This is a genomic window from Bacillus sp. FJAT-25509 (assembly GCF_001420605.1).
Lineage (GTDB): Bacteria > Bacillota > Bacilli > Bacillales > Bacillaceae_G > Gottfriedia.
The window spans coordinates 1-57,671 of the sequence record NZ_LJIZ01000018.1 but is presented as its reverse complement, the minus strand read 5'-3'; the positions used below and the strand labels follow the sequence as shown (position 1 = coordinate 57,671).

52 protein-coding genes, 1 pseudogene and 1 riboswitch (1 of these 54 running past the window's edge) are annotated in these 57,671 nt (G+C 32.7%); of the genes and pseudogenes, 42 read left to right on the top strand and 11 right to left on the bottom strand.

The genetic code is table 11. The features are described 5' to 3' along the window. The 5 genes from AN960_RS11705 to AN960_RS11685 all read left to right on the top strand — a co-directional run. Positions 1 to 242 carry the 3' portion of a tripartite tricarboxylate transporter TctB family protein gene (locus AN960_RS11705; RefSeq protein ID WP_056471373.1) on the top strand. Its footprint begins 211 nt before the window's first position, so only the last 242 of its 453 coding nucleotides appear in the window; its start codon lies beyond the left edge, outside the window; the stop codon is at positions 240 to 242. A gap of 46 nt (positions 243 to 288) precedes the next feature. Then, entirely contained in the window at positions 289 to 1,794 is a 1,506-nt protein-coding gene (locus AN960_RS11700) for a tripartite tricarboxylate transporter permease (RefSeq protein ID WP_390312129.1), read from the top strand. Between the two features lie 69 nt (positions 1,795 to 1,863). Then, entirely contained in the window at positions 1,864 to 3,498 is a 1,635-nt protein-coding gene (locus tag AN960_RS11695; protein ID WP_172795410.1) for an ATP-binding protein, read from the top strand. Beyond that, entirely contained in the window at positions 3,464 to 4,165 is a 702-nt protein-coding gene (locus tag AN960_RS11690; RefSeq protein WP_056471366.1) for a response regulator, read from the top strand. The genes AN960_RS11695 and AN960_RS11690 overlap by 35 nt, the downstream gene beginning before the upstream one ends. A 235-nt stretch (positions 4,166 to 4,400) precedes the next feature. Further along, the gene (locus AN960_RS11685; RefSeq protein ID WP_056471363.1) at positions 4,401 to 4,940 is read left to right on the top strand and encodes a GNAT family N-acetyltransferase; all 540 of its coding nucleotides are present in this window, start codon (positions 4,401 to 4,403) and stop codon (positions 4,938 to 4,940) included. Positions 4,941 to 5,046: 106 nt separating this feature from the next. On the opposite strand, the gene AN960_RS11680 is transcribed toward AN960_RS11685, so the two are convergent. Next, a complete protein-coding gene (locus tag AN960_RS11680; protein WP_056471361.1) occupies positions 5,047 to 6,006 on the bottom strand; it encodes an ABC transporter substrate-binding protein in 960 nt (319 codons plus the stop codon). 165 nt (positions 6,007 to 6,171) lie between these two features. On the opposite strand from AN960_RS11680, the gene AN960_RS11675 reads away from it, so the two are divergent. The 5 genes from AN960_RS11675 to AN960_RS11655 all read left to right on the top strand — a co-directional run bounded on the left by AN960_RS11675 (position 6,172) and on the right by AN960_RS11655 (position 10,785). After that, positions 6,172 to 7,173, top strand: a complete 1,002-nt coding sequence (locus AN960_RS11675) for a FecCD family ABC transporter permease (protein WP_056471359.1) — start codon at positions 6,172 to 6,174, stop codon at positions 7,171 to 7,173. Further along, positions 7,170 to 8,222 carry a FecCD family ABC transporter permease gene (locus tag AN960_RS11670; protein ID WP_056471356.1) on the top strand — a complete coding sequence of 351 codons (1,053 nt, stop codon included), beginning with the start codon at positions 7,170 to 7,172 and terminating at the stop codon, positions 8,220 to 8,222. Before AN960_RS11675 ends, AN960_RS11670 begins: the two co-directional genes overlap by 4 nt. A 4-nt stretch (positions 8,223 to 8,226) precedes the next feature. Further along, complete coding sequence (locus AN960_RS11665) at positions 8,227 to 9,027, top strand: ABC transporter ATP-binding protein (RefSeq protein ID WP_056471353.1); 801 nt, start codon at positions 8,227 to 8,229, stop codon at positions 9,025 to 9,027. 243 nt (positions 9,028 to 9,270) lie between these two features. Then, positions 9,271 to 9,993: a phosphate ABC transporter ATP-binding protein gene (locus tag AN960_RS11660; RefSeq protein ID WP_056471350.1), complete on the top strand. Its 723-nt coding sequence runs from the start codon at positions 9,271 to 9,273 to the stop codon at positions 9,991 to 9,993. Positions 9,994 to 10,005: 12 nt separating this feature from the next. After that, positions 10,006 to 10,785: an ABC transporter permease gene (locus AN960_RS11655; RefSeq protein WP_056471348.1), complete on the top strand. Its 780-nt coding sequence runs from the start codon at positions 10,006 to 10,008 to the stop codon at positions 10,783 to 10,785. A gap of 56 nt (positions 10,786 to 10,841) precedes the next feature. Here AN960_RS11655 and AN960_RS11650 read toward each other — a convergent pair whose 3' ends face one another. The 3 genes from AN960_RS11650 to mprF form a co-directional block, all read right to left on the bottom strand. Then, positions 10,842 to 11,261 carry an organic hydroperoxide resistance protein gene (locus tag AN960_RS11650; protein WP_056471346.1) on the bottom strand — a complete coding sequence of 140 codons (420 nt, stop codon included), beginning with the start codon at positions 11,259 to 11,261 and terminating at the stop codon, positions 10,842 to 10,844. A 26-nt stretch (positions 11,262 to 11,287) separates the two neighbouring features. Next, positions 11,288 to 11,740 carry a MarR family winged helix-turn-helix transcriptional regulator gene (locus AN960_RS11645; protein WP_056471341.1) on the bottom strand — a complete coding sequence of 151 codons (453 nt, stop codon included), beginning with the start codon at positions 11,738 to 11,740 and terminating at the stop codon, positions 11,288 to 11,290. Between the two features lie 205 nt (positions 11,741 to 11,945). Next, positions 11,946 to 14,468, bottom strand: coding sequence for a bifunctional lysylphosphatidylglycerol flippase/synthetase MprF (gene mprF / locus AN960_RS11640; protein WP_056471338.1), 2,523 nt, complete (start codon positions 14,466 to 14,468; stop codon positions 11,946 to 11,948). 449 nt (positions 14,469 to 14,917) lie between these two features. On the opposite strand from mprF, the gene AN960_RS11635 reads away from it, so the two are divergent. The 13 genes from AN960_RS11635 (at position 14,918) to AN960_RS11570 (ending at position 28,550) form a co-directional block, all read left to right on the top strand. Next, complete coding sequence (locus AN960_RS11635) at positions 14,918 to 15,925, top strand: serine hydrolase domain-containing protein (protein ID WP_056471337.1); 1,008 nt, start codon at positions 14,918 to 14,920, stop codon at positions 15,923 to 15,925. Between the two features lie 135 nt (positions 15,926 to 16,060). Next, on the top strand, positions 16,061 to 16,270 hold the full coding sequence (locus AN960_RS11630; RefSeq protein ID WP_056471334.1) for a hypothetical protein: 210 nt from the start codon (positions 16,061 to 16,063) through the stop codon (positions 16,268 to 16,270). Positions 16,271 to 16,508: 238 nt separating this feature from the next. Further along, a complete protein-coding gene (locus AN960_RS11625; protein WP_056471331.1) occupies positions 16,509 to 16,910 on the top strand; it encodes a hypothetical protein in 402 nt (133 codons plus the stop codon). Positions 16,911 to 17,044: 134 nt separating this feature from the next. Continuing rightward, entirely contained in the window at positions 17,045 to 17,314 is a 270-nt protein-coding gene (locus AN960_RS11620) for a hypothetical protein (RefSeq protein ID WP_056471328.1), read from the top strand. Positions 17,315 to 18,050: 736 nt separating this feature from the next. After that, on the top strand, positions 18,051 to 18,575 hold the full coding sequence (locus AN960_RS11615) for a DinB family protein (protein ID WP_353611585.1): 525 nt from the start codon (positions 18,051 to 18,053) through the stop codon (positions 18,573 to 18,575). 155 nt (positions 18,576 to 18,730) lie between these two features. Then, entirely contained in the window at positions 18,731 to 19,309 is a 579-nt protein-coding gene (locus AN960_RS11610) for a TMEM175 family protein (RefSeq protein WP_056471325.1), read from the top strand. A 40-nt stretch (positions 19,310 to 19,349) separates the two neighbouring features. Next, positions 19,350 to 19,697, top strand: a complete 348-nt coding sequence (locus AN960_RS11605; protein ID WP_056471508.1) for a VOC family protein — start codon at positions 19,350 to 19,352, stop codon at positions 19,695 to 19,697. A gap of 628 nt (positions 19,698 to 20,325) precedes the next feature. Continuing rightward, a riboswitch (cyclic di-AMP (ydaO/yuaA leader) is annotated at positions 20,326 to 20,465 on the top strand. A gap of 41 nt (positions 20,466 to 20,506) precedes the next feature. Next, the gene (locus tag AN960_RS11595; RefSeq protein ID WP_056471320.1) at positions 20,507 to 20,740 is read left to right on the top strand and encodes a hypothetical protein; all 234 of its coding nucleotides are present in this window, start codon (positions 20,507 to 20,509) and stop codon (positions 20,738 to 20,740) included. A 182-nt stretch (positions 20,741 to 20,922) separates the two neighbouring features. Next, positions 20,923 to 21,606 carry a response regulator transcription factor gene (locus tag AN960_RS11590; protein WP_056471318.1) on the top strand — a complete coding sequence of 228 codons (684 nt, stop codon included), beginning with the start codon at positions 20,923 to 20,925 and terminating at the stop codon, positions 21,604 to 21,606. Continuing rightward, complete coding sequence (locus AN960_RS11585; protein ID WP_056471317.1) at positions 21,603 to 22,928, top strand: sensor histidine kinase; 1,326 nt, start codon at positions 21,603 to 21,605, stop codon at positions 22,926 to 22,928. The genes AN960_RS11590 and AN960_RS11585 overlap by 4 nt, the downstream gene beginning before the upstream one ends. 111 nt (positions 22,929 to 23,039) lie before the next feature. After that, positions 23,040 to 26,141, top strand: a complete 3,102-nt coding sequence (locus AN960_RS11580; RefSeq protein WP_056471314.1) for an efflux RND transporter permease subunit — start codon at positions 23,040 to 23,042, stop codon at positions 26,139 to 26,141. A 249-nt stretch (positions 26,142 to 26,390) separates the two neighbouring features. Continuing rightward, positions 26,391 to 26,840: a PAS domain-containing protein gene (locus tag AN960_RS11575; RefSeq protein ID WP_056471311.1), complete on the top strand. Its 450-nt coding sequence runs from the start codon at positions 26,391 to 26,393 to the stop codon at positions 26,838 to 26,840. A gap of 3 nt (positions 26,841 to 26,843) precedes the next feature. Beyond that, on the top strand, positions 26,844 to 28,550 hold the full coding sequence (locus tag AN960_RS11570) for a PAS domain S-box protein (protein ID WP_082459481.1): 1,707 nt from the start codon (positions 26,844 to 26,846) through the stop codon (positions 28,548 to 28,550). A gap of 94 nt (positions 28,551 to 28,644) precedes the next feature. On the opposite strand, the gene AN960_RS11565 is transcribed toward AN960_RS11570, so the two are convergent. Together AN960_RS11565 and AN960_RS11560 are read right to left on the bottom strand one after the other, a co-directional pair. Then, the gene (locus AN960_RS11565) at positions 28,645 to 28,935 is read right to left on the bottom strand and encodes a HesB/YadR/YfhF family protein (protein ID WP_056471305.1); all 291 of its coding nucleotides are present in this window, start codon (positions 28,933 to 28,935) and stop codon (positions 28,645 to 28,647) included. 187 nt (positions 28,936 to 29,122) lie between these two features. Continuing rightward, a complete protein-coding gene (locus AN960_RS11560; protein WP_056471303.1) occupies positions 29,123 to 29,821 on the bottom strand; it encodes an FTR1 family protein in 699 nt (232 codons plus the stop codon). Between the two features lie 155 nt (positions 29,822 to 29,976). Between AN960_RS11560 and AN960_RS11555 the strand changes: the two genes are divergently transcribed. The 6 genes from AN960_RS11555 (at position 29,977) to AN960_RS11530 (ending at position 35,930) form a co-directional block, all read left to right on the top strand. After that, positions 29,977 to 30,312, top strand: a complete 336-nt coding sequence (locus tag AN960_RS11555) for an MGMT family protein (RefSeq protein ID WP_056471301.1) — start codon at positions 29,977 to 29,979, stop codon at positions 30,310 to 30,312. Between the two features lie 253 nt (positions 30,313 to 30,565). Next, positions 30,566 to 31,183 carry a DUF4004 family protein gene (locus AN960_RS11550; RefSeq protein ID WP_056471298.1) on the top strand — a complete coding sequence of 206 codons (618 nt, stop codon included), beginning with the start codon at positions 30,566 to 30,568 and terminating at the stop codon, positions 31,181 to 31,183. A 20-nt stretch (positions 31,184 to 31,203) separates the two neighbouring features. Continuing rightward, complete coding sequence (locus AN960_RS11545) at positions 31,204 to 32,016, top strand: polymer-forming cytoskeletal protein (protein ID WP_056471295.1); 813 nt, start codon at positions 31,204 to 31,206, stop codon at positions 32,014 to 32,016. A gap of 222 nt (positions 32,017 to 32,238) precedes the next feature. After that, positions 32,239 to 33,951, top strand: coding sequence for a glycoside hydrolase family 13 protein (locus AN960_RS11540; RefSeq protein ID WP_353611584.1), 1,713 nt, complete (start codon positions 32,239 to 32,241; stop codon positions 33,949 to 33,951). 540 nt (positions 33,952 to 34,491) lie between these two features. Next, on the top strand, positions 34,492 to 34,950 hold the full coding sequence (locus tag AN960_RS11535) for a C40 family peptidase (RefSeq protein ID WP_056471290.1): 459 nt from the start codon (positions 34,492 to 34,494) through the stop codon (positions 34,948 to 34,950). Between the two features lie 218 nt (positions 34,951 to 35,168). Then, the gene (locus AN960_RS11530; protein WP_286131704.1) at positions 35,169 to 35,930 is read left to right on the top strand and encodes a prepilin peptidase; all 762 of its coding nucleotides are present in this window, start codon (positions 35,169 to 35,171) and stop codon (positions 35,928 to 35,930) included. 62 nt (positions 35,931 to 35,992) lie between these two features. Here the strand turns inward: AN960_RS11530 and AN960_RS11525 are convergent, their stop codons facing one another. Next, the gene (locus tag AN960_RS11525; protein WP_056471286.1) at positions 35,993 to 36,547 is read right to left on the bottom strand and encodes a thioredoxin family protein; all 555 of its coding nucleotides are present in this window, start codon (positions 36,545 to 36,547) and stop codon (positions 35,993 to 35,995) included. A gap of 128 nt (positions 36,548 to 36,675) precedes the next feature. Here AN960_RS11525 and AN960_RS11520 point away from each other — a divergent pair, with 128 nt between their 5' ends. Together AN960_RS11520 and AN960_RS11515 are read left to right on the top strand one after the other, a co-directional pair. Beyond that, positions 36,676 to 39,072, top strand: a complete 2,397-nt coding sequence (locus AN960_RS11520) for a penicillin acylase family protein (RefSeq protein WP_056471284.1) — start codon at positions 36,676 to 36,678, stop codon at positions 39,070 to 39,072. Positions 39,073 to 39,448: 376 nt separating this feature from the next. Next, positions 39,449 to 40,321, top strand: coding sequence for a patatin-like phospholipase family protein (locus AN960_RS11515; RefSeq protein WP_056471281.1), 873 nt, complete (start codon positions 39,449 to 39,451; stop codon positions 40,319 to 40,321). Between the two features lie 649 nt (positions 40,322 to 40,970). Here the strand turns inward: AN960_RS11515 and AN960_RS11510 are convergent. Then, entirely contained in the window at positions 40,971 to 42,272 is a 1,302-nt protein-coding gene (locus tag AN960_RS11510) for an NCS2 family permease (RefSeq protein WP_056471279.1), read from the bottom strand. Between the two features lie 187 nt (positions 42,273 to 42,459). Between AN960_RS11510 and AN960_RS11505 the strand changes: the two genes are divergently transcribed. Next, positions 42,460 to 43,326 (top strand): SDR family oxidoreductase, encoded by an 867-nt coding sequence (locus AN960_RS11505; protein WP_056471276.1) that lies wholly within the window; start codon positions 42,460 to 42,462, stop codon positions 43,324 to 43,326. Between the two features lie 48 nt (positions 43,327 to 43,374). Here AN960_RS11505 and AN960_RS11500 read toward each other — a convergent pair whose 3' ends face one another. Next, positions 43,375 to 43,587 (bottom strand): DUF1540 domain-containing protein, encoded by a 213-nt coding sequence (locus AN960_RS11500; RefSeq protein WP_056471273.1) that lies wholly within the window; start codon positions 43,585 to 43,587, stop codon positions 43,375 to 43,377. Between the two features lie 173 nt (positions 43,588 to 43,760). Here AN960_RS11500 and AN960_RS11495 point away from each other — a divergent pair, with 173 nt between their 5' ends. Next, a complete protein-coding gene (locus tag AN960_RS11495; RefSeq protein ID WP_056471270.1) occupies positions 43,761 to 45,485 on the top strand; it encodes a phospho-sugar mutase in 1,725 nt (574 codons plus the stop codon). Between the two features lie 41 nt (positions 45,486 to 45,526). Here AN960_RS11495 and AN960_RS11490 read toward each other — a convergent pair whose 3' ends face one another. Further along, the gene (locus tag AN960_RS11490; RefSeq protein WP_056471267.1) at positions 45,527 to 45,784 is read right to left on the bottom strand and encodes a YhdB family protein; all 258 of its coding nucleotides are present in this window, start codon (positions 45,782 to 45,784) and stop codon (positions 45,527 to 45,529) included. Positions 45,785 to 46,376: 592 nt separating this feature from the next. Here AN960_RS11490 and AN960_RS11485 point away from each other — a divergent pair. The 9 genes and pseudogenes from AN960_RS11485 (at position 46,377) to AN960_RS11450 (ending at position 57,326) form a co-directional block, all read left to right on the top strand. Then, positions 46,377 to 47,798, top strand: coding sequence for a SpoVR family protein (locus AN960_RS11485; RefSeq protein WP_056471264.1), 1,422 nt, complete (start codon positions 46,377 to 46,379; stop codon positions 47,796 to 47,798). 683 nt (positions 47,799 to 48,481) lie between these two features. Continuing rightward, on the top strand, positions 48,482 to 50,419 hold the full coding sequence (locus AN960_RS11480) for a BglG family transcription antiterminator (RefSeq protein ID WP_082459479.1): 1,938 nt from the start codon (positions 48,482 to 48,484) through the stop codon (positions 50,417 to 50,419). Between the two features lie 317 nt (positions 50,420 to 50,736). Next, positions 50,737 to 51,045, top strand: a complete 309-nt coding sequence (locus AN960_RS11475) for a PTS sugar transporter subunit IIB (protein ID WP_056471261.1) — start codon at positions 50,737 to 50,739, stop codon at positions 51,043 to 51,045. Between the two features lie 21 nt (positions 51,046 to 51,066). Next, complete coding sequence (gene celB / locus AN960_RS11470) at positions 51,067 to 52,407, top strand: PTS cellobiose transporter subunit IIC (RefSeq protein WP_056471258.1); 1,341 nt, start codon at positions 51,067 to 51,069, stop codon at positions 52,405 to 52,407. A 197-nt stretch (positions 52,408 to 52,604) separates the two neighbouring features. Further along, positions 52,605 to 52,925: a PTS sugar transporter subunit IIA gene (locus AN960_RS11465; RefSeq protein ID WP_056471255.1), complete on the top strand. Its 321-nt coding sequence runs from the start codon at positions 52,605 to 52,607 to the stop codon at positions 52,923 to 52,925. A 196-nt stretch (positions 52,926 to 53,121) separates the two neighbouring features. Next, positions 53,122 to 54,615 carry a family 1 glycosylhydrolase gene (locus AN960_RS11460; RefSeq protein ID WP_056471253.1) on the top strand — a complete coding sequence of 498 codons (1,494 nt, stop codon included), beginning with the start codon at positions 53,122 to 53,124 and terminating at the stop codon, positions 54,613 to 54,615. 242 nt (positions 54,616 to 54,857) lie between these two features. Then, positions 54,858 to 55,490, top strand: a pseudogene (locus AN960_RS11455) (SpoVR family protein); the annotation flags it as partial. A gap of 186 nt (positions 55,491 to 55,676) precedes the next feature. Then, entirely contained in the window at positions 55,677 to 55,832 is a 156-nt protein-coding gene (locus AN960_RS24470; RefSeq protein ID WP_156339672.1) for a hypothetical protein, read from the top strand. 387 nt (positions 55,833 to 56,219) lie between these two features. Then, on the top strand, positions 56,220 to 57,326 hold the full coding sequence (locus AN960_RS11450; protein ID WP_056471250.1) for a GerAB/ArcD/ProY family transporter: 1,107 nt from the start codon (positions 56,220 to 56,222) through the stop codon (positions 57,324 to 57,326). A gap of 109 nt (positions 57,327 to 57,435) precedes the next feature. Here the strand turns inward: AN960_RS11450 and AN960_RS24465 are convergent, their stop codons facing one another. Beyond that, positions 57,436 to 57,597 carry a hypothetical protein gene (locus tag AN960_RS24465; RefSeq protein ID WP_156339671.1) on the bottom strand — a complete coding sequence of 54 codons (162 nt, stop codon included), beginning with the start codon at positions 57,595 to 57,597 and terminating at the stop codon, positions 57,436 to 57,438. Positions 57,598 to 57,671: the final 74 nt, after the last annotated feature.

The following is a 57,671-nucleotide window of genomic DNA, read 5'->3' as shown; positions in this document are numbered from 1 at the left end:
TTCAATATAATTATAAGCAATTTTTTATCATCCTGGTTTCAGCTATTCTTTATGCACTTTTACTTGAGAAAATCGGTTTTATTATTAGTTCGTTTTTATTCCTGATTGTTGCAATTCAAACAATGGAGCGTGGAAACTGGATAAAATCACTTTCGATTTCATTAGGTTACTCTCTCATTATTTATTTTATTTTTGTCGATGTTTTAAAAGGTACGTTACCTGTTTGGTCAATTTGGTTTTAAGAAAAAAGAAGGGAGAGTTATTAACTTGAGTACTTTTCAATATTTAATGCAGGGATTTGAAACTGCATTTACATGGTACAACTTATTGTTTGCTTTTGCCGGAGTATTAATTGGTACAGCAGTAGGGGTATTACCTGGTATTGGGCCAATGAGTGGGGTCGCTTTATTAATACCTGTTACTGCTTCAGTTACTGGTTTTTTAGGACCTGAGCAAGCAGCGGGGAGTGCAATTATTTTATTAGCTGGTGTATATTATGGTGCTATGTATGGTGGTTCTACTACATCAATTTTATTAAATACTCCAGGTGAATCGTCTTCTGTAGTGACGACTTTGGATGGCTATCAAATGGCTAAAAAAGGTAGAGCAGGAAGTGCTTTGTCAATCGCAGCAATTGGTTCATTTGTAGCCGGGATTTTTACTCTTATTGCATTGATCGTATTAGCAAAACCATTATCGGCATTAGCAATTAAGTTCGGTCCAGCCGAATACTTTTCATTAATGCTTCTTGGTTTATGTGCAGTAAGTGGACTAGCAGGAAAGTCGGTAACAAAAGCATTAATTATGACGATCTTAGGATTACTACTAGCTACAATCGGAATTGATTCCGTATCAGGAGTTTCTCGTTTTACATATGACATTCCATGGCTTTATCAAGGGTTAGAATTTTTAACAATAGCGGTAGGATTATTTGCACTAGGGGAAGTATTTAAAACAATTATTGAAAATGAAATTGAAGATGGCGAGATGGCAAAGATTAATAATTTATTACCATCTAAAGAAGAATTAAAAGAAAGTGTAGCACCGATTGCTAGGGGCTCTGTTTTAGGATTTTTCGTCGGTTTATTACCGGGAGCGGGTGCTATTTTAGCTTCATTTTTTGCTTATATTTTAGAAAAGAAGGTTAGTAAAACGCCAGAAAAATTTGGAACTGGTACTATTGCAGGAGTTGCATCTCCTGAGTCAGCAAACAATGCCGCGTCTGGAGGAGCGATGATTCCTTTATTAACTTTAGGGATTCCAAGTTCAGGAACAACTGCAATCTTAATGGGTGCTTTGATGATGTATAACATACAACCAGGGCCACTATTATTTGATGAACATCCTGACGTAGCATGGGGATTAATTGCAAGTATGTTTATCGGTAACGTAATGCTTATTATCTTAAACATGCCTTTAGTAAAAATATTTGCAAAGATTATTCAAACGCCGAAGAAATATTTATTGCCACTAATTGTAGCCATTTCAATATTTGGTGTTTATGCCGTTCAAGTATCTGTAAATGATTTACTTCTATTAATAGCATGTGGTATTTTCGGATATTTCCTTTCGAAAAATGATTTTCCAATCGCACCATTAGTATTAGGAATCGTTTTAGGACCAATGATTGAAAATAATTTAAGAAGAGCTTTAACTGTATCAAATGGTGATTATAGTATTTTCTTTACTCATCCTATCTCATTAGTATTTTTAATCATTGGTGTACTTTGGATTCTCATTCCAATTATTATTAAATTGAAAGGTAAAGAAGTAGTGATTAATGTAGAAGCTTAAAATATTCTAACAAAACTCCTTTAATAAAAGGAGTTTTTTGATTATTATAAAAATATAAGGGGAAATTTTATGCGTTTACATTATAAGTTGATCATTTTTATTTCTGTACTCATTCTAGTGATTAGTAGTGTTTTTGAAATAGTATCTCAAGAAATGTTTCTAAAAAACCTTAAACATGAAAAGGGTCTAAAGGCCTTAGCTATTTCTCAAACAGTGGCAAATATGCCAGTAGTTCGTGAAGCATTTTTAAGTGAAAATCCATCGAGGATCGTTCAACCAATCGTTGAAAAGATCCGAGAGAAAGTTGGAGCGGAATTTATTGTTGTAGGAAATAGAAATGAAGTACGTTATTCACATCCAAATCCATTGCTAATTGGTAAGAAAATGGTTGGCGGGGATAATGATAAAGTATTTAAGGGACAGGAAATCGTATCAGAATCGACTGGTACACTTGGTCCTTCTTTAAGGGGAAAAACTCCTATTTTTGATGATAATGGTAAAGTAATTGGAGTTGTTTCTGTAGGCTACTTAATAAAAGATATCGATCATGAAGCAAAAGCGTTTAGTAAAAAACTAATAAAAAATAGTATTGTCATATTATTACTTGGCATAGGAGTAGCTTTTTTAATATCATTTAATATTAAAAAATCGATATTCGGATTGGAGCCGAAAGAAATTGGAAGGATGTACAAAGAAAAACATGCAATTTTAGAATCCATTCATGAAGGGATCATTGCGATTGATGAATACGGAGAGATTACGGTAGTAAATGAAAATGCTCATAAAGTACTTTCTATTCCTAATAATATAAAGCTTAGAGGATTAAAAATAGAAGACATATTGCATAATTCGCATCTGAAGAAAGTAGTTGAAACTGGTAAGCCAATTTATGATTTAGAGTTTCTAATAAATGAAAAAGTAATGATTATTAATTGTATACCGATTATTGGAGTGGATTCTAAAATTGTTGGCGCAGTAACAACCTTTAGGGAAAAATCAGAATTGAATAAATTGCTAAATGAACTATCACAAATAAAAGCGTATTCAGAAGGCCTTAGAGCACAAGCACATGAATATTCGAATAAGTTACATACAATTTTAGGCTTAATACAGCTTGAATCTTATCAAGAAGCGATTGAATTAATTTCAAAGGAATCAAATATAACTCAAAATATTATCCATTTTATTATGGAAGAAATTTCAGACCCAGTTGTAGCAGGACTTCTATTAGGCAAAATAAGTTTAGCTAATGAGCTAAAAGTAGACTTTAACATTGACTATAATAGTAGCTTTGCAGATGTCCCAAAAGAAATAAATCGGGAAGACTTAATAACCATAATCGGAAATCTATTAAATAACGCATTCGATGCAGTATTAGAAACGAATAAATCAGAAAAGCTTGTATCACTATTTCTTACTGATTTAGGTGAAGATTTAGTGATTGAAATTGAGGACAATGCAAATGGAATCCCTGAAGAATTAATCGATGAGATTTTTGAATATGGTATTACTTCTAAGGAGAAATCTAAAAACTCAGGGATTGGACTTCACCTAGTTCAAAGATTACTCCATAAATTAAACGGACAAATTACTTTTCATTCAAATGAACATGGGGGAACTACATTTATTGTTGCCATTCCGAAACGCCAAAAGGAGAGTAACAGATACGATGAAAAAGAATTTTATAGAAGTGTTAATAGTTGAAGATGATAGTAGAATTGCAGAAATTCATCAACGATTTATTGAAAGAATTGAAGGGTTTAGTGTAATTGGTATTGCGACAAATTACCAAGAAGCAGTTGATTTAATTGAGATTCTAAAACCTCAGCTAGTATTACTAGATGTTTATTTTCCAGATATGAATGGCTTAGATTTTTTACAATGGATGAAGAAACATTCAATTTTAGCAGATGTGATTATGATTACCGCATCCAAAGAAATCGATTCAGTTAATAAGGCATTACATTATGGTGTATTTGATTTTATTATAAAGCCAGTCATTTTTGATCGTTTTAAAAAGTCTCTAATTCGTTATGTAAATTATTCAAATAAAGTGCAAAGCCTACAATCAAAAAGTGCTTATCTAACTCAGGAAGAAATAGATGGTTTAATCGGAAAAAATAATTCGATAATTGAAGAGCAAAGTATATACCCTAAAGGAATTGATCGACTTACTTTAGATAAAGTGTTATTTGCGATAAAAGAAGTTCATAATGGAATGACTGCTGAGAATATAGGGCTAGAAATTGGCGTTAGTCGAACAACTGCCCGACGATATTTAGAATATCTAGTATCTGAAGGAAAAGTATTAGCCGATTTAGCTTACGGAACAATCGGAAGGCCAGAAAGAGTTTATTTAATAAAAAACTAGATTGTGTGATTTAGTAAAGTTTACTTAATGACTATGACAAACCTAACATTTCTGTAACAGGAATTGTGAAAAATCATGATAAGAGGATCGTCTAAACGCTTGGTGTACAAGCGTTTTTTTATGTTTTTTACAAGTTTATGACAATGGGAGTTTACTAGAGTCTGGATTTTGAAAGCGTTGAAAACCTTGCATTTGTTATATAAAATATACTTTGCAAGACTACGGAGGGATAAGTATGAAGATACGTTTATTAACTAAAGAAGATGCAGAAATCTATCTTAATATTCGTTTAGAAGGTTTAAAAGAGAATCCTGAAGTTTTTAGTACCACTATGGATGAAATACTTGATCAAGATGACCCTATTGAATACAAAGCAGAAATCTTAGATAAGGATAAAAATTATACAATCGGTGCATTTACTGACAAAGGTGAATTAATTGGAGTAACCACTTTAAAAACATTTGAAAAGGTTAAAGCAGAGCACAAAGGAAAGATAGAGTCTGTCTATGTATCTACCAGAGCTCGTAAAATGGGGGCAGGCTATCTTCTAATCGAAGAAGCAATCCATTTAGCAAAAAGCTTAGGACTTGAACAACTTACATTAAATATCATAGAAGGAAACGAAACAGCAAAAAAACTATACGAAAAACTAGGATTCAAAACATTCGCTAAAACACCTAATAGTTTAAAATTTAATAATGAATATTGGGACCAAGAGCATATGATGCTTACGCTAATTGCAGGAAATGCTAAGGATGCAGGGAAAGCGGGATAAGCAAGTATTGCAGGAATGGTAATAGGCCAGACCCCAACTTAAACAAAAAAAGTTTACCTAAATTGTCATTCAATCTGACAATAAAGGTAAACCTTTTTAAATTCTATTATTTAATAAAAGTCTTTTCAATGTCATCTAACATTAAGTAAGCAGCCTTGATTCCACCTGCAGTGTTCCAAGTTACATCATTTACTTTAATGACATGTCCATTTTTAGAAGCATTTAACTTTTTAAATAAAGGATCTTCTGTAAATTCTTTTTCAAGCTTAGATCCAGACTCTTTACCGTCATCAAACGTAAAGTAGAATATGTAATCTCCATCCATTGCTGGAATACGTTCTTTTGTTACGCCTCTTTCAGCAAAATCAGGAGCATTTTGTTCCTCTGGACGTTGGAATCCTAATTGTTTAAGTATTACACCAGAGAATGTATCTTGGTGATAGATTCGTACATCAGCACCCATGAAACGGACCATTGAAATTTTTTGATTTACTTTATCACCTAATTCAGCTTTTAGATCATTAACACGTTTTGTATAATCAGCTAATACTTTATTGCCTTGTTCTTCTTTGTTTAATACTTTTGCATAAAATTTGAAATTTTCTTGCCAATCTCCACGTAATGTTTCAGCGAAAACTGTTGGTGCAATTGCACTTAATTGCTCATATACTTTTTCTTGACGCATTTTATTACCAATGATTAAATCTGGTTTTAAGCCAGCGATTTTTTCAAGATTAACTTCACTTTCCACACCTACAACTTCTACGCCATCCATATCTTTAGAAATATGATCGTACCAAGGATTTCCTGTCCATGATTTAACAGCACCAACCGGTTTCACACCTAATGCTAGTAAAGCCTCAGTTCCTTCGTTTGTTAAAATAACAACTCTTTTAGGATTAACAGGAACTTTTGTCGTACCCATTGCATGCTCAATCGTAATTGTATTTGCTTTTTTACTTTCACTACCAGAAGCTTCATCTGATTTTTTTGTACCACAAGCACCTAATACCATAATTGCTGCTATGAATAGAGCAATTAGTGAAGAAAATTTTAGTTTGTTCATAGAATGTTCTCCCTTTTTAGTTGATAATGATTATCACTTCTCTCGGTAGTATTATAGATTAAGATTTGATTAGAAGTCAATAAGAAAATGAAAATCATTCTCATTGACTTGATAATTCGTATCATTTAGACTAATAGAAGAGAATAGAATAGTAGGAGATATAAAATGCTAATTCACCTAAGATCAAGAGTTATCGTATTAGTAGCTTGTATTTTATTTTTAGTAATTTGTTTTTTTTCTAGTATTTTACTAGGATATACGGATACTAGTTTTACAAGTTTAATCCATTCATTTACACAATTTGATGGATCAAATGAACAGTTAATTATTCAAAATGTTCGGGTACCAAGAGCGATTATTGCTTCAATAGTAGGAGCAAGCTTAGCAATCGCCGGTTTATTTATGCAAGTTTTAACGAAAAATCCTTTAGCATCACCTAGCGTTCTAGGAATTAACGCAGGTAGCTCAATGATGATTGTACTTAGTATTACATTTTTCCATTTACAATCACCTAATGCGACTATATGGCTTTCGTTTATAGGAGCTACATTATCAGCGATATTAGTATTTGGGTTAAGTTCAATAGGGAGAGACGGAGCGACACCATTAAAAATAACACTAGCCGGTGTTTCAATTGCAGCTATGTTTAGCTCAATTACCCAAGGCTTACTAGTAACTAATGAAGTAGCACTAGAGCAAGTTCTATTTTGGCTAGCAGGTTCAGTTCAAGGTCGTTCACTTGATTCTTTACATATGGTACTACCATATATCGTAATAGCTTGGGTGATGTCACTTGCACTTGGTGGAAAGATTAACACATTCATGCTGGGAGAAGATGTATCTAGAGCATTAGGGCAAAATACAGCTTTATTAAAGACGACATTAGTCGTATTAGTGATCATTCTAGCAGGTGGTGCTGTAAGTATAGCAGGACCAATAGGATTAGTTGGTATCATTGTTCCTCAAATAGTTAGAATGTTCGTTAAAAATGATTATCGCTGGATGATTCCATTTTGCGGTATTTTCGGAGCAATTTTACTTCTATTAGCTGATGTAGGATCGCGTTACATATTAATGCCAGAAGAAACGCCAGTTGGTATTATGACCGCAGTTATTGGTGCACCATTTTTTATTTACTTAGCAAGAAAAGGCGGTACAGTAAAATGAACATGCTCAAATTAAGAAACAAGTATTTTTCACTACTATTTAACAAGCAATCATTTTCCGTTTTAATCATTGCACTTCTTTTACTGATCAGTTCATTTATAGTGAGCTTAACGCTAGGTGACCGTTACATTTCTATTCCAAAAGTATTATCTGTTATTTTTGGTGATGGTGAAAAAATAGATGAATTATTTATTCAAGCATTTCGAATGCCTCGAATCATCATTGCAATTTTTGCTGGGCTTTCTTTAGCGATTGCTGGAGCGATTCTTCAAGGGTTAGTTAGAAATCCACTAGCATCTCCGGATATTCTTGGGATAACAGGTGGAGCAGGTGCTGCCGTTGTATTATTTTTAGCCATTTTTAGTAATGATCGTACAAATCAATTAACAGTAAGTATAAAATGGCTACCATTAGCGGCATTTATCGGTGCTATCATCAGTTTAGTATTTGTCTATGCTTTTGCTTATAAGGATGGGGAATTAAAGCCATTAAGATTAGTTTTAGTAGGTGTAGGATTTTCGGCATTAGCTCAAGCGACAACTTCATTCTTTATGATTATTGGACCTATTTTTAGAGCAACTGAAGCGAATATGTGGTTAACCGGGAGCGTATATGGAGCGAACTGGGAACAGGTTAAAATCATTACACTCTGGACTCTAATTTTTATCGTGTTAGCTTTATCGTTTATTAGACAAATCAATACGCAACAACTTGGAGATGAAGTTTCAACTAGCTTAGGTGTTCAAGTAGAAAAAAATCGACTAATTTTGTTATTTATAAGTACAGCATTAGTAGCTGGTGCAGTTGCATTTACAGGAGCAATCGCATTTGTTGGATTAATTGCACCCCATATTGCTCGGAAAATAGTTGGTGCTTCTTACGGTGCATTGATTCCCTTATCTGGAATAATCGGTGCCATCATGGTATTAGTGGCTGATACAATCGGAAGAACGGTATTTAGTCCAATTCAAATACCAGCTGGTGTATTTACTGCCGTAATTGGTGCACCATATTTTATCTATTTATTATTTAAGACTGGAAAAAGGTGATAAGATGTCAACGAGCGCAATCGAAACAGAAAAATTAACGTTATCGTATGATGATCGAACAATTATAAACGAATTAAATTTTCAAATCCCAAAAGGAAAAATCACAGTTCTAATTGGAGCTAATGGGTGCGGAAAATCAACATTACTTCGTTCACTTGCTAGATTACTTCAACCAAAAAGTGGAACCATCTTACTTGATGGAAAAGAAATAAGTAAGCGACCTACAAAGGAAATTGCACGTAATCTTTCAATCCTACCTCAAAGTCCTGTTGCACCTGAAGGTTTAACAGTTTTTCAATTAGTAAAACAAGGGAGATATCCATATCAAACTTGGTTAAAACAATGGTCAAAAGAAGATGAAGAAAAAGTAAATCATGCCTTGAAAATTACAAATATGTATGAATTAAAGGATCAATTAGTCGATTCATTATCTGGTGGACAACGTCAACGTGCTTGGATTGCGATGACATTGGCTCAGGACACAGATACAATCCTATTAGATGAACCAACAACCTATTTGGATTTAACACATCAAATCGAGATTTTAGACTTACTTTACGAATTAAATGAAAAAGAACAGCGTACAATTGTTATGGTACTACATGATATTAACCTAGCATGTCGATATGCACACAATGTTGTTGCGATTTCAAATGGTGAAGTTTACGCAGAAGGAGACCCAGAAAAAATCATTAATCAGAACTTAATCTGTGACGTTTTCTGTATGAACTGCGATATTGTGAAGGATCCATTATTCGGAACGCCACTTTGTATACCTCATGGGCGAGGAAGAAAAATAATTTAATCAACTCTAAAAAGGTGTCCAAATATAGGACACCTTAGTTTGTAGACAAAGTACTAAAAGCTTGATTCTCAGACTGATTGCAAGCGCTTGTCTTTCGAGGCGTGAAGCCTGGTGAGGAGCGGAGTTACCTTAGACGGTAATGAGCACCACAGACAGGCGAAGCAACGAAGAAAGCGAGCGTTTGTCAACAGTCTGAGGTGTCCAAGTATGGGACACCTTTCATTTAGAAAGAGGTGAGATAGAATGACATTATCAATTAACAATATAAGTGTAGATATTCTTGGTAGTTCAATTCTTAAAAACATTACTTTTCAAACGAATAAGGGGGAAATTTTTTGTTTAATTGGAACTTCAGGGGCAGGGAAATCGACATTGCTCCGGACTTTAAATCGATTACAGTCGATTAGCAAAGGTGATATTCATTTAAATGGACAATCAATTTACAAAATGACTCCTCAAAATTTAAGAAAAAATGCAGTAATGATCCTGCAAACTCCTTCATTATTTGAAGGGAGCATAGAGGATAATATTTTGTTTGGACTCAAATTAACTGGAAACTATGATAAGACAGTTTCCAAAACACTAGCGAAATCTTTATTAGAAAAAGTAGGATTAGAGACGAAATTACTTGATCGAAATGCTTTAACGCTTTCGATTGGTCAACAGCAAAGAGTATCGATCGCAAGAGCAATAGCTATGAAACCAACTATTTTATTATGTGATGAAATTACTTCAGCATTAGACCCTCAATCGACTCTACATATTCAGGAGCTTCTAGTAACTTTAAAAAGAGAAGAAAATCTAACAGTTATTCTTGTTACACATAATATGGATCTAGTTCAACAAATAGCTGATCAAGTAGGGTTACTTATTGACGGGAAATTAGTAGAAGTGAGTCCTGTTAATGAATTTTTTAATAATCCACGCACTGAATTAGGGAAAAATTTTCTTTCTACAATTGCTTAAAGAGGTGGGGAAATGGAAGGGAATTTGCAAATAACAGGTGTATCGCTGACATTTCTATTGATCATAATTGCTATTGGATTGTCTTATTATCAAAAGCTTGGTGTTGAAAAAGACATTGGCATTTCTTCAGTTAGGACAGTCATTCAATTAATGATTATGGGCTATGTACTTGAATACATACTGCAAGTTAAACATTTATTAGTTGTAATCATTATTTTATTTTGTATGATTTTATTCGGCGCTTATACTTCTAGTAAAAGGTCTCACCAGATTGAAGGCGCATTTTTTATTTCATTTATTAGTATTTTACTAGGCGTCATGATTTCTTTAGGAGTCGTATTGGTAGCAAACAAAATTGCTTTAAAAGCTCAATATGTTATTCCAATATCAAGTATGATTATTAGCACATCAATGAATGCAAATAGTTTAGCATTAACAAGACTTAGAGCTGAAATTCAGGCAAATAAAAACCAAATTGAAGCTGCATTATGCTTAGGTGCAACAACTAAACAAGCTTCAAATAATGTCATAAAAAATTCAATTAAAGCTGCCTTAATTCCATCAATTGATCGAGCTAAAACTGTAGGAATTGTTACTTTACCAGGTTCGATGACAGGAATGATCTTTGCTGGAATAAGTCCTTTATATGCGATTAAATATCAATTGCTAATAGAATTCATTTTAATTGGTGCAATTGCAATTAGTGTATTCTCCTCAACACTTCTATCCTATAGAAAATTCTTCACAAAAGACGATTCACTGAAGTATGAAACGATCATAGAACAAGGATAAGAATAGAGGGAGAAGGAGGTAAGTGAAAATTTTTCCTTCTCCCTTTATCTTAAATATTATCCGATTACTCTTAATTGTACGTCCATGTTTCCTCTAGTTGCTTTTGAATATGGGCAAACGCCATGTGCCGCTTTTACTAGTTCTACGGCTACTTCTGTTGGAACACCTTGTACTTTTACATCAAGCTGAGCAGCTAATTTAAATCCTCCATCAGCAGGGTCTTTACCGATTGTTATGTTTGCAGTTACTGATGTAGATTCTAGTTTAATTTTTTGCCTACGAGCTACTAAATTTAATGCACTGTCAAAGCAAGCTGAATAACCAGCTGCAAACAGTTGTTCAGGATTCGTTGCTCCACCAGGTCCGCCTAATTCCACTGGTGGTTTAAGTGATAAATTAATAAAATCATCTGATGAAATAACTCTTCCGTCACGTCCACCTGTTGCAGTTGCTGTAGCAGTATATAATTTTTCCATTACAATCTCTCCTTAATATAAATGATCTATTTTTTATTTTCATTTGCAGATTGAACTTTCTTTAATAAAGCCTTTGTTTGATTTAATATTGTTAAAAACTCCTCTTGAGAAGCATTACTTTCCTTGAAAAACTTCTCAGGGATGCAAAAAGCTTTTTCTTTTAATTTAGTACCCTCTTCAGTTAATGTAATAAATACTTTTCTCTCATCACTCGAATCACGTTTGCGAATAATTAGTCCGGCAGATTCCATCCGTTTTAGCATTGGTGTAAGAGTTCCTGAGTCTAAAAAAAGAGTTTCCCCAAGTTCTTTAACAGTTTGTTGGTCTTTTTCCCAAAGCGAAAGCAATGCAAGATATTGCGGATACGTTATACCGATCTCATCTAAGATTGGGCGATATAATTTCGTAATTTCTCGAGAACAAGCATAAATTGAAAAGCATAATTGATTCTCGAGCAAAAGCTGATTTTCTTTATTCATTCAATCAACATCCTTCTATATTTATTGTGCACAATTTAATATGACACAATCATAATTGATGGCAAATAGTTTTGCAAGCGATAATAACTATTATTTTTTACCAATTTTTTTATTTTGATTATTAATTGAGCAGGTTTGAAGTGAAAATCAACTTATTCACAATAAAAAAGCCAGTCAATGTTCAATACATTAACTGGCTGTAAATTTAATTTTTTCTAGACCTAGAAATTAACGATGTTATTTGTAGCATTGTGATCGGTAAGGATGTTTTTTTATGATAGGCCAAAAACTTAGGCGTCCAAGAATTAACATATTTTTCTTTAAAACTTCTTAAACCTTGAAAGTGATATAAAAATTGTCCATATTGATAAATTTGCGCTGCAATTTTCTCACTTGTAAATGAATACTTAGATAGTCCTACGTTTGCTAAAGGTGTCATACCGACATTAAAATAATGAAAATTTCTAGACTTAAACCATTCAATTAAGTTAACAAACATAAAGTCCATAATTCCTTTTGGAGCGTCAACTTTATGGCGCATTAAATCAATTGAAATCGTATGATCATTATAATTTGGCATAATGGATGCAAAAGCGATCATTTTATTTTCACTATTTTTAATAATAGCTACAGGCGCAAGTTTGATATACTCCTCATCAAAATAGCCAAGTGAAAACCCTTTTTCTTTTCGCCCTTTTAGCCACTCTTGTGATAATTCCTTTAATTCCGTAAAGAATTCATTTGAATAAGGTGGTTCTATAATTTCAAAGCTATATTCTTCACGTTCAAATTTATTGTAAAGTGCACGTATTCCTTTATTACGTTTTCCTGATAAGGTGAATGTTGAGATATCAGTAAAGCCTTCTTCACCAAGTTTAAAGAAATCAAACCCGTTTTCATGTAAATAGGATAGTGAATTTGAGTTTACTTGGTAGAAGACGAGTGTATATCCAAATTGATCGGCATAGTTTAACAATTCCTCAATAGCAGGATATAAACGAGACTTATCACCAACCGGGTCACCTAAAATAACTAATTTGTCTGCATATGGCTGAAAAATAAATAACACTGTCTCATCTTGAGCCCAGAATAAATATTTATCATGTAAAAATACCAAATGTGAAAGTTCGGTACCACCATACTGATTAAAATGTTCTCTTATTTTTTCTTCTTCAGCTTTCGTACTTATAAATTCAAATTGTTTTCTTTTAACTTTAAAAAATGCGATATAAAAAAATAGTAAAGCAGCTGCAAAACCAAGAACTGCACTAATAACGATGTCCCTCGAATTAACAAGTATATAAGGCAAGTATTTAGCAGGTATTTTGACATTTGTTTGAGGTAGATTGATATAAGCAATAAGTAAATAACTACCTAAAAAGAAGAATAAAATAAAATTATCAACAATCAGCTTACCCCAAGTTAAAACGAAGCTTTCTCTATAAAATTGTTTCTTTGAAATAAATAAGATAAAAGCAACTGCTAATACAAAAAGAGCTTCTTCATAATCTAATCCTTTTGAATAGGTTGTAACTGCCCCAACAATTAGCATGAATAGTGTAATATACCATGCTCTTTTATCCTTATAATCAATTCCACGAGAGAGTCCTAACAATGTAAAGCCTGCTGTGACTGAAATTAAATGTGAAATATTAATAATTGTCGAAGGTAAAATTAAATTTAAAAGACTAATTCTTAAAAGCATGCTAGGAACAGCAGCAGAAATTAATAGAATAACGCCAGATAAAAATATTAAAATCGTTAAAAGTTTATGCCCTAAATAAGTAGAAATTTGATTTGGAATATTATTAAATGACTGATTTATTTTATTCCATAATAATTTAAGAGCTAAAATAATACCGCAAGCAAACGGGAAAAAGAAATAACTGAAACGATAAATCAATAAAACAAGAAGTGTCGTTTCCTTGTCGATTCCAAAGTATGTAAAACCTAGTAGGAAAATAAAATCAAAAGATCCAAGTCCACCTGGAATCATACTTAAGAGTGCTGCAACAGAGGCTACTAAAAAAACAGGTAATACCTCTATGATTGAAATGTCGATATGTAAAAATAAACAAATGAAGTAAATGAATAAAAAAATAAATGACCATTCACATAAAGAAATGACAACCAGTGAAAGCATATATTTTGCGGAGAAATTCTCCGAGAAAAAATTACGTTTTAAATAAACGACTAAAAACATAACCGGGAAATAACAAATTGCAATGATAATAGCAATATATAAATACTTATATTCATTTAAAAATGATAAATTAAATATTCCAGTAAATAAAACTAAGCTCAATATCGATAATCCAGAAAGTAAGAATATCGTTACACTACTCACTGCTTTAACAATTTCTGGTCCGGTGCGATCTTTTCGATAAAATAGTGTTCGAATGGTAGTACCTGCTACCCCACCAAGACCAATTAGGTTTGAGGAAGTATTTGCAAGCCAAGCTACCATTAATATTTTTCGAAAACTGAAATCTAATTTTAATAGTCTTACAAGTACAAAGTCATATAAAAACATTGGAGATACGGCTATAATACCTAATGCAAAAATCAAAATATACTGTATTAATGTAAGAGACTCCATATAGTTAAAGAACATTTTAAAGTCGAAATTTAAAAGTACGTTTTTTCCAACAAATATAAATGTAACGAGCAATATTGAAATGAAAAATAGTTTAAATAAACCTACTTTACTAATCCGAAACTTATTCATAAGACACTCCTGAAGTTATTATTCAACAAATAAAATAATAGTTATTAGCTTTAGTATTCCATATTATTCCACTATTTAACAAGAAGAATATTATTACGTCTTAGAAAATTTAATAACTTATTATTTTGCGGATATAAAGTTAATTAGATTTTAATTATCAGACCTATTTTAGATTTAATATCGTTGAAAATAGAACTTAGATTTGCATTACAAGTGCTTGCTGAGCATGATACCTAAGACTCCACGTCACGTAAATGGGCTCAGGATCCACATATTCCGTAGGAGTGTGGCATCTATTGTTCCTAACAACTATAATAGTCAGATTTTTAAAGTAATTTTTTTATATTTGTCTTTTTATTGTTCAACATAATGGCAGAATTGTTGAACAAGGAAAACCTAATTAAATGTTGAATTAATAGATTTAATCGAAGTATAGGTGGATAAAGTATATGAGTGATCAATTCAAAGAAATAGTAAACTGGGTAGATAATATAAATGATCGAAATCGAAGTTCTGCTTCAGCTCTAATCATCATGAAAGATAATAATATCGTGCTAGAAAAGTATAATGGTTTTCATAGTAATTCTGATATTTCTATACCCGTAACACGAACATCTAAGTTCAATGTTGCTTCTGCAAGAAAAAGTTATTTAGGATTAGCAGTTGCGTTTGCACTTATTGAAGGTAAAATTAAAAGCCTTGATGATTATGCAATCGAATATTTTGATGAACTAGATGAAAAAATACTTGGAAAAACAACAATAAGACATTTAGTTACACATTCACATGGGTTGAATGAGACAGATCATGGATCTATTTTTAGAGAATTTGAACCGGGTCAAGGGTGGGCATATAGAGGGATTAACATATCAATGATGACAAATCTCATAAAAAAACTGTATAACAAAAGCTTTCCAGAACTACTAAAAGAACGGGTCTTTACACCATTAGGATTAAAAGAAACTAGTTGGGATACAAAAGAAAATGAGAGATTAGTTAAAGTAATTGATAATCCTGACAAAGAAGCAGCATTTAAATTAGGATATTCAAGTGATGGCTCCGAGTCTAACCTTCATGTCTCAACAAGAGAATTTGCATACTGGGGTAATCTTCATTTAAATAAAGGAAATATAAATGGAAAACAGGTAGTCCCGAAGGAAGTTATTGAAATAGCAACTCAAGTTCAAAATTCTAATTATAAAAATAAGGACTTACCACAAAATGGCTTGTTTTGGTATGTTCAAGATATTCCGAGAAAGAACAGTGAGATTGGTGATAGAGTACCACTAGGATCATATCAAATATTAGGAATAACAGGACCAACTATTCTAGTAATACCTAAATATAATGTAGTTGTAGCTAAAATGTATAACAAAAGATATAACTATGGTGGAGATAATTATCTCTATTATTTAAGAGAATTCAGTAATATAGTGGCAGATGCATTTAGGGAATAGTAACATTCTAAGTCAACTACTATGGAAGTGCGACATAACTTCTATTGACTGTGGTTAATCTAAACATTCATGGTTGGCTAATGCATGCTGTAATTTAACAGCAAGTCCACATTTTACAGATAAGAGGATATAAGAATGAGTAAACTGTCTATAAAATTAGTAATTGAAAACAAAGAATACATTCTTGAAGAAGATAAAGAGTACATCTTCGAATTTAAACCAGGTTATGAATTAGGAAATTTAAATAATCCATTTTCAAAGGTTAGTATGATGAATATAGCATTTGAAGATGACAGTGGAGAAACATATTTTTTTATTTTTCATGAAGAATCAAATGAGGATTAATTAATTCACAAAGATGAACTATTATCAATCACAACTATTTAAACCATTATTCAACTAATGAATGCTTTAGTTGAACAACATGATCGTCTGAGAAGTGGATCTTTCTTACTTGAACTACATTGCAGATTAAGTGCATACGAATCGTCTGAATTTATATGAAAAATTTGAAATTCCCCCAAATTATACAAGTCTTTAAGTTGATATAATTAACTTAAAAATATTTGAAGGTGGAGTAAATATGAAAAAAATTATATGCATACTTCTTTGTATTAGTTTATTTTCATTACTTTCTGGATGTAATACGGATAGCAAGAGTTTTTCAGAAGTTTTTCACGGGAATTTAAATGAAATTAATAAAATTGAAGTTACTAACGGGCAGAATGGGAAGAACACTGTAATAACAGAACAGAAAGCAATTAATAACTTTATTAGTGATATTAAACATATTAAAGTTGTCCAAAATAAAACGACTGATGTAAAGGGATGGTTATACAGTGTTACATTTTATAATCACAACAAAAAGTTAATGAGTTTCACAACTAGTGAAATAGAAGGTAAGACAAAAAAAGATGATACAAAATTAGTTACTGCAATTGAAACATTTTTGAATTATAGCAGTTTAAACCACACTTTGCATTAATTTGTAATTTTCACCTAAAAAATTTTTAAGCCATGCTTATAGCCTATTCCGCAAACTCCCAAATCTACATATATTATAAAGATTCGAAAGCCCAGAATTGCATAATACGTTATTCAAAAGGGAGGAAAGTTAATATGAACTTCTACAATTATGTACCTTATAATCATAATGATTATTTTAGAAATCCACAGCAAGCTGTAAATCCACAACAAATTTTAACATTAATAAACCCAGCTGTTAGCCATGGATTAAAAGAAGCACAACACCTTGGCTATCAACATGCATTAACAGAAGCAGTTGCTATAGGATATTTAATGGGAAAAGGTTACGATTATAATACTGCTTGGAAAACTGTTGAAACTTGGTGGAGACCACCGGGGACGGCTATACCTACTCCATATTAAAATTTAGTTTTTTGAATAGTATCATAGCTAAAGAGAATTTTTGAGGAATCATTAATTTAGTAGATTCCTTTTTTGTGTTTGTGGATCTATATAAATAAACTTCATTTAGAATTAGGGCTCTATTAAAGTACGTATGTAAAGTATAATTTACTATTACAAAAAAAATCGACTAATGAAATATAAAACGATCTATAGGGAAACAAAATTTAGTGGAACAGTATTGGTGTTAAAATTCATTTTTTTTATATTTATCGATTTTAAATGTTAAAGTGTTTCAACAATAATAATATACCAGCAAACTAATGATTATTTTAAAAGTCGATGATGAATCTCTAATATCTTAAAAATTGATTATTAAACTGTTACACTAAGTAAAGGAGATTTAATTAGTATTTTATCGTAAACTTTTTTTGATATATTAGTTGATTGGAACGAAAGGGGTGCTCGACTCCTATGGGATAAGCGGGAAGGCTGAGACCCCGCAGACTCGCCGAGGAGGCTAAAGAATCTCGCCCCATGGAAAGCGAGCCTGTAGTGGAAATCAACATCACTCTACTCCTTTTACGAAAATTTGGTAATTTAATTGACAAGGCTGTTTTTCAACTGCGTAAAAAAAAATCGACTGTAAAGTCGATTTTTTAATTGAGATAAATGGTAGGTAATTTGAAGAAGGTATTTGTAAACGAATATTGAATGATTAGTTACATATGCAAAAAATGTAAAATTTTAGATTTGAGTGATTATAAAGGAGGAATCTAACCTGCGCGGAATTGAACTGATTAATACATACAAAAACGAGCTTCAAAATTACTCTTTGGAGCAGTTAAGGTATAAATCTGAAGAGGAGGTTTGGTCTATTGGTCAAATGTATGACCATTTAATTATTTGTGCACATGAATACCTAGATAGCCTGGAAACATGTGCTACATTAAATGATGAACAACCCCTTGGGAAAACGGAATTTGGTGAGCATTTATATAAAATCGGGGGATTTCCACCAATTAAAATTAAATTACCGGATGAACTAAATGATCCACCTAATAATTCAGATAGCAAGGACGAGCTCATCAGCAGAATTGATCAAGTAATACTAAGGTTGAGCCAATGGGAATCAAAAGTGGATGATATAAATCCAAATTATAAAGTCCAGCATGGAGGGTTCGGTTGGTTAAATGCAAGGGAATGGTATGATTTGGTTTATATGCATTTTCGTCATCACTTGCGCCAAAAAAGTGAGTTAGAAGAAAGGCTTGTTAAGTGACAGGTCTTAGAGTTGTATTTAGAATACATTCTTTAAACTAACCAATCTGATAATTTTTAAAAATTATGTTGTTATTATTTTAAGAAGAAATAAGGAATTTAAATAGATAGAAAAATAAATAAAACAAAAAGACAAATAATAATAGGGAGTGAACAATGAATAAAAATCGGTTAGAAGCTTTTAGTGATGGTGTACTTGCTATCATTATTACAATTATGGTCCTTGAAATTAGGATTCCTCATAGTCCGAATATAAAAGACTTATTACAACTTTTCCCAACCTTTCTTAGTTATTTACTTAGTTTCATTTATGTAGGTATTTACTGGAACAACCACCATCATATGATACACACTTTACAAAAGGTGACAGGATCAATCATGTGGGCTAATCTTCATTTGCTTTTCTGGTTATCATTAATTCCTTTTGCTTCTGGTTGGATGGGAGAAAACCATTATAAGCCTTATCCTACAATGCTTTATGGTGTAATACTCTTAATGGCGGCAATAGCTTACTTCATATTACAAGGTATAATTATCAAAAAAGAGGGAAAGAATTCAAAGTTAAAACAGGCTGTAGGTAACGATTGGAAAGGAAAAGTATCTGTGGTTTGTTATTTATCTGCAGTTTGCACGTCTTTGATCTGGCCTTGGTTCGCTCAAATAATATATGTATTCGTTGCAATTTTGTGGTTATTACCGGATCGTCGAATAGAGAAAGTTATGCAAACAAAGTAATATTTTAATAAATTTATAAAAAGTTAGGGAGCTGATTATGATGATAAAAGGTTTCGGGGGAATATTTTGGAGGACTAAAAATCTGGATGCATTAAAAAAATGGTACAGTAAAGTGCTGAATGTTGAAATAGAAAATTGGAATGGGACTATTATTAAACCCGATTCTGAAAATGAAACAATCTTTTCTTTCTTTACTGAAGAAGACAGATATTTCCCAACAGAACAGCAAGTAATGTTAAATTTTCAAGTTTATAATCTAGACGAGACGATTAAGCATCTTGAACAAGTGGGTGTACCTCTTGCAAAGGAAAAAGAGGTTAGTGAATATGGTAAGTTTGCTTGGATTAAAGATCCTGAAGGTAGATTGGTTGAACTTTGGGAGAAATAACGGATTCTTATTTAAGAAAGGATTGCTGCGGCAATCCTTTTTTCTTTTTGTACGAACGGGTGATTTAGATAAACAAGGAATAAAAAGATTCTCTCTAGAATATTAGTTTTTAGTAAATCAATGTATAGAGATTACAAAAAGGAGAACAATCTATGTCGGACTTATTTATTTTTTTACCTCTATTAACTCTCATTATCGTAATAGCTATTATTGTTTTCTTAATAAACAAATTGGCAAAGAAAAAGAATAAAAGCGCAGGAAGAATTCTTGGAACCATCTTTTTGTTATATGTCACTTGTATATTAATAATGGGGGTTATTACTTATTTTAAAGGACCTTAATCAAAGATTACATGAGTTAGCCGGCTGTGAATTAGGATTTCAAAACAGAGAATCGACTCATGAATGAGTAAGTAATTTTGCTCATTTTTCATTTGAAAAACCAATTAGGAAAAGATTTTTATACTTATCATAATGGTCATTTATTGACACAACATATTTAATCAAAAGACATATTAGTTTCTTTAACTAGTAAAATAGTTTACAATTTAGTAGTTGAATTGTAATTTAAGTAATATACATAAAATTAAATGACCATAGATCGCTGAGTTTAGTTGAGTGTTTCTTCTATTAATAAAGGGACATTTCAATTTTAAAGCGGGGGAACCAATTTTTGTGCAATTGTACTTTGGGGTGAATCCTTTTTAGGTAGGGCTACTTTTTAGGTCCGAATCCGACAGCTAACCTCGTAGGCGTGTAGGGAGAAGGTTTCCAAAATGATGTCTTATTAAGGCACTGGAGATTTTCCTAGTGTCTTTTTTGCATTCAATTTTGGTAAATGAAGAAGTAAGTGGGGGTTATGAAGTGCTAGAAATGTATATATTTGGTGGAATTCTTATTTTAACTATGTTAATGGCAGTATTTATGACTCGTAAGGATTCTGTAGTAGATGATGAAAATGGAAAATATAAAAGTAAAAAGTCAGGGAATAGGAAGAGAATCGTTAGAGAGAGAAAATCAGGTAAAGTCGTTAGAATAGATTGATTTGCCGATACTATCGAAATTAAAATAGGTCGAAAAAACATTTAATAGTTCCTTAAGAGAGTGGCCAACTAAGCCATTCTCTTTTTTATTTATTTAGTTTTGGTTTCTTAATTCATATTTAGTTCATAATGAATTTATATAATATGTACATAATTATTTGGAAATGTAAGTAGGTGGATTTATTGAATCATGTAAAAGTATTAGTTGTCGATGATGATGCAAATATTCGCGAGTTAATCTCTATTTTTTTAAGTGGTGAAGGCTATACGGTTCTTGAGGCTGAAAACGGTCAAGAAGCATTAACGATACTAGAAGACAATAATATTCAAATAGTAGTAGTTGATGTGATGATGCCTGAAGTAGATGGATATGAGCTGACAAAAGAGGTTAAAAAGTATTATGATATTCCGATTTTAATGGTCACAGCAAAAGGGGAATCTCAGGATAAATTAAAGGGCTTTGATCTAGGGGTAGATGATTATGTTGTAAAGCCTTTTGATCCTTTGGAAATTGTAGCACGTGTAAAAGCTCTATTAAGAAGATTTCAATTACTAACTGATAAAAATATTTTTGTAGGTAATTTAACGATTAACCAAGTTAAATATGAAATTTCAGCAAATGATCAATCGATTACGTTACCATTAAAGGAATTTGAATTATTGATGAAGCTTGCTAGTCAAGCTGGAAGAATTTTTACGAGGAATGATTTGATTGAGCAAATATGGGGACTTGATTATGAAGGAGATGAACGCACGGTTGATGTGCATATAAAGAGAATACGAGAGCGTCTAAGAGAGTTAAAGGCTACGGTCGAAATCGTTACAATAAGAGGTTTAGGCTATAAATTAGAGGAAAATCACACATGAAAAGCATGTATACAAGATTGGTTTTAATCTTTATTTCAGTTATTTTGTTGAGTTTAGTCATTACTTTTTTTATCGCTTCAAAATACTTTATAAAACATGTTGAAACAGAAGTACAAAGTGATTTAATAGATGTTGGAGAAAATTTTATTTCCATATACTCTAAACAAGATAATCAAAATGGAGTAGATGCGACGTTACAAATTCTTAGTAAAAATTTTTATCTATCACTGTATGATGAGTCGGGTAAAATCGTTTTGAAAAATACAGCACTAAAAAAGAAGAATATAAAAAAAGAACAAGTATTAACCGTTCTAAACAAAAGTGATGTTCAAACAAAAGGATATCTCATCGGCCTACCTTTTCAAAAAGATGGGCATAAATACGCTTTATTTATTCAGCCCAATATTGATCGTGGGTTCTTTAAAATGCGGAGAGTTTTATTTTTTAGTTTACTGACAACCTTAATCATTGGATCAGTAACATTTTTATTTGTAGCTAAGTTATTAGTAAAGCCAGTAAAAGAGCTAATTCGTGCTACAAAAGAACTGGCTAAAGGTAACTATGATGTTCAAGTAACGATTAAACGTAAGGATGAAATTGGATTACTTGCTTCCAACTTTAATGTAATGACGAATAAATTAAACAAGTTAGAAGAGATGAGAAGTGAATTTGTTTCAAATGTTTCTCATGAAATTCAATCACCGTTAACATCTATTAAGGGATTTGCAAAAGTTTTAAGAAATAAGCAATTAACTGAAGAAAAAAAGGAACATTATTTATCCATTATTGAAACAGAGAGTGAACGTCTTTCAATGATGAGTGAAAGATTATTAAAGTTAGCTTCATTGGACTCTGAGCAACACCCATTCCAGCCTACGACCTACAAATTAGATGAACAAATTCGAAAAATTATTTTGACATTAGAGCCACACTGGGAATGTAAAAAGCTTCAATTAGTTTTAAATTTACCACAAACAGAAATAGTGGCAGATAGTTTACTACTTGAACAAGTATGGATTAATTTACTTCAAAATGCGATTAAGTTCTCAAATATAGCTGGGTATATTAAAGTGGATATTTTGGAATTAGATCATAATATTCACGTGCTCATTAGCGATAATGGGCTAGGGATTAGTAAGGAAGATATTGAGCGGATATTTGAGCGATTTTATCAAGCAGACCGTTCTAGAAATAAAAAAGGAACTGGTCTTGGTCTTTCGATTGTACAAAAAATAATGGAAATACATCAAGGGAAAATAGAGGTTGAAAGTGTTGTTGGAAATGGAACTAGCTTTACGATTATCCTACCGAAAATCTTGTAAAATAAAAAAGTTCAAATTATGTTCTTAATTGTTCATATTCTGTTCATATAGATTTGATAAACTAATCACGTATTAGAATTGTAACGAATCGAAAGGGGAAATAGATACATTATGTTTGCAGGCTTAACGAAATTAAGTTTGAAGAACACAATATCAGTTATTATACTAAGTGTTCTTGTTTTAATAGGGGGAATATACTCTGCCCAAAAAATACAAATTGAAACATTTCCTGATGTTTCATTTCCAGCTGTTGCAGTACAGGTAGTATACCCTGGTGCATCATCTGAGGACATAGAAACTGAAGTCACTAAACCAATCGAATCAGGTTTAATGAAGCTTGAAAACTATGATCAGTTAACAAGTACTTCAAGTGAAAATATGGCTTCAATCTTTTTGATTTATCCATTTGGAACGGATATGGATAAAATTGAAAAAGACGTTGATAATGTAATCAATAAAACAAAATTACCTGATAAAGCAGAAGCGACAGTTCAGCGAATTGCGATGGATTCTGCTCCTATTTATCAAGTTGCAATTGCAAATAACGGACAAGTAAAAGATTTACAACAATCAATTGAAAAAGATTTACTTCCTCAAATTAAAAAAATCACTGGTGTTAGTGATGTAAGTCTTCAAGGAACTAAAGATGAAGAAATTCAAATCGTTGTAGATAATAAAAAAGCTGAAGAAAAAGGGATTTCTTTAGATACTATTAAAACGGCAATTCAAGGTCTAGATTACGCAGTGCCATTAGGATCTGTTGAGAATAATGGAAAAACAGTTTCTGTTCGAATGAAAGGTACGTTAAACTCAGTCGATCAAATCAAAAAAACAGTTTTATCTAGTGCAGCTGCCCAAAGTACACAAATGGGTACGATGACTCAAGGAGCACAACTAGGTAGAGGTGCAGGACAAGCACAAACAGTTACGCCAAAAAATGTTACTGTTGCTGACATTGCAGATGTAAAAGTAGTTTCGGTTCAAGATCAAATTTCTAGATATAACGGAAAAGAAAGTTATATTTTATCTGTTTCTCAAACACAAGATTCAAATACAGCGGATGTAGCAACAGATGTTAAAAAAGAAATTAAATCATTTAAAAAGGATAACAATGTAGAAACTCATGTCATTATGGATAACGGGAAAGAAATAGAAAAATCCGTTAGTTCTTTAATTAAGGAAGGTCTACTAGGTGCTTTATTTACAGTAGTAGTAATTCTGTTATTCTTAAGAAATATTAGAGCTACATTAATTTCTATTTTATCTTTACCAATTTCAATTTTTACAACAATATCAGTATTAAATTCATTGGGTTATACATTGAACATTATGACTTTAGGTGGTCTAGTTGTTGCAATAGGACGTATTGTTGATGATAGTATCGTTGTAATTGAAAATATTTTCAGATGGAAACAACAAAAAGGTAACCAATATAAGAAAAAAGAAATGGCATTATATGCAACAAAAGAAGTAATCGGTGCCATTGCATCCTCTACATTTGCTACAGTAGTAGTATTTTTACCTTTAGCATTTGTAAGTGGTATTATTGGAGAATTCTTTAGACCATTTGCAATTTCAGTAGTCGTTTCAATTTTAACTTCTTTAATCGTTGCGATTATCTTAATTCCAACATTAGGAGCAAAATTCTTATCAAAACCATTAAAAGAGCATAGTAATGATACTCGTTTTATGAGAAACTACGAAAAATTATTGCGCTCTGCATTAAAACGTAAATGGATTGTTATCTTATTATCAATCGTTTTATTAGCTGGTTCATTATCGATGATTCCTTTATTAGGATTCTCATTCTTACCTGGTAGTGTAAATAAAACACTTCAAGTGACAGCAACTCTTCCATCAAATAGTACTGTGGACCAATCAAATGTAGTTGCAAAAGAATTAGAAAAATACTTTGCAGATTCAGACCTAATAGACAGTGTACAAGCTACTGTTGGTGGTAAACGTGATTTTATGATGAATATGGATGGTGGCAAAAATAAAGCGATCTTCCAAATCAATCTAAAAGATGGAAAGAACATGAATAAAGAGCTTTCAAAAATTAACAAAGAAGTTCCTTCAATTGTTGATGCGAAAGTAAAAGGTACAACGATCGTAGCAAAAGAACTTTCTCAAAATGGTCCTCCAACAGGGAACAATATTGATGTAAATTTATATTCTGCAAACTTTAATGATTTAAAAGATGCAGCATCAAAAATTGAAAAAGAATTAAATAGTGATGATCGTTTGAAAAATGTTTCTAATAATTTAAAAGACGTTCAACCTAAATTAGAAATTACATTAAACGATAAAGCACGCGATGAAAATATCTCAATGATCCAAGTTATGGGAGCTATTAATGAAAAAATTAACGACGTTGAAATCGGTGATTACGATTTAAACGGCGAAACAAATAAGCTTACTGTAGGCTATAAAACGAAAGCAACTTCAAAAGAAGATATTGAAAAAATTAAATTTATGACTGCAACAGGTCCGAAAGAAATTAAAGACTATGTAACAATTTCTGAAAAGGATGCACCAGTTTCAATCAACCATGATGATGGAAAAATGTATGCATCAGTAAGTGCAGAAGTAAAAGGTAAAGACACAGCAACAATTACAAAAGATGTAACAAGTCACTTAAATAAAATTGATTTACCAAAAAGCGTCGATATGAAAATTGGCGGCGGTTTAGATATGATTACAGATGGATTCAGCAGTTTAGGAATAGCAATGGTAGTTGCTGTTGGATTAGTATTCTTAATCATGAGTATGACATTTGGTGGCTTAAGAACACCGTTTGTTATTTTAACATCATTAATCTTTGTACCAGTGGGAGCTTTCTTAGCGTTATTTATTGGCAAGCAAACACTATCAATGAGTGCAATGATCGGACTATTAATGTTGATCGGTATTGTTGTAACAAATGCGGTTGTATTATTAGACCGTGTTGAACATAACCGTAGAAATGGATTAGATGTAACTGACGCATTAATCGAGGCTTCAAAGACAAGATTACGTCCAATCCTAATGACAGCATTAGCGACAATTCTTGCATTAGTACCAATGGCCCTTTCAAATTCAACATCTGGCTTAATTTCGAAAGGATTAGCAGTAACTGTAATTGGTGGATTAACAACTTCAACATTCTTAACACTAATCATTATTCCAGTTATTTATAAGTTAGTAAGCAAAAAGAAAAAGATTGAAGAATAATTGATGAAGAGTGCCTCACATAAAAAGTGGGGCACTCTTTTGTATATAAAACAAAACTCTGTTAAATGAAAATGTTGATTTTTGAACTAAAAAGATTCCTTTTTTTCAAAAAGTTAAATGAATATGTTATTAGCAGGATTTTCGTACATTCGACAAGAATAGTTACTTTTGAGAGAATAGGAATAAATAATTACAAATGAGTAGACTATCACTGACAATAATAAATATAAATGTACAGCGAGGGAGCAGATGAGTAACACAAAAGAAAACGCATATGAGATTTTAGAGAGAGTTACCGACGGATTCTTTGCGCTAGATGTAAATTGGAATTTTACTTATGTAAACTCAGCGGCTGCCCGTCTACTTTTTCGTAGACGGGATAACTTGGTTGGTAAAAATATATGGAGTGAATTTCCAGAAGCAATAGAGTTAGCGTTTTATAATCATTATCATAGAGCGATTCGTGAACAAAAACCAGTTTTATTTGAAGCATATTTTCCCCCACTTAATATGTGGTTTGAAGTGAAGGCCTATCCTTCATTAAACGGATTAAGTGTATATTTCCAAGACATATCTGATAGGAAGCTATCACAAACACAAAAGGACGAACATTACAAATCCCTTTTTGAACAAAATCCAGATGCAGTATATTCTTTTGATTTAAATGGAAATTATCTTAGTGTAAATCCAGTTATGTAAAGAATGTTCGGATATACTGAATCGGAGTTATTACAGATGTCATTTGTACCTCTAGTAAGTAAAGTAGACTTGGATCGAGTAATGGAACATTATAAAAGAGCTACGGAAGGTATTACTCAGAGATACCAAGTAAAAACATTACATAAAAATGGAACTGTTGTCTATTTAAATGTTACAAATATGCCGATTATTATCAATGGTAAGATAGTTGGAGTATATGGAATTGCAAAAGATATCACAGATCGTCAATTGGAGCAGGGTGAATTAAGCAAAACGAAAGAAAGACTAGAATCTTTTGTTCACAACAATGCAGATGCAATTTGGGTCATTGATTTGGAAGATCGAGTGTTAGAGATTAATTCCTCATTTGAAACAATGTTTGGTTATTCAGCAGAAAGCATTATAGGGAAGACTTTACCGATTGTTCCCGATTTTCTAAATGATTTTATTCAAGAAATTCATAATAAAGTAAGGACAGGTGTATCTGTTGTTGCTCTAGAAACTATTAGAGAATGTATGGATGGTAGTCTAATTCACGTTAGTGCAACTCTTTCTCCAATTGTTGATTTGAAAGGAAATGTGACAGGAATCACAGGAATTTGCCGTAATATCACCTCAAGAAAAAAAGCGGAGGAAACGGTCAAAATTAAATCGAAACAACTCGAATCATATATAGAAAACAATGTAGATGGTATATTAATTTTTAATCGGAATGGTGATGTAGTACATTCTAATAAAGCATATGAGACAATGTTTGGTTGGACAGGAGAAGAGATACAGGGTGTCCATTTGTATGATTTGGGGTTTATTCCAGACGAAATTTTGACAGAAGTAAAACGATTTGAAGGTAAAGTGAAGCAAGGAATGGTTATTTTCGGAGAAGAAACAATCCGTGTTCGAAAAGATGGGGTTAAGGTTAATGTTATATTATCAGCAGCGCCCATTCACGATGCACAAGGTAATTTGGATGGTTGGTCATCAACTTTAAGGGATATTACGGAGTGGAAGATGTCTCAAATAATGTTACAAAACACCGAAAAACTATCTGTTGCTGGTCAATTAGCGGCAGGAATTGCCCATGAAATCCGAAACCCTATCACCTCTATTAAAGGATTCATTTATTTGATGAAGAATGGATTTGGAGATAAAGAAGAGTATTTTAAAATTATGTCGTCAGAATGTGAACGAATCGAAGGAATTCTTAGTGAACTACTTATTCTAGCAAAGCCACAAATCAATAAATTGGAACAGACAGATATTCATATGTTATTAACTCAAATTATCGTTCTTTTAAAAACGGAAGCAATTATGAATAATGTTGAAATTATCACTGAGTTTCTAAAGGAAGATCTTCAGATTAATTGTGATGAAAATCAAATGAAACAGGTGTTTATTAACTTTATTAAAAATGCGATTGAAGCTATGAAAAAAGGTGGGAATTTAACGATTCAAACCCAAAAAAGAGATGAAAAAAAATTGATGATCCAAATTATTGATGAAGGAGGCGGGATGTCCGAAGAAACGATTAGTAAGTTGGGCCAACCATTCTATACTACGAAACAAAAAGGAACGGGCTTAGGTTTTATGATAAGTAAAAAAATCATAGATAATCATTTTGGCGAAGTCCATATTGAGAGTGAAGTAAACAAAGGTACAACTATAGAAGTTATCATACCGCTCGTAAATGAAAAGGCTAATTTATTGAACTAATCTGCCAGTTACTTGAAGAAGAAACTCAACTTTCTACTTCAACAACCAATAACAAATAAGAGCTTAGGCACAAACGCTACCTAAGCTCTTTTTATTATTTAGGTTCATAATCAAAATGTAATTCATTATTTTCATTTACAATTACGTTTAAATTATAATCTTTAAAATACCATAAATCCGTTTCGTTAATAAAATAAACAACGTTATCAACCGTAATAGATTCACCGATGTTCACAGGTTGTTCTTTAGTAACTCCTAAAGAATAGCCTTTATGTATTGTACTATTTCCACCGTATCGCGCGAAAAAACGTATGGTATCTCCTTCTTTTACATCCATCTCATCTTTAAACCATTTTATTGCATCTTCGGAAATTGTAATTTTCATTGTAACCGACCTTTCTTTATCTTATAAAAATATTATAGTATGAATGTGAAAAACTATACAGAAAAGTGATGTTAAGTGTAAAAAGTGATGGTAGAAATTTTAGAATAAAAAAGAAAACCCACATTAGCTTGCAGGTTTTCGTTTCTGATTGAAGTATTTTGGGAGAGGCGCATTAGACTAATCTATCTTATTTTTTGAAAAATGATAGTATGTTGTTTTTAAATAAAATAAATAGAGAAATGACGACAAACCCATAATAGACGATTTGTTCAACTAGTGGGGTAGCATCGATAAAGGAGAAAAGACCTTCGGTGAATACTTTACCGCCAAAGAAAATTAATAGAATACCCAGTAAAGTAAAGATCACTTTAATATTTAAATTAATTGTAGTTTTGATAAATAAATATGCGATTAAGACAGCTGCGATTATTCCTAGTAAAATAGAAATCATACCAACAAAGGCGATTGAATGTGCATTTGATAAAACAAACAGAACTAGCTCTAAGCCTTCCCGGATTACAAATACGCTTGCCATTAATAATAATGAAATACCACTATCCATAATTTTAACTTCTGATTTTAGTTTATCTGAAATATTAATGCTACTTTGTCCACTTAACCAGTAGATAAAATAGAAGATTAGCAATGCTGCAATTAATTGGATTACACCTTCGATCGTATGTTCAACATTTCCATTTAGTTCACCGAATGTTGTAAATAAGAAAAATCCAACAAAAATACTAACAATTACTCCAAGTATTGTACCGTAAATTACTGACTTAATTAAATGCTCTTTTTTACTCTGGATTAAAGTAATGAGTAGGTACCCGATTACTAGAGAAACCTCAAGGCCTTCTCGTAAAGCTATTAAAAAATTAGCATTCAACTCACTATCATCCTCCCGATTAGATTTAAATCTACTAACTAGACTATTCTTTAATAGTAGGAATGGACACTATTTTATTAATAAATAGGCATAATAAGTTATGTGGTAAAATTAATATAAAATGGTCCAAAATGTGAATTATAGAAGGGGAAAAAATGGAATATTTTACAAGTAGAGCGATAGAAGTTATTAAAAATATTCCACCAGGAAAAGTAATGACATATGGTCAAGTTGCAAAATTGGCAGGAAGTCCAAGAGGAGCTAGACAGGTTGTAAGAATCTTACACTCGATGGGCCAAAAATACCAATTGCCATGGCATAGAGTTATAAATGCTAAAGGTGAAATAGGAATCCAAGATGAAGAAGGATTTTTAATGCAAAAGCGTTTCCTCCAAAACGAAGGGGTCAAATTTGTGAGCGAGCGAACCGTTAACTTGAAGGAATATCAAGTAAGTGTAGTTCTTGAGAAAGAAGATGTGGATTTAATATAAGAGCGCATCCAAGCTATTAAAATAAGAATGAGATTGTTACTCAAAATTCATTTATTAATGGATTTGAGTATTTTTTTTGCTCTAATAATTTTTAAATTGGTAACGATGGTGAATACTGAAAATGACTATGTTTAAAACATTGTTACGAACAATAAAGTTGTGAAATTGTAAAAATGTTAGTTCGAAAGTGTTACGATTGAAACCTTTACAATGAAACATTGTTTTGTTATACTCGTGTCAGGAGGAATGTCATATGAGTGAAGAATTAATTTCCAAAAAAGATTTACTACAACTTACAGGCATATCGTACGGACAGCTTTATAGATGGAAAAGGAAAAATATCATTCCTGAAGAGTGGTTTATGAAGAAATCCAGCTTCACTGGACAGGAAACGTTTTTTCCAAAACAGAAAATTTTGGATCGAATTGAAAAAATAAAAGAGCTGAAGGATGATCAATCATTAGATGATATTGCTAGAGTGTTTTCAATCAATGAAGAAATCGTTTCTGATCGTGGGAATGCTACTTTATCTTTGGAGCAAATCCCTAAACAAGTCGTACAAATATATCAATCACTTTTTCCAAATACTAAATTAGAGCATTTAGGTACGGTTCAATTATGTTCACTACTTTTTGTAAACGAGTGGCTTTCAAAAGGAAGTGTAACAATAGAGGAAATAAAGCAATTTCTAAATTTGGTTGAAACACATAAAAACCAAATTAACTTGGATGAAGCGACTGTCATTTATATTCGAAAATTTGGTATGGGTACATGGATTATTGGAAATCAACATGAAACGTTTGTAGATCAAAAGGATTCGATCTTAATCAATGTTACTCTCTCGAACTATTTAAATAAATCGATTAAATAAATTATGGAGGAGAGATTATAGTGAGCGTGCAATCAAAGCAGAATGCGATTATTAACGGTTCAGGTACAATTGGTACTGGCAAATATGATGACGTTAGAATTAGTGGAAGCGGACGTATACTTGGTGATATTTTTTGTCATGAAGTGAAAGTAAGTGGCTCAGCAAAATTCAATGGAAAAGTCGAAACTGAATATTTTAATTGCAGTGGGAGCGCTAAATGTTTAAGTGATGTTGATGCAAAAAAAATGAGTGTCAGTGGATCTGCTTCGATTGATGGAAAAGTTTCTGGTGGAGATGTGAATGTTAGCGGAAGCTTTAAAACAAAGGGCGACTTAAATGTTCAAAGTATTAATGTTTCAGGCTCAATGAAAACGACAGGAATAGTGAAGGCTGAAGTGATTACTGTAAAAGGATCGCTTTCTACAGAAAAAGGATCTGAATGTGAAGTATTTACAGCTAAAGGTCACTTGTCAATGAATGGTTTATTAAATGCAGAAAACGTAAAAATTACCCATGGTGGATTTGGCTATTTACCTCATCATGGATTTAGCTATATACCTGAAATTGGTGGAGAAACGATTGAAATTAGTCGATTCGATGACAATAATATATTTTCACGTGTTTTTACTAAACTATTTAACAATCGAATGAACTTCAAATCAGATGTAATTGAGGGAAGTGCTGTAAAGATTGATTATACGACAGCAAGTGTAGTACGGGGTGATGCTGTAACAATTGGACCAAAATGTGTAATCGACCTTGTGGAATATACAGAAGATGTTCAGATACATCCTTCAGCAAAGGTAAAGGATGTAAAGAAATTAGAACAATAAGCGACTTAAGGGATAACCTGAGTCGCTTTTTTTTGCTTTGTGAAAACGGTATTTAAATAAAATAGCATATGGAAGTTTGAATTGAAAGTTTTAATAAAATGCAAGCTGACTCATGATTTCGGTTATTGAACTATAGTTAGTTGAATGTTAAGATAATAATGTGCAAACGGTTGCAATGAAATAGTACTACTTTTTTATTTAAGGCTAAAAATATACTCAATAATGAAAACGCTTTTATGTATTTGGAGGAGAGAGATTATGACAAATCAGAGTTGGTGGAAGGAAGCGGTTGCTTACCAAATTTATCCACGTAGCTTTATGGATTCAAATGGTGATGGAATTGGTGACTTAAGAGGTGTAATTTCAAAATTAGATTATTTAAAGGAACTTGGTATAGATGTTATTTGGATTTGTCCGTTTTACAAATCACCAAATGATGATAATGGTTACGATATCTCAGACTATCAGGACATTATGGATGAGTTTGGTACAATGGCAGATTTTGATGAGCTATTAGAAAATGTACACGAAAGAGGAATGAAGTTAATTTTAGATTTAGTAGTCAATCATACAAGTGATGAGCATCCTTGGTTTTTAGAATCTAAAAAATCTAAAGATAATCCTTATAGAGACTACTATATTTGGAGAGAAGGAAAAAAATCAGGCCATGAGCCAAATAACTGGGAAAGTATTTTCGGCGGATCTGCATGGGAATTTGATGAAGCAACAGATGAATATTTCTTACACTTATTCTCAAAAAAGCAGCCTGATTTAAATTGGGAGAACAAAGAAGTAAGACAAAAAGTATATGACATGATTAATTGGTGGTTAGATAAAGGAATTGATGGTTTCCGAGTAGACGCAATCAGTCATATAAGAAAGCGTCCAGGTTTTCCAGATATGCCAAACCCAAAGAAAGAGAAATATGTGGCAAGCTTTGATATGCACATGAATCAAGAGGGAATTCACAAATATCTGGATGAGTTAAAAAGTGAAACATTTGATAAATATGACATCATGACAGTCGGAGAAGCAAATGGTGTAACAACGAAAGATGCACACTTGTGGGTTGGAGAAAAAGAAGGTAAGTTCAATATGATTTTCCAATTTGAAAGTTTAGATCTTTGGAAGAAAACCGATGAATCTGAAACTTCAATCGCTGATTTAAAAGAAGTACTTACTAAATGGCAAACTGGTTTAGAAGGATATGGATGGAATGCATTATTTATAGAGAATCATGATATACCTAGAGCAGTCAGTACATTAGGAAACGATGATGAAGCATTTTGGAAAATTTCAGCAAAAGCTATTGGAGTAATGTATTTCTTTATGCAAGGAACGCCATTCATCTACCAAGGTCAAGAAATTGGAATGACAAATGTTCATTACACATCAATCAAAGATTATAATGATGTAAGTGCAAAAAATATGTATAATACAATGATTGAAAATGGTTCGACTGAACAAGATGTACTAGATATTTTATGGAAAACAGGCCGTGATAATTCTCGCACACCTATGCAATGGAACAGTACAAAGGATGCTGGATTTACAACAGGTAAACCTTGGCTTAAAACGAATGATAACTTTAATGAAATAAATGTTGAAATCCAAGAAAAAGATGAAGACTCCATTTTATCATTTTATAAAAAGATGATTACATTACGTAAAGAAAATAAAGCACTGGTTTATGCACCGTATGAATATCTAGACGTTAAAAATGAGCCTGTTTATGCATACACTCGAACTGGTGAAAAAGAAACATTTTTAGTGATTACTAATTTATCTACAGAGAAACAAAAATTTATTTTACCGAAAGAGCTAACGAAAAAGAATGCACAATTAAGTTTAACTAACATTGAATTAACAGATGACAAATTAGTTGAAAACATGGAATTTAAACCTTTTGAGGCTAGAGTTTATCGCTTAATTTAATTTTGTTGTATGGTACTTACTAAACAGACTGTCGAATGACAGTCTGTTTTCTTTTGTACAGGATGCTCGCTTTCCATGGGGGGAATCTGTGGAAGTGCAATTAAAAAGCTGAAACTGCAAATAAGAATACGAAACATAGGGTAATAGAAAAATATAATTAAATAATTAGAGAAATAACATTAAATTAGACTTTGAAACAAACAAAACTAAACATAATTTAGTAAAAACAAAAAAATCTTCCCATTTAATTGTTAAAGAATGATCCGAACTTTTACACTAGATTTCACCGTTAAATCAAGTAAGAACACTTCTATCTAACGGGGCTCATACTCCTATCAATTAAGGGGAATTAGTGTTTGAATTTTTCAATACTCTAAAAAAATGGCTGTCGAATGATAGTCATTTTTTCTGCATATTTTTGGCAAAAACCTACAAGGTTTTATAGTATTACAAACACTTCGACAATTTGTAACACTCCTGTAATGGCTTTCAAAATTATATTTTGTTAGACTTACATTATCAATGAAGGGGGAGAAAGAGATGAAAAAGCAAGTCCTTATAGCTTTCGTATGCTTACTGAGCATGGTATTTTTTACGACTAAATCACAAGCAGCATCTACATATAACCCATACTCAAAGAAAAATCAGGTAACAAAAATCGCTAAACAATATACTGGAGTGCCATATCGTTTTGGTGGTACATCTACTAAAGGTTTTGACTGTTCAGGTTACGTAGGGTATGTATACAAAAAAGTAGGTACTACATTACCTCGAACTGCTTCGTCGATGTATACTGTCAGCTCAGTTGTTAAAAAGCCTGTTCCTGGTGATTTAGTTTTCTTCAAAAATACATACAAAAAAGGTATTAGCCATGTAGGAATTTTCATGGGAAATAATACATTTATTTCAGCGACTTCAAGTAAGGGAGTAGCTGTAGTAAGTCTTTCTAATACATATTGGAAACCAAAATTCGCTGGCTCAGGTAGCGTAATTAATTAAACATAATAATAAATGCAATTTACTTTTCTTAAGAATGGTAGATTGCTTTTTTTTGCACTTTTTTAGGAATAAAATATAAGTGCAACTACGTCTTTGTCTCCACCAATCGCCGAGTGTTCTTTATCTTTTCATAAAGTTTTCTTATTTAATAAATAAGTAGATTATGTTCCAATGATATAATGACCCTTAACTAAACTAGTTACATGAATTTAAGGGAGTTGGTAATTATAGCAATAGTCTACTATACTTTTTTTGTTTTAGGTCTAGTATTTGGTTCTTTTTTTAATGTTGTCGGGTTAAGAGTTCCGATTGGGAAATCGATTATTTCACCAGGTTCCTCATGTTCAAATTGTGGACATAAATTGAGTTCTCTAGAATTGATACCAGTATTTTCTTTCTTACTCCAAAGAGGGAAATGTCGAAGCTGCGGCACTCTAATTTCCAAACTATATTTATTAATTGAAATACTAACAGGCATGTTATTTGTTTTATCCATCTATGAAACTGGTTTTCATAAAGATTTAATGATCGCTCTTTCGATAATATCTTTATTAATCATTATTGTTGTTTCGGATGTGAAATATATGATTATCCCTAATCGTATTCTACTAATCTTTTTATTTATTTTTAGTTTTGAACGACTCTTAATTCCATTGGATCCTTGGTGGAGTAGTATAGTAGGAGCGTTAGGAGCATTCGTGGTTTTGCTTCTAATTAATCTGATTAGTAAAGGTGGTATGGGAGGAGGAGACATAAAGTTATTTTGTGTGCTAGGTATAATTTTAGGGTGGAAAATAACTCTCATTGCATTTATACTTGCATGTTTTTCAGGCAGTATTTATGGATTAATCGTAATATTGTCCGGAAAATTAAAGCAACGAAATTCGATTCCTTTTGGTCCATTCATCGCAATAGGTGGGTTAGTAAGTTATTTTTATAGTGAAAATCTATTAGAATTTTACGATATAATTTTTTGTTAAGCCGATAATTAAAAAGGCTATTTAATTGAAAAATTCTTTCAACTAAATAACCAGTACTTTTTTTATGAGAATAGTTTTTCTTCTACACTATTAATAACTGAATTCCAGTATTTTTTGTCTTCAACGAAGTTTGTTCGAATTGCTTTAAAAACAGCAGTTTGTTTTTCTTGGAAATTTGGGTCATCTTTATCTGGAAGCCCTTTTTTCATCTCAATTACAATTTCTTCAATTTCCGTAGAACGTGGACCCCATACATTTACTTCATTCCCTTTTTCATCCATAAAAACAAAAATTGGAATAGAACGAGATTTACCGTTTGTTAAATATTGATCCATTAATTCTAGGTTTTCATCTCGAATTAGGAATCTAGTATCTATATTAGCTATTTCCATCATTTTTTGAATAACTGGTACATTAAGTAATGCATCTCCACACCAATCTGCAGTTAAAGTAACAACCTTCCAATGACGATTCTTTAATTGTTCAAGTTTTGCTTGTGTACTTTCAGGAATCGTAACTTCATTATAGATTTTTAGAAGTTCTTCTTTATTTACATTCATTGCATCTACATATTCTTGAAAATTCATGCCCTTTTCGAACCAAGAATTTAATGACATTTCCATCCACTCCTTTAATGTTAATAAATAGTATTATACCCCATTCGTCATAAGAAGGAATGCAATAAGACTTGCAGAAATAATATACAGTATATGTTGTATATGCAGTTTAAGCAGGAGGGAGAAAAATGAGTACGCCTATTGAGATGTCAAAAAGTCGGAAGCGCTTTCCAAAGTGGGTTAAAGTTACATCAACTATCTTAATCGTTATCGTCTTAATCGTTGCGGGAACCGGCCTGTACTTAACAAAAAAATCATTACCAAGCATTAAAGGAAATTTAACGATTAGTACTTTAAATCATAAAGTAGAGGTAATTAGAGATGATAAAGGAGTACCTCATATTAGTGCTAAGAGTTTGCATGATTTGTATGTTGCGCAAGGCTTTGTAACTGCACAAGATCGATTATTTCAAATGGATTTAAGCAGGAGACAAGCGTCCGGACAATTAAGTGAAATAATTGGTGATGCTACAGTGGAGCGTGACTCATATTTTCGAACGCTTGGTTTAAGAAGAGCTGCTGAAGCTTCTTACAGCAAGTACGATAAAAATGGACAAAATGTTTTAAATTGGTATGCAGAAGGAGTAAATGCATACATAAAATACGCAATAAAGGAAAATAAACTACCAGTTGAATTTAAAATTTTAAAATATAAACCAACTAAATGGACGGCAATTGACTCACTAGTGATTGGTAAATATATGGCATTTGATTTAGGCGGTCATTGGAATGAACAAGCATTTCGTTATTATGCTATGAATAAATTTCCAAAGGACAAGGCATTGGAGCTATTTCCTCCTAATAATGATATAGATCCGTATATTATTCCAAGTAATACTTCAAAAATAGACGTAGAAAAGAGCTTTGCAAGTGCAATTATTCCACCTGTTTGGAATGGAAGTAATGATTGGGTTGTTAGTGGATCTAAAACAAAGTCCGGTAAACCACTATTAGCAGATGATCCTCATTTAGGATTAGCGACACCGGCAATTTGGTATGAAACTCAATTAAAATCTGGTGATATGAATGTAAGTGGTGTAATTTTTGCAGGGGTACCTGGAATCATCGTTGGTCATAATGAACATATTGCCTGGGGAGTAACAAACGTAGGCCCGGATGTACAAGATTTATATATTGAAAAACGAAATCCAAATAAGGCAGACGAATTTTTATATGATGGTCAATGGGAAAAGGCACAGGTTATAAATGAAACGATCAAAATTAAAGGTAAAAAGAATAAAATTTTACCTGTAATGATTACGAGACATGGTCCAGTGATTTCGGAATTTGCAAGCGACGCTGGAAAAGATACTGTATTCTCTTTACAATGGACAGCGCTACAACCAACAACGGAGCTAGAAGCCGTTTTAAAATTTGACGTTGCAAAGGATTGGAATTCATTTAAAGAAGGATTAGCTTTATTTGAAGCTCCTGCCCAAAATTTCGTATTTGCATCGGATGACGGAACAATTGCCTACCGAGCAAATGGAAAAATTCCAATCCGTAAAAAAGGTGATGGGCTAATGCCAGTACCAGGGTGGACTAGTGATTACGGTTGGAAAGGATCTATTCCATACGATAAACTACCAACAATCATTAATCCTAAGGTAGGATTTATTTCATCTGCAAATAATAAAGTAGTTGATGATACATATCCATACCATATTTCAAACTCATGGGCACAGCCTTATCGTCAATTGCGCATTCAGGAAGTATTAAAAAAGAATGACAAATTAACTGTTAAAGATATGCAAAAGCTACAAATGGACGAAATGAATTTACAGGCGAAAGAACATGCACCAAAGTTTATTAAGTCAGTAAAACAAAATAAAGATCAATTATCATCTGTTGAAAAATCAGCTTTAAAGGAACTTGAAAAATGGAATTTTATAGATGATAAAGATGAAGCTTCTCCTCTTATATTCCAAATGTGGATGACTGAAATAAATAAAGCATTGTTCGATCAACAAATCTCAAACGATATGATGGATTTATTTGGAGACCGCAAAGTCGTGGTCGATCAATTGCTACGTGACAGCTTAAATGGGAAAAAAGTGATCTGGGTTGATGAACAAGGCGGAATTGATAAACTTTTATTAAAAACCTTCAAATCAACAATTAAAAATATTAGCAAAACTGACGGTGAAAATGTAGCTAAGTGGAACTGGGGCGATCACCATAAAGTTGCTTTCGAACACCCATTATCCAGTATTAAAATCTTAAGCTATTTCTTTAATGCGAGAGATCCAATCCCAGTAGGAGGTAGCGCAACTACTGTCAAAGCAGCAGGATATGATGACCAAGGAATCGTAGACCATGGTGCATCATGGAGAACTGTTGTAGACTTTGCAGATTTAAGTAAATCAGTAAACGTAGTAGGACCAGGTCAATCCGGAAACCTCGGAAGCAAATGGTATAGTGACCAAATGGAAGATTGGGCAAATGGAACATATCATACTACTTCGTTGAAAAGTGTTGAAGGTGTTACAGAAATGTTCGAACCGGGAAAAGCAAAGAAGAAGTAGGAAGGAAGTATAGAGGACAGACCTTTATGTGGTCTGTCTTTTGTTTTAGAAGTAAAATTGTAGTGATTTATATAGTCATTCTTTAAGGGAACCAATAAGTGATTTGTAAAATTGAATAGGAATAGGAATAGGGAGAAAGGAATTAATTTTATTTTAATTAAGCAAAAATAGTTGGAGGAGCGGTGAATTTGAGTATTATAATTGCGATTCTCGGTTTTTAATTGCGATCCCCGGTTTTTAATTCCGATATTCGATTTTTAATTGCAATCCCCAGTTATTAATTGCACAACTCTAATTTCTTCCCTTTCATCACCTCATATAATAAAATATTTAAATAGATTGTCCTAAACTAATTAAAAAAAGGGGGGCTGTGAAAATGAATGAAATGGGCTTAGTTCTCGAAGGTGGAGGAATGAGAGGGATTTATACAGCCGGTGTTCTTGATTATTTTCTTGAACAAAAAATAGAAATTCCTTATGTGATAGGTGTTTCTGCGGGTGCTTGTATGGGAACTTCTTATCTATCAAAACAACATGGTCGTAATAAACGAGTAAATACGGAATTTTTACAGCATCCAGACTATATTTCTTTTAAAAATTTAATTCGTAATAAGCAGCTTTTTGGCATGGACTTATTATTTGATATTATTCCTAATGAATTAGATCCATTTGATTTTGATTCTTTTTATAATGCTGAGCAAAAATTTGTAGTTGGAACGACTGATTGTGTTACGGGAGAACCTGTTTATTTTGATAAAGATCGAATTGTAGAATCAACCGATATGTTAAATATAATTCGAGCATCAAGTTCTTTACCGTTAATGGCGCCAATCATTAAGTTTAATAATCATTTCTTGATGGATGGTGGCATTGCAGATCCGATTCCAATCGCTAAATCTGAAGCGGATGGCAATCGTAGAAATATAGTTGTTTTAACTAGAAATGCTGGTTATCGTAAAAAACCTTCAAAAGGTACTTGGTATTTGCAAAAAAAGTATAAAGATTATCCAGGACTTGTTCAGGCTGTATTAAATAGATATGAAGTTTATAATAAGCAATTAGAATATATTGAGGAGCAAGAAAAAGCTGGAAATATATTAGTCATTCGTCCTGTACAAAAGTTAAAGGTTGGCCGAATTGAACGAAATAAAGCACGTTTATTAGACTTATATAAAGAAGGGTATGAAGATGCTAAGCGTCTTCGTGAACAAATTCTAGAATTTACTTCATACGAAAAAACGACCTGTTAATTCCAGGTCGTTTTAATATGTTAAAAATATACTAATAGTAAGATCATCAGACTGATTGAAAACGCTTGTCTTTCAAAGTACGAAGCATGATAAGAAAATGGTTTATTAAACGGTAAATAAAGACAAGTAAAACAACATAGAAAGCCAGCGTTTGTCAACAGTTTGATCAACCTAATAATTTTAAATCATTTTTTAAAATAGGGGGAGGGAGATAAACGATTAATCCTTGTCATTGTTATTATTTTTGTTGTTATTGTTATTCATCATGTTTTTCATCATCATTTCAAACATTACCATATCGACACCTAAACACGGATTCATACAGCCACAGTTACTTCTTCTTCTAGAGCAACAGCATCTGCAATTGCAGTGACAATCATGGCGACGGCAATCGCAACGATCTCTATCACAATCATCAAAATCACAGCGTCTTCTTCTGCAATCGTCACAGTCACAGTCATTACGTCTACATCTACTTGAGTTCATATTGACTTGATCTTGGTTGTTCCACATCGTAGAACACCTCCTTGAATAATCTACATAAACAACTTATGCATGGATGTCCCATCAAGGAAAGGCTAGTACCTAAATAAAAAATAAAAAAGCACATTAATCTTTTTAAAGACAATGTGCTTTATATTATTCAATATTAATGTGGGAAGAAAACCATTTGGATTAAGAATAAAATTCCAAAGATATAAATAACTGGTTTAACATCTTTTGCTTTCCCTTTAACGACTTTTAATAATGGATAGGTAATAAATCCAAGCGCAATTCCTGTAGCAATACTTGACGTAAGTGGCATTGTGATAATAACTAGAAATGCAGGGAATGCTTCTTCAAAGTTATCCCACTCAATATGACGTACGCTACCCATCATTAAGCAACCTACTACGATTAATGATGGTGATGTAATTGCTGCTACACCAGAAATTGAATTAACAAGTGGGCTAAAGAATGCTGCGAAAACGAATAGTAATGCAACGACAAGTGCCGTTAAACCTGTTCTACCTCCAGCTGCAACACCTGCTGTAGATTCTATATAAGCTGTTGTTGGTGAAGTACCAAACATAGCTCCAATTGTTGTACCCAATGAATCAGAAAGCATCGCACGACCAGTACGTTTTTCATCTTTCTTATTTAATAAACCAGCTTGTGAAGCTACTCCTAAGAATGTACCTGTCGTATCAAAAATTGTAACTAATAAGAATGAAAAGACAACTGAATATAGTCCATAATGGATGACATCTGAAGCTGCTGTTATTGGATTAGCAACAATGATATGCTCAGGTAGTTTAGGTAAAGAGAGAATACTTCCTTTAATGTGTAATTTTCCAGCTAATCCTGCGATGATTGCTGTTGTAACCATTCCGAAGAATAAAGCTCCGTTTACATTTAAGGCAAATAAGATAATTGTAATTGCAATTCCGACTATAGTAAGGACTACACCAGGAGAATGAAGATTGCCTAATCCTACAAGATTATCTTTGTTAGCAACGATTATACCTGAAAGACGTAAACCTATAAATGCGATAAATAATCCAATTCCAACACTAATTGCATGTTTTAATGTATTTGGAATTGCTTCTATTAAATGCGTTCTAAATTTAGTTAAAGATAAAATAACGAATAAAATACCTGTAATAAATACTGCTGAGAAAGCTAATTGATAGGAAATACCATGTGCTTTTGAAACAACCGAATAAGCAAAATATGCATTCATTCCCATTCCGGGAGCAATCGCAATTGGGTAGTTTCCGAACAATGCCATAAATAATGTTCCGACTAAAGTTGCAATGATTGTTGCAGTAAATGCTTGGTTAAATGGAACACCAGCATCGGATAATATAATAGGATTTACAATAATTATATAAGCCATAGTTAAAAAAGTTGTAAAGCCGGCTATAATTTCTGTTTTAACGGTGGTGTTAGCCTCTTTTAATTTAAACATAATAGTTCTCCTTGTTAAAAAATACGAATGATATACTCAACAGTTATTAATAATATTCGTTTTCTCGTTAAAGTGCAATACTTTTTGGGATTTTTACATCTTTTAACAAATTCAATTATGTTTAGTATTCCTAAATATACGATTTGGGTATGCTAAATCTGAATTATATAAAAGGAGGATGTAGTAAATGACTCAAAAACAGTTTCCGACTAAATTTATTCCACAACATCAAAATAAGCAACCAGGTATTGAAAAGGAAATGACACCAATACCGATATCGGATGATCCCAATTACACACCAAGTGGTAAATTAAAGGGAAAAGTAGCCATTATTACTGGAGGAGATAGTGGGATTGGAAGAGCAGTTGCTATACTTTTTGCAAAAGAAGGGGCATCAGTCTTTATTCCTTATTTAGATGAAGATGTTGATGCACAGGACACAAAGAAATACATAAATGATTTAGGTGGAAATTGTGAAATAATGAGATGTGACATTCGAACAGAGGAAGTTTGTAAACAAATCGTTCAAAATGCAATTCAAACCTTCGGAAAAATTAACATTTTAGTGAACAATGCTGCTGTTCAATATCCACAAAAGAATTTGGAAGACATTACTGAGGAGCAATTAAAAAGAACATTTGAAACAAATATTTATCCAATGTTCTTTTTATCAAAAGCTTGCCTTCCACATATGAAGCAAGGTGATTCGATTATTAATACTGCGTCAATTACCGCTTATAAAGGACATGATCAATTATTGGATTACTCAGCGACGAAAGGAGCGATTGTCACATTTACTCGCTCACTTTCTACAAATCTTGCTCAGAAGGGAATTCGGGTTAATGGTGTAGCTCCTGGGCCAATTTGGACCCCATTGATTCCAGCAAGTTTTGACGAACAAGAAGTAGCAAAGTTTGGTAGCACAACTCCAATGAAACGAGCTGGACAGCCTGTAGAGCTCGCACCGGCATATCTTTATTTAGCCAGCAATGAAGCTTCCTTCATTACAGGGCAAATGATCCATGTTAATGGTGGAGTAATCGTAAACGGATAAACTAATAAATGGTGCCATATACGATAAAATGTAAATGGCACCATTTCATTAATATTTAGGTCGAAACGTGTGACAGCAAGTTTCACCACTATGTACCGCAGAAGTAGTTATTTCACCGTCTAAGACTGCATTTTGAATCGTTAAATCAAAGTCATTTGAGTATTCATATGCTTCAGTTTGAACAAGAATTGAGTCTGCTTGGCAAAAGTTTCCCTGCCCCCAAAAATTACAATTTGCAACACTACATCTAATTTCTGGCATGAACTCGCCCTCCTTTTGTCTTATTTTCTACATACTTTGCAATCTCATTCAGATTTAAAGAAGTACCATTGTAGAATTTTTAGAGAGAATATTGTAAACTTTTATCAAGATAGAAGGAGTTAGGAAGACTTTTATCGAATCAAACTCTGATTAAGTATAGGAGGAGAACAAATATGAATTGGGAAACAACTTATGAAAAATGGATTAAATCACCGACATTAGATCAAGAACTAAAAGAACAATTAATTAAACTTGAGAATAATCAGCTTATACTTAAGGAAAGTTTCTATCAAAATTTAGAATTCGGAACTGGTGGAATGCGCGGAGAAATCGGACCTGGAACGAATCGTATGAACATTTATACTATTCGTAAAGCATCTGCTGGTTTTGCAAAATATATTGAAAGCTTTGGAGAAGAAGCAAAAAACCGTGGAGTTGCAATTGCTTTCGATTCTCGTCATAAAAGTCCTGAGTTTGCAATGGAAGCAGCAAAAACACTTGCAACACATGGCATTAAAGCCTATGTTTTCAATGAATTACGTCCTACACCAGAATTATCATTTGCAGTACGTGAGTTAAACTGCTTCGGTGGAATTGTCATTACGGCTAGCCATAACCCACCTGAATATAATGGATTTAAAGTTTATGGTGATGATGGTGCTCAATTACCTCCAGCTGCTGCTGATCAAGTAATTGAATATGTTAATTCATTTGAAAATGAGTTGGAAATTGAAGTATCTTCTGAACAAGAATTAGTTGAAAAGGGCTTAATACATAGATTAGATGAAGAAATGGACAAATTATATGTAGAGCAACTAAAAACTGTTGTTGTTAACAGCGATTTAGTTCATGAACATGGTAAGGATTTAAAAATTGTTTTTACACCACTACACGGCACAGCAATAGTGCCTGCAACGATGTCATTAAAAGCTGTTGGCTTCGAAAATGTAACAATTGTTAAAGAACAAGCAATAGCAGATCCGAATTTCACAACTGTAAAATCACCGAACCCTGAAGAACACGCAGCATTTGAATATGCAATTCGTTACGGTAAAGAGATTGATGCAGATGTATTAATTGCAACTGACCCTGATGCTGACCGTTTAGGAATCGCGACAAAAAATGAAAACGGCGAATACGTAGTCTTAACTGGAAACCAAACAGGAGCATTAATGCTTCATTATTTATTAACCCAACAAGATGTACCTTCAAATGCACTATTACTTAAAACAATCGTTACATCTGAATTTGGTCAAGTAATTGCATCAAAATTCGGTGTGAAAACAATCGATACACTTACTGGATTTAAGTTTATCGGTGAAAAAATTAAGGAATATGAGCAAACGAACGAATACTCATTCTTATTCGGTTATGAAGAAAGCTATGGCTATTTAATTAAACCATTTGTTCGTGATAAAGACGCAATTCAAGCAACAGTACTTGCTGCAGAAATTGCTACTTATTATAAAACAAAAGGTATGACTTTATATGAAGGCCTAAATAGCTTATATGAGCAATATGGCTATTACTTAGAAGGATTAAAATCATTAACATTAAAAGGGATTGAAGGTACAGAAAAAATTCAATCGATTTTAACAAATTACCGTCAAAATCCTCCTGTTGATATAAATGGTCTAAAAGTTGTTACAGTTGAAGATTATAAACTTCAAGAGAAAACGACTTTAGAATCAGGGGAAAAAGAACAGATACTTCTACCTAAATCAAATGTATTAAAGTATCAACTTGAAGACGGTTCATGGGTATGCCTACGTCCATCTGGAACTGAACCAAAAATCAAGTTCTACTTTGGAATTGTTGGACAATCTCGTGAAGATAGCATCCAAAAATTGGATAGTTTACAACAAGCATTTATGGAAAAAATTGAAGTATTAGTCTAAAAAAAGAGCGACTATTTAGTCGCTCTTTTCATTTATTTTAGTTAAAGCTCTAATGATGAAATAAAAGATTGTTCCACTGCGTTTTCTTCTCTAGTAGCATGCTCTATATGTTGGAACATACCTTTTAGTTTTTCATCAATAATCGCTAAGTCCCTCTCGTATTTAAAGGCATGTAGAAAATGTTCGATACGCTTTGAAAAAAGTTCGTCTTTCGTATTTACCATTAACACGAGGAGCTTATCCCATTGACAACAATAAGTGTAATACAATGCTAAATCATAATCGGATTGTACTTGCATTGTGAACCTCCTTTTTAGAGGGTACACATAGTTTATGGCGAAAAAAATTAATTAGCCATGAGAGAATTTAACAAAGGGTTACGGTAGAGGTTAGGTAAAAAAAGGATGGTTAAGTCCAGCAATGATAGGGAAAACAGGAAGTAAAGAGTGATTTTTCTTATTTTAGAAATACTTTATTAGTTTTGATCAAATTATTAAAGAATAGGCTTCCGGAAATTATTGCGATTCCCGGAAATTAATTTTGATTCCCAGAATTTATTGCGCTCCCCGGAATTTAACTTATGTATACTTTTACAAGAAACAGGGATAATAAGATTAGAATCAATAAAAAATACTGGACAAACTCTGTACTCCAAACTGCTTTTGTAATTTCCTTAATCAAAAATAAAAGTACTCAAAAAAGAAGTTATATCAATCGCATTGTACAAATAAAATTAACTACCGTATGAATTTTTTTCATACGTTTTTTTATGTTTATGATTTCAAAAAGTTTCAAATTAAGCATATGAATATAGTAGAGATATGACTATTTTTACATTAATTCAATTTTCAGTTCATAGAATAATATAAGAAGAGACAGGAGGAGAGTGTGATGAAGGCAAGTGATTATAGAGCGTTGGAATATGCTATTGATGAAATTACAGAAATTGCGAGAGGATTTGGGCTAGACTTTTACCCAATGCGCTATGAAATCTGTCCAGCAGATATCATATACACATTTGGCGCTTACGGTATGCCTACAAGATTCTCCCACTGGAGCTTTGGAAAACAGTTTTATAAAATGAAGCTTCATTACGATTTAGGGTTAAGCAAAATTTATGAATTAGTAATCAACTCTGACCCATGTTATGCGTTTTTATTAGATACAAACTCTCTCGTTCAAAATAAATTAATCGTTGCACACGTTTTAGCTCATTGTGACTTCTTTAAAAATAATATTCGTTTCTCAAACACGAAGAGAGATATGGTTGAAAGTATGGCAGCTACTGCTGAACGAATTAAACACTATGAACATATATACGGAAAGCAAGAAGTAGAAAATTTCCTAGATGCAGTACTCTCAATTCAAGAGCATATTGATCCATCATTAATGCGACCAAAACTGGCTTATGATTTAGAAACTGATTTCCCAATGAAAGAGAAAAAAAGAGTTACACCATACGATGATTTATGGAATATGGATCAAAGTAAAGAGAAGAAAAGTGATTCAAACCTTATCCCAATTAAACGCAAACAATTCCCACCACAACCCGAAAAAGATATCTTATTATTTATCGAAGAATACTCAAGAGAACTAGAAGAATGGCAACGTGACATCCTGACTATGTTACGAGAAGAAATGCTGTATTTCTGGCCACAGCTTGAAACGAAAATTATGAATGAAGGCTGGGCAAGTTACTGGCACATCCGAATCATGCGAGAACTAAATCTCGACTCAAATGAAGCAATCGAATATGCAAAACTAAACGCAGGCGTTGTTCAACCATCGAAAACAAGTATTAATCCATATTATTTAGGACTAAGAATGTTTGAAGACATTGAAGAGCGATATAATAACCCAAGCAAAGAAATGAGAGAATTAGGCGTTAAACCTGGTAGCGGTCGAGAAAAAATGTTTGAAGTACGAGAATTAGAGTCTGATAGTTCATTTATACGAAACTATTTAACGAAAGACCTTGTCATGCGTGAAGATATGTATTTATTCCAGCGACAAGGTAAAGAATATAAGGTTACTGATAAGGCATGGGAGAATGTACGAGATCAACTTGTAGTTAGTCGAGTAAATGGAGGATTCCCTTATATTGTAGTCCAAGAAGGAGATTATTTAAAAAATGGTGAACTTTATTTAAAGCATTCCTATGAACATATGGAACTTGATGTGAAGTATGTGGAGAAGGTAATGCCTTATATTCATCAGTTGTGGGGTAGAGGGGTTCATTTAGAGACGAATATTGAGAATAAGTCTGTGTTGTTTAGTTATGATGGGAAGAATATTCATAGGAAGTATATTTAAGGCCACCTTTTAAGGTGGTTTCAGACTGTAGACAAAATCGATGAAATTCGAGTTTGTCTACAGTCTTTTTGTTTTAAAATATATAAAAAAAATTTCTGCGACTTGCCCTTTTTAACCCGTACAGAGAGCAAAAATTCCCGACAATCTGAGTCTTGTAATTTTAAAATATAAGTCTCTTATCTATTTAACTAGAAGATATAAGTTCTAGAAAAGTGTAGATTTAAGACAATGTTAATAAACTAATTATTTAAAATTTGTTATACTACTAACGCATATAGGGTGAGCTAAATACGAATGTTGAAATAGTGATAAAATCAATAGTTGAACACATAGATGGTTTACCAAAAGCGACCGCTTCATTATATTGGAGTATTTGGAATATAATGAATGGGGAATTTCGTTAGACCACCTTTGTTAAGGAGAATATCCAAATTTCAAAACCTATTTTTAACAGATTAAAGTCTTATCTATACAAATGGGTATTTGGAAAAAGATTAAAAATCAAATTATAGAATTAGTAATATAACACTGCTCAACTAACGCAATCGGATAGATATCAAGGACAGTGAACTGTAACATAAGTATATGAGTTTTGCTCGCCCTTGACATAACGACCCATGTGAAGAAAAAATAAAGTAGCATGAATTAATTAAAAAAGAGCATAAATTAAGGAGGATAGAAAAGTGATTTCGAAACGACAAAAAGATATAGTGATGTCTTTAATGAAAGCAAAAGAACCTGTTACAGCTGAATGGATGGCAAAAGAACTTGGTTTTAGTGATAGAACCATTCGCAACGAGATTAAAGAACTTCAATCACAATGCTCGTCGTTAGGAATAATCATTGAGTCGGTTCGAGGCAAAGGATATATATTAGATATAAATGATTATGAAGTGTTTGAAAAGGAGTATAATTCTAATGAGAATGAAGCGATAGATGAAAAAAAATCGGATTTTTCCGAACAGGAAAATCGGGTTTTGTATATATTAAAACGATTTTTATTAGAAAATGGACCAATCAAAATAGAAAACCTTGAGGGAGAGCTATTTGTTTCAAAGCCTAAGGTTCAAAATGACTTGAAAATTGTCCGTGAAATATTGGAAAGATATCAATTGAAGTTAGTTACCAGACCACATTATGGTACGCAGGTTGAAGGTGATGAATATATGAAACGGCTATGTTTATCAAGTTTTATGTTAAGCCGAAATAGCAACTTAATCATTGAAAGTAATTCTTTTGATGTTTTGGACGAAAACCTGTTTGAAAAGATAAAAGAAATCATCGTAAAAAAAGTGAATGAATACAAAATTGAGATATCTGACATTGCACTCGAAAATTTGGCGACGCATATTACAATTGGATGTAAAAGAATTGAAGAAGGTTTTGTCATTGAAAATCTCGAACACGATTTAACAGGAAAATATCCCTTAGAAAAAATTGTTGCCAATGAAATTGTAAAAGAAGTTGAGGAGTTTACGGGCTTTATATTCCCGCAATCTGAAATTAATTATATTATTGTCCATTTGTTGGGGACAAAATTAATTCACAAGAATACGTTGAAAGAATTTAGTCATTTTGATGAGTTAGATAACATAATTAATTGCATGTTGAAAAGATTGAAAAATGAATTGAATTGGGATTTTCATGATGATGAAGAATTCATTCAATCGATGACTCTACATATACGGCCAGCAATGAACCGGTTGCGTTATAACTTGAACATTCGTAATCCATTATTAAACGAAATTAAAAGGAAATATCCTAGCGCCTTTGAAGGTGCTGCTATTGCCAGCAGATGCATTGAGGAATATTTGGAGATTGAGGTAGGAGAAAACGAGATTGCTTATATTGCATTGCACATAGGTGTGGCATTAGAAAAAATGAAGACAAGGCAGAAAAGGCCAAAACGGGTGATTGTAGTGTGTGCTTCTGGTGTTGGAAGTGCAAGACTATTGTATTATCGTTTGCAAAATGTGTTTAAAGATGAAATCGATATTGTAGCTTCAACCAATTATTATCAATTAAAAGAATACGACCTTTCCTCTATTGATTTTATTATTAGTACGATTCCAATAAAAGAAGATATAGTCGTTCCAGTACAAGTGGTCAACACATTTTTAGGAGAAGAAGATATTGAAAAGATCCGAGAAGGCTTATTACCTGTTAAAAAGTATGAGGAACAAAGTTATTTAGATGAATCAAGAGTTTTTATTCACAAAGACTTTGAGGATAAAGAAAGCGCTATCCATTTTTTATGTGAAGAATTATATAAACAAAAGCTCGTCTCTAAAGATTACATAAATTCGGTGTTGGAAAGGGAGTCGCTAGCTCCAACCAGCTTTGGGAATCTTGTGGCCATTCCTCACGCACTTTCACCGGAAACAGAGGACACATTTTGGACTATATGCACGTTAAGGAAGCCCATCGAATGGACTGATAAACAAATGGTTCAATTTATCTGTTTGTTAAATGTAAGAAAAGAACCTAATGAGGATGATCTGGAAGGTATGTATAAGAGGCTCTTGGCTTTAATTGAAAACAGTGCAACAGTCAAAAAAATACTAAAGGGTAAGTCTGCTGAAGAAATTATAAGGATTTTAAATGATACTAAATTGATATGAAACATTAATAGGAAATACGTCCTTTTACAACGGAATAGGGAAAAAATGAGGGTATTCCAAAATAGGGGTACCCTTTTTAGGTTATCGGCATGTTATCTGAGGATAATTTAATTTCTTAAACTTTATTATAAGTATTTAAACATTTTTCCGTTACGTAACGGAAAAATCATTTCTGTAAAATTAAACGCTTTCAAAATAAACTATAAAAGTAAGGTGATTAAATTACTCTTAAAGCATTTGCCAAATTAGACTGTTTAGATTATTTTGCTAGTTGTTTTAAAAAAATATTATTGTGGATAAATAGGAGGAATAAACAGATGAATATTTTATTATGTTGTGCAGCAGGAATGAGTACAAGCTTGCTAGTGACCAAGATGGAAAAAGCAGCAGAAGAAAAAGGTTTAAAAGGAAAAATTTGGGCTGTTCCAGCTAATCAAGTCAATCAACACATTGACAATGCTGATGTCCTACTTTTAGGACCACAAGTAAGATACTTGCTTCCAAAATTGAAAGGGTTAGGTGAAGAAAAAGGCATTCCAGTGGATGCAATTAATCAAGTTCACTACGGAATGTGTAATGGAGAAGAAGTTCTAAAAACTGCTATAAATTTAGTAAATAATAAATAATAAAAAAAGGGGAAAAAGTAGATGAGTAAATTCAACACCATGCTAGAAGAGAAAGTCATGCCTATTGCAGCAAAGATTGGTGCGCAAAGGCACCTAACGGCTCTTCGAGATGGTCTTATTGCGACTATGCCATTCATTGTAATTGGTTCATTTTTCTTGATCCTGGCTAACTTGCCAATTCCAGGTTATGCTGATTGGATGTCTTCAATTTTTGGTACAAACTGGGCGGCTAAATTAAGTTATCCAGTAGATGCAACTTTCAATATCATGTCACTAATCGCAGCATTTGCAGTGGCATACAGACTAGCAGAAAGCTATAAGCTTGACTCGATGAGTGCGGGTACTATTTCAGTTGCTGCTTTCCTATTAACAACACCATTTAATTTCTTATTTACTCCAGCTGGATCTGAAACAGGAGTGATGGTAACTGGTGCGATTTCAAAAGCTTTCTTAAGTAGTAAAGGTTTGTTTGTTGCGTTACTATTTGCAATCTTATCAACAGAAATTTATCGATGGCTCGTCAAAAAAGATATTGTTATTAAAATGCCAGCAGGCGTACCCCCAAGTGTTGGTAAATCATTTGCAGCTTTAATACCAGGCTTTATTGTTATTCTTGTGGTTTGGGTAATACGTTTACTTGTTGAGTTGACCCCTTATGAAAGTATTAACGGTTTAGTTACGACCCTTTTAGGTGACCCGCTAAAATTGGTAGGTCTTACTCTAGGAGGATCCATTGTTGCTGAATTATTCGTAACTTTACTATGGGCTACTGGTTTACACGGTACAAATATCGTTAAAAGTGTAATGGAACCAATTTGGTTTGGTGCTATGGGTGACAATATGACAGCATATCAAGCTGGTCAACCTCTACCACACATTGTTACACAACAATTCTGGGATAACTTCGTCCACATCGGTGGAACGGGTGTAACATTTGGTTTAGTTCTTTCAATGGTATTGTTTGCTAAATCACAACAAATGAAAAGTCTTGGTCGTTTGGCTCTTGCTCCTGGTATCTTTAACATTAACGAGCCGCTAATCTTTGGTTTGCCAATCGTGTTAAACCCAGTCATGATTATTCCATTCGTCGTTACTTCAATCGTTACCGTGGTTGTAACTTTTCTTGGTATGGATTTGGGATTGGTAGCAAAACCAACCGGTATTGCAGTCCCTTGGACAATGCCGCCAATTATTTCAGGATATCTTGCTTCTGGCGGACATATTTCAGGTGCAGTCATGAATTTAGTTAACATTGTTATTTCATTCGTAATTTATACTCCATTCTTCAGAATATATGATAAAGCGAAGAAGAGAGAAGAAGATGCGATGAATGCAAGTGAAAGAAAAAATATAATCGCGTAGTAAAGTGAGGTGGGCATTAGTTTGACTAGAGCCTATCTCTAACAAGTAATATGACAATGAAGGTCAATCTGCTGATAGAATTGGAAAAATGATCTTTGATGAGATGTTATAAAACTTCTGGATTTTAATATATATTCAAAATTGGACGGAGAAGGGAATGTCCCCTTCCTAGTAAATCATTTGAAAGGCTGTTAATCATGAATAAAGAAGAACTATACAATCTTGCATTTCAATTAATACTACATTCAGGGAATGCAAAAAGTTTGGCGATGGAAGCGATGCAGAAAGCTAAAGAAGGCAAGTTTGATGAAGCAGAAGAAAAACTAAACGAAGCAGATTCTGCCTTTAATGAAGCACATCATGTTCAAACTGACTTAATCCAAAAGGAAGCAGGGGGAGAGAAAGTCGAATTTCCTCTTATTATGGTTCATGCACAAGACCATTTGATGAACTCAATGACCCTTAAAGATATGGCCAGAGAAATCATCGAGTTGCATAAACTGATCAAAAAGGTATAAAACAAAACGTTCCACTAGAATTGCCCAACTACTTTTGGGCTTTTTTTATTCAAAATAATTCTCGGATAATAATTCTTGCAAAGATATTAAGGGGAGAAATATGTATTTAAATCCATAGTTTTTTAATTAAAGAAAAATAAAATGTGTAGTTTATACTATTTAATCCGTTTTGCATTTAGAAAGGAAATGAACTTTAATGAAAAAAACATTCCCAGAAAATTTTTTATGGGGTGGAGCCACGGCTGCAAACCAATATGAAGGTGGATACAATGAAGGCGGGAGAGGGCTTGCTACAAGCGACTTCATAACAAATGGTACTGCAGACCGCCCAAGGAAAATTACAATCAAGTTAAATGATGGAACAAAAACAATGGTAAACCGACGACCTACTGGGGACCCAAAAATTGATACCATACCAGAAGGCGCAACAGGCTATATTGATGAAAATGTTTATTATCCAAGCCATAAAGCAGTTGATTTTTACCACCATTACAAAGAAGATATTGCCCTTTTTGGAGAAATGGGTCTTAAGTGTTTCCGGCTATCTCTTAGTTGGTCCCGCATTTTCCCAAAGGGTGGAATTGAAGGGGAACAACCAAGTGAGGAAGGGTTAAAATTTTACGAAGATGTTTTTAAAGAGTGCAAAAAATATAATATCGAACCATTAGTCACTCTTTATCATTTTGAAACCCCTGCTTATTTGGCTCATCATTTTAATGGTTGGGGCGGTCGTCAGACGATAGATTGTTTTTTACGAATGTGCAAAGAAGTATTTACAAGATATAAAGATTTAGTTAAATATTGGATCACCATAAATGAAATTAATGTATTAAATGGATACGCCTTTATGGGAACCAGGGAGGCTACAGCGCAGGCGCGTTATCAAGCAAAGCATCATATGTTTGTTGCGAGTGCTCTTGCCAATAAGCTTTGTCACGAGATTATTCCAGATGCAAAGATTGGCTGTATGGTTGCATTAAGCTGCATTTACCCGAAAGATTGTAAGCCGGAAAATGTATTTGGAGCTTTGGATTATCGAAGAGGAGCTTTGATTTATTCTGATATTATGATGAGGGGATATTATCCATCTTACGCCGACCACTTTTTTGAAGAGATGGGGGTAACCATAAAAAAAGAACCGGGGGATGACGAAATAATCAAGGCGTACCCTTCGGATTTTTTATCATTTAGTTTTTACCGTAGTAGTGTATACCATGCTGAAATCGTTCAGAATACCGATACCGGCGGACAAATGGGGGATGTAAATCCTTTTCTAGAAAAAACGGAGTGGGGTTGGGCTATTGATCCTGTTGGTCTAAGATACACCTTATCTGAACTTTATGATCGGTATCAAAAACCGCTCTTTATTGTTGAAAACGGAATGGGAACCATTGATAAGCCAAATGAAAATGGATATGTGGAGGATGATTACCGGATCAAATATTTCCGAGATCATATAGCAGAAATGAAAAAGGCGGTTACTTTAGATGGTGTCGATTTAATGGGATATACACCATGGGGTTGCATTGATTTAGTTTCAGCAGGAACTGGAGAGATGAAAAAACGGTATGGTTTTATTTATGTAGATATGGACGACGAAGGAAATGGAACATTAAAAAGAACAAAGAAAAAATCATTTGATTGGTACAAGAAAGTGATAGCAACTAATGGAGAAGACCTTAGTTTTTAGATTGAAAATATGCCAGATTACTGTTTATCAAAAAAAGGAGCAAATGGATATTATCCATTTGGGAGTGATGTGGTAAAAACTGCTTCAAAAATGTTTGCTCTCATTCTGAACTAAACAATCAGATAAATATCAGCTTAAAATGTAATTCCATTTTAGCTGATACTCTCAGGCAACAATATCCTTTTATTACGGTTGAATAATGAATTGGATTTCTTGCTCAAAAATAAGATCTTTAAAAGACACAAGGCTGGGCAAGTTACTGGCACATCCGTATCATGCGCGAACTAAACCTTGATTCAAATGAAGCAATTGAATACGCCAAACTAAACGCAGGAGTTGTTCAACCATCAAAAACGAGCATTAATCCATATTACTTAGGTCTACGTATGTTTGAAGACATTGAAGAACGATACAATCATCCAACAAAAGAAATGCGTGAGTTAGGTGTTAAACCTGGTAGTGGTCGAGAAAAAATGTTTGAGGTACGAGAATTAGAGTCTGATAGCTCATTCATACGAAACTACTTAACTAAAGAACTAGTAATGCGAGAAGATATGTATTTATTCCAGCGCCAAGGTAAAGAGTATAAGGTTACCGATAAAGCATGGGAGAATGTAAGAGATCAACTTGTTGTTAGTAGGGTAAATGGTGGATTTCCTTATATTGTTGTTCAAGAGGGCGATTATTTAAAAAATGGTGAGCTTTATTTGAAGCATTCCTATGAAAATATGGAACTTGATGTGAAGTATGTTGAGAAGGTTATGCCGTATATTCATCAGTTATGGGGTAGAGGGGTTCATTTAGAGACGAATATTGAGAATAAGTCTGTGTTGTTTAGTTATGATGGGAAGAATATTCATCGGAAGTATATTTGAGCCACCTTTTTTAGGTGGTTTTCTTTTTGGATTAGAAAGTATAGAATTCTTTTTTTCTGTAATTGGACCTTATGCAACTAAATGGCAGTTTAGTTGAGTAACAATCTAAGAAATTTACTTATTAAAGGTTTATAAATTAATTTGCCGAATAATCATTACTAACGTTAATTTATCAGGAGGATTTAAATGAGTAAATTTGATAAAATTTCCCTGTATATTTTTGGTATTGCTCTTATTTCAGGGTTATACTATATCGGTTTTCAAATTCATAACTTACAAGAGGATTTGGACAATATTAGAGGACAATTATGGAATATTTTCCAATTATTAAATTCAAAATAATTTGTTTGATAAATACTAATTTCTTTTCTTATGCAACTAACTGATGCGATACTTCAATAGAAGATCGCATTTTCTTATTCAACAAAATGGCAGATTAGTTGAACAAGAACCACTTCAATTTCGCTTGAGTATTGTATGTAAATCTAGTTTACATAAATACGCTTCTCGGCAATAAAAACGTTGGTGAATATTAACATTCTAATAGGGAAATATAACTATATTAATTATCTACGCAACTTATATTCCCCTTTATAAGTTCTGCCCTTATAATGTAATTGTTATATGCTGGTAAAAATAACACGAATCTGGCCTTTTTTATTTTTCCTATTGAACTGCATCCATTTAGTGGGAGTTAAAAGTTATTGCATCATGAAAGGATCTTATTGAATGAATAATAATAGTCCAACTGACCGAATTTCCAGTTTTCAAGCAATTATGTTGCTAACAAACTTTATTTTAGGAACTGGAATCTTAGTTCTACCTAGAGTAGTAACAGAAAAAGTAAAAACTCCAGATTCGTGGATATCAGTCATTTTAGGTGGCGTAATATGTATTCTTATCGTACTCTTACATGTTAGACTATGCCAAAGATACCCAAATGAAACGTTTTTCCAATTTAATCAAAAAATTGTTGGAAAATGGATAGGCTTATTTCTAAGCTTAATTGTAATTGTCTATTACATAGTGCTTTCAGCATATGAAGTTCGAACCATGGTTGAAACGATAGGAATATATTTGCTTCAAGGCACTCCAACGTGGGCTATTATGATACCATTTATTTGGATCGGTCTATACTTAGTACTTGGTGGCATCAATTCGTTGGCTCGAATGTTAGAGATTATATTTCCTATTACGGCTATCTGCTTACTATTAGTTATATTTTTAGGTATCGGTATATTCGAAGTTGATAATTTAAGTCCTGTATTAGGGATGGGAGTTAAGCCAATCCGTAAAGGAATAATGACTGCTACTTCCATATTCTCTGGATTTGAAATTATTCTCTTTATATTTATGTTTATGAAAGAAAAAAAGCAAGCACCAAAATCCGTTATTATTGGACTAGGAGTTCCTATTTTTTTCTATACAATGACTACGATTATAGTAGTTGGAGCATTTTCAGTAGACGGAGTTTTGTTACAAACATGGCCAGTACTCACATATATTCGAGGTTATGAAATTCCAGGTCTTTTTTTTGAAAGATTCGACTCTTTATTCATTGTAATTTGGATTATGCAAATATTTACTACGTATACAATTGCTCTTTTTCTATCCGCTTTAGGAATGGCACAAATTTTTAAAAAAAGATGTATTCGACCCTTTCTTTTTGGTATAATACCTATTATTTATATCATTGCAAGTGTTCCTAGGAATATCAATGAGGTGTATAAAATGGGAGGAATGCATGGAAATGTTGCTATTTATTTATTTGGTATATTTCCAATCTTACTATTAATCATCTCCTTTGTAAGAGGAAGTATAGATGCGAAAATTTAACATATTTCGTTCGGATAACATTAGTTGGATGCTAGTACTTTTTCTTTCACTTCCTACAGGATATTGGAGCAGTAAGATCATTGAAGATCTTATTATCCCCATAGGTTCATCATTTAAAATCGACTTCATCTTCTTTTGAAGGTATTAAAATGTAGTTAGCATAATCATAAGGTAATATAAATGTATATTTTGATAACAAATCTAATTCTAAAGGTTTATTTCTTGTAACTTGGTTTAATTTATTTGCTGTAATATATACAAGCTTATGCAACTAAACCAGCTAATAGTTGTCAATATTTTTCAATAAAAATTTTATAAAACACATGTTATACTAAAAATAGACAT

Bases quoted from the DNA above. Each gene is read 5' to 3' on its own strand.
- AN960_RS11490 (WP_056471267.1), bottom strand. From the start codon at position 45,784: ATGCAAGTACAATCCGATTATGATTTAGCATTGTATTACACTTATTGT.
- AN960_RS11680 (WP_056471361.1), bottom strand. From the start codon at position 6,006: ATGAACAAACTAAAATTTTCTTCACTAATTGCTCTATTCATAGCAGCA.
- AN960_RS11660 (WP_056471350.1), top strand. From the start codon at position 9,271: ATGACATTATCAATTAACAATATAAGTGTAGATATTCTTGGTAGTTCA.
- celB (WP_056471258.1), top strand. From the start codon at position 51,067: ATGAGTAAATTCAACACCATGCTAGAAGAGAAAGTCATGCCTATTGCA.
- AN960_RS11650 (WP_056471346.1), bottom strand. From the start codon at position 11,261: ATGGAAAAATTATATACTGCTACAGCAACTGCAACAGGTGGACGTGAC.
- AN960_RS11645 (WP_056471341.1), bottom strand. From the start codon at position 11,740: ATGAATAAAGAAAATCAGCTTTTGCTCGAGAATCAATTATGCTTTTCA.
- AN960_RS11675 (WP_056471359.1), top strand. From the start codon at position 6,172: ATGCTAATTCACCTAAGATCAAGAGTTATCGTATTAGTAGCTTGTATT.
- AN960_RS11465 (WP_056471255.1), top strand. From the start codon at position 52,605: ATGAATAAAGAAGAACTATACAATCTTGCATTTCAATTAATACTACAT.
- AN960_RS11665 (WP_056471353.1), top strand. From the start codon at position 8,227: ATGTCAACGAGCGCAATCGAAACAGAAAAATTAACGTTATCGTATGAT.
- AN960_RS11685 (WP_056471363.1), top strand. From the start codon at position 4,401: ATGAAGATACGTTTATTAACTAAAGAAGATGCAGAAATCTATCTTAAT.
- AN960_RS11460 (WP_056471253.1), top strand. From the start codon at position 53,122: ATGAAAAAAACATTCCCAGAAAATTTTTTATGGGGTGGAGCCACGGCT.
- AN960_RS11555 (WP_056471301.1), top strand. From the start codon at position 29,977: ATGGAATATTTTACAAGTAGAGCGATAGAAGTTATTAAAAATATTCCA.
- AN960_RS11570 (WP_082459481.1), top strand. From the start codon at position 26,844: ATGTTCGGATATACTGAATCGGAGTTATTACAGATGTCATTTGTACCT.
- AN960_RS11565 (WP_056471305.1), bottom strand. From the start codon at position 28,935: ATGAAAATTACAATTTCCGAAGATGCAATAAAATGGTTTAAAGATGAG.
- AN960_RS11495 (WP_056471270.1), top strand. From the start codon at position 43,761: ATGAATTGGGAAACAACTTATGAAAAATGGATTAAATCACCGACATTA.
- AN960_RS11505 (WP_056471276.1), top strand. From the start codon at position 42,460: ATGACTCAAAAACAGTTTCCGACTAAATTTATTCCACAACATCAAAAT.
- AN960_RS11670 (WP_056471356.1), top strand. From the start codon at position 7,170: ATGAACATGCTCAAATTAAGAAACAAGTATTTTTCACTACTATTTAAC.
- AN960_RS11475 (WP_056471261.1), top strand. From the start codon at position 50,737: ATGAATATTTTATTATGTTGTGCAGCAGGAATGAGTACAAGCTTGCTA.
- AN960_RS11520 (WP_056471284.1), top strand. From the start codon at position 36,676: ATGAGTACGCCTATTGAGATGTCAAAAAGTCGGAAGCGCTTTCCAAAG.
- AN960_RS11550 (WP_056471298.1), top strand. From the start codon at position 30,566: ATGAGTGAAGAATTAATTTCCAAAAAAGATTTACTACAACTTACAGGC.
- AN960_RS11510 (WP_056471279.1), bottom strand. From the start codon at position 42,272: ATGTTTAAATTAAAAGAGGCTAACACCACCGTTAAAACAGAAATTATA.
- mprF (WP_056471338.1), bottom strand. From the start codon at position 14,468: ATGAATAAGTTTCGGATTAGTAAAGTAGGTTTATTTAAACTATTTTTC.
- AN960_RS11635 (WP_056471337.1), top strand. From the start codon at position 14,918: ATGAGTGATCAATTCAAAGAAATAGTAAACTGGGTAGATAATATAAAT.
- AN960_RS11540 (WP_353611584.1), top strand. From the start codon at position 32,239: ATGAAAACGCTTTTATGTATTTGGAGGAGAGAGATTATGACAAATCAG.
- AN960_RS11525 (WP_056471286.1), bottom strand. From the start codon at position 36,547: ATGTCATTAAATTCTTGGTTCGAAAAGGGCATGAATTTTCAAGAATAT.
- AN960_RS11605 (WP_056471508.1), top strand. From the start codon at position 19,350: ATGATAAAAGGTTTCGGGGGAATATTTTGGAGGACTAAAAATCTGGAT.
- AN960_RS24470 (WP_156339672.1), top strand. From the start codon at position 55,677: ATGAGTAAATTTGATAAAATTTCCCTGTATATTTTTGGTATTGCTCTT.
- AN960_RS11625 (WP_056471331.1), top strand. From the start codon at position 16,509: ATGAAAAAAATTATATGCATACTTCTTTGTATTAGTTTATTTTCATTA.
- AN960_RS11695 (WP_172795410.1), top strand. From the start codon at position 1,864: ATGCGTTTACATTATAAGTTGATCATTTTTATTTCTGTACTCATTCTA.
- AN960_RS11485 (WP_056471264.1), top strand. From the start codon at position 46,377: ATGAAGGCAAGTGATTATAGAGCGTTGGAATATGCTATTGATGAAATT.
- AN960_RS11700 (WP_390312129.1), top strand. From the start codon at position 289: ATGCAGGGATTTGAAACTGCATTTACATGGTACAACTTATTGTTTGCT.
- AN960_RS11690 (WP_056471366.1), top strand. From the start codon at position 3,464: ATGAAAAAGAATTTTATAGAAGTGTTAATAGTTGAAGATGATAGTAGA.
- AN960_RS11580 (WP_056471314.1), top strand. From the start codon at position 23,040: ATGTTTGCAGGCTTAACGAAATTAAGTTTGAAGAACACAATATCAGTT.
- AN960_RS11630 (WP_056471334.1), top strand. From the start codon at position 16,061: ATGAGTAAACTGTCTATAAAATTAGTAATTGAAAACAAAGAATACATT.
- AN960_RS11500 (WP_056471273.1), bottom strand. From the start codon at position 43,587: ATGCCAGAAATTAGATGTAGTGTTGCAAATTGTAATTTTTGGGGGCAG.
- AN960_RS11535 (WP_056471290.1), top strand. From the start codon at position 34,492: ATGAAAAAGCAAGTCCTTATAGCTTTCGTATGCTTACTGAGCATGGTA.
- AN960_RS11515 (WP_056471281.1), top strand. From the start codon at position 39,449: ATGAATGAAATGGGCTTAGTTCTCGAAGGTGGAGGAATGAGAGGGATT.
- AN960_RS11575 (WP_056471311.1), top strand. From the start codon at position 26,391: ATGAGTAACACAAAAGAAAACGCATATGAGATTTTAGAGAGAGTTACC.
- AN960_RS11450 (WP_056471250.1), top strand. From the start codon at position 56,220: ATGAATAATAATAGTCCAACTGACCGAATTTCCAGTTTTCAAGCAATT.
- AN960_RS11620 (WP_056471328.1), top strand. From the start codon at position 17,045: ATGAACTTCTACAATTATGTACCTTATAATCATAATGATTATTTTAGA.
- AN960_RS11655 (WP_056471348.1), top strand. From the start codon at position 10,006: ATGGAAGGGAATTTGCAAATAACAGGTGTATCGCTGACATTTCTATTG.
- AN960_RS11585 (WP_056471317.1), top strand. From the start codon at position 21,603: ATGAAAAGCATGTATACAAGATTGGTTTTAATCTTTATTTCAGTTATT.
- AN960_RS11610 (WP_056471325.1), top strand. From the start codon at position 18,731: ATGAATAAAAATCGGTTAGAAGCTTTTAGTGATGGTGTACTTGCTATC.